At 69.0% G+C, this 42,217-nt stretch carries 40 protein-coding genes and 1 tRNA gene; 11 read left to right on the top strand and 30 right to left on the bottom strand.

Annotated elements, in window-relative coordinates:
* A partial coding sequence (locus ABYX71_RS00205) for an anhydro-N-acetylmuramic acid kinase (protein WP_372693706.1) occupies positions 1–636 on the top strand: 636 nt, incomplete at its 5' end.
* Positions 637–664: 28 nt separating this feature from the next.
* Here the strand turns inward: ABYX71_RS00205 and erpA are convergent.
* The 7 genes from erpA to ABYX71_RS00170 form a co-directional block, all read right to left on the bottom strand.
* Positions 665–1,003 (bottom strand): iron-sulfur cluster insertion protein ErpA, encoded by a 339-nt coding sequence (erpA, locus tag ABYX71_RS00200; RefSeq protein ID WP_372693704.1) that lies wholly within the window; start codon positions 1,001–1,003, stop codon positions 665–667.
* A gap of 54 nt (positions 1,004–1,057) precedes the next feature.
* Entirely contained in the window at positions 1,058–1,654 is a 597-nt protein-coding gene (locus ABYX71_RS00195; protein WP_372693702.1) for a DUF6776 family protein, read from the bottom strand.
* A gap of 47 nt (positions 1,655–1,701) precedes the next feature.
* The gene (gene argC, locus ABYX71_RS00190; RefSeq protein WP_372693700.1) at positions 1,702–2,724 is read right to left on the bottom strand and encodes an N-acetyl-gamma-glutamyl-phosphate reductase; all 1,023 of its coding nucleotides are present in this window, start codon (positions 2,722–2,724) and stop codon (positions 1,702–1,704) included.
* A gap of 103 nt (positions 2,725–2,827) precedes the next feature.
* Positions 2,828–2,901: transfer RNA gene (locus ABYX71_RS00185), tRNA-Gln, on the bottom strand.
* A gap of 20 nt (positions 2,902–2,921) precedes the next feature.
* Entirely contained in the window at positions 2,922–3,317 is a 396-nt protein-coding gene (gene rpsI / locus ABYX71_RS00180) for a 30S ribosomal protein S9 (protein ID WP_372693698.1), read from the bottom strand.
* A gap of 22 nt (positions 3,318–3,339) precedes the next feature.
* Positions 3,340–3,768 carry a 50S ribosomal protein L13 gene (rplM, locus tag ABYX71_RS00175; protein ID WP_372693696.1) on the bottom strand — a complete coding sequence of 143 codons (429 nt, stop codon included), beginning with the start codon at positions 3,766–3,768 and terminating at the stop codon, positions 3,340–3,342.
* Positions 3,769–3,828: 60 nt separating this feature from the next.
* Positions 3,829–4,473 carry an alpha/beta hydrolase gene (locus ABYX71_RS00170; protein WP_372693694.1) on the bottom strand — a complete coding sequence of 215 codons (645 nt, stop codon included), beginning with the start codon at positions 4,471–4,473 and terminating at the stop codon, positions 3,829–3,831.
* A 70-nt stretch (positions 4,474–4,543) separates the two neighbouring features.
* Here ABYX71_RS00170 and coq7 point away from each other — a divergent pair, with 70 nt between their 5' ends.
* Positions 4,544–5,188 (top strand): 2-polyprenyl-3-methyl-6-methoxy-1,4-benzoquinone monooxygenase, encoded by a 645-nt coding sequence (gene coq7, locus ABYX71_RS00165; RefSeq protein ID WP_372693692.1) that lies wholly within the window; start codon positions 4,544–4,546, stop codon positions 5,186–5,188.
* A gap of 35 nt (positions 5,189–5,223) precedes the next feature.
* On the opposite strand, the gene speD is transcribed toward coq7, so the two are convergent.
* The 12 genes from speD to coaBC form a co-directional block, all read right to left on the bottom strand.
* Positions 5,224–6,021 carry an adenosylmethionine decarboxylase gene (gene speD / locus ABYX71_RS00160; protein WP_372693690.1) on the bottom strand — a complete coding sequence of 266 codons (798 nt, stop codon included), beginning with the start codon at positions 6,019–6,021 and terminating at the stop codon, positions 5,224–5,226.
* A gap of 5 nt (positions 6,022–6,026) precedes the next feature.
* On the bottom strand, positions 6,027–6,443 hold the full coding sequence (locus ABYX71_RS00155) for a VOC family protein (protein ID WP_372693710.1): 417 nt from the start codon (positions 6,441–6,443) through the stop codon (positions 6,027–6,029).
* Positions 6,440–7,243, bottom strand: coding sequence for an indole-3-glycerol phosphate synthase TrpC (gene trpC, locus ABYX71_RS00150; RefSeq protein WP_372693688.1), 804 nt, complete (start codon positions 7,241–7,243; stop codon positions 6,440–6,442). The genes ABYX71_RS00155 and trpC overlap by 4 nt, the downstream gene beginning before the upstream one ends.
* Positions 7,240–8,265 carry an anthranilate phosphoribosyltransferase gene (gene trpD / locus ABYX71_RS00145; RefSeq protein WP_372693686.1) on the bottom strand — a complete coding sequence of 342 codons (1,026 nt, stop codon included), beginning with the start codon at positions 8,263–8,265 and terminating at the stop codon, positions 7,240–7,242. The genes trpC and trpD overlap by 4 nt, the downstream gene beginning before the upstream one ends.
* A complete protein-coding gene (locus ABYX71_RS00140; RefSeq protein ID WP_372693684.1) occupies positions 8,262–8,855 on the bottom strand; it encodes an aminodeoxychorismate/anthranilate synthase component II in 594 nt (197 codons plus the stop codon). Before ABYX71_RS00140 ends, trpD begins: the two co-directional genes overlap by 4 nt.
* Before the next feature lie 104 nt (positions 8,856–8,959).
* Positions 8,960–12,070 (bottom strand): efflux RND transporter permease subunit, encoded by a 3,111-nt coding sequence (locus ABYX71_RS00135; RefSeq protein WP_372693682.1) that lies wholly within the window; start codon positions 12,068–12,070, stop codon positions 8,960–8,962.
* Positions 12,071–12,077: 7 nt separating this feature from the next.
* Entirely contained in the window at positions 12,078–13,151 is a 1,074-nt protein-coding gene (locus ABYX71_RS00130; RefSeq protein WP_372693680.1) for an efflux RND transporter periplasmic adaptor subunit, read from the bottom strand.
* A gap of 239 nt (positions 13,152–13,390) precedes the next feature.
* Positions 13,391–14,872 (bottom strand): anthranilate synthase component I, encoded by a 1,482-nt coding sequence (gene trpE / locus ABYX71_RS00125; protein WP_372693678.1) that lies wholly within the window; start codon positions 14,870–14,872, stop codon positions 13,391–13,393.
* Positions 14,873–15,085: 213 nt separating this feature from the next.
* Positions 15,086–15,760 (bottom strand): ribulose-phosphate 3-epimerase, encoded by a 675-nt coding sequence (gene rpe / locus ABYX71_RS00120; RefSeq protein WP_372693677.1) that lies wholly within the window; start codon positions 15,758–15,760, stop codon positions 15,086–15,088.
* Positions 15,757–17,142 carry a phosphomannomutase/phosphoglucomutase gene (locus tag ABYX71_RS00115; RefSeq protein WP_372693675.1) on the bottom strand — a complete coding sequence of 462 codons (1,386 nt, stop codon included), beginning with the start codon at positions 17,140–17,142 and terminating at the stop codon, positions 15,757–15,759. The genes rpe and ABYX71_RS00115 overlap by 4 nt, the downstream gene beginning before the upstream one ends.
* A 24-nt stretch (positions 17,143–17,166) precedes the next feature.
* Positions 17,167–17,622 carry a dUTP diphosphatase gene (gene dut, locus ABYX71_RS00110; RefSeq protein WP_372693673.1) on the bottom strand — a complete coding sequence of 152 codons (456 nt, stop codon included), beginning with the start codon at positions 17,620–17,622 and terminating at the stop codon, positions 17,167–17,169.
* Complete coding sequence (gene coaBC, locus ABYX71_RS00105; protein WP_372693671.1) at positions 17,609–18,808, bottom strand: bifunctional phosphopantothenoylcysteine decarboxylase/phosphopantothenate--cysteine ligase CoaBC; 1,200 nt, start codon at positions 18,806–18,808, stop codon at positions 17,609–17,611. Before coaBC ends, dut begins: the two co-directional genes overlap by 14 nt.
* A gap of 214 nt (positions 18,809–19,022) precedes the next feature.
* Between coaBC and radC the strand changes: the two genes are divergently transcribed.
* Positions 19,023–19,697 (top strand): DNA repair protein RadC, encoded by a 675-nt coding sequence (gene radC / locus ABYX71_RS00100; protein WP_372693669.1) that lies wholly within the window; start codon positions 19,023–19,025, stop codon positions 19,695–19,697.
* A gap of 31 nt (positions 19,698–19,728) precedes the next feature.
* Here radC and ABYX71_RS00095 read toward each other — a convergent pair whose 3' ends face one another.
* Positions 19,729–20,136, bottom strand: coding sequence for a TIGR04211 family SH3 domain-containing protein (locus tag ABYX71_RS00095; RefSeq protein ID WP_372693667.1), 408 nt, complete (start codon positions 20,134–20,136; stop codon positions 19,729–19,731).
* A gap of 104 nt (positions 20,137–20,240) precedes the next feature.
* Between ABYX71_RS00095 and ABYX71_RS00090 the strand changes: the two genes are divergently transcribed.
* Together ABYX71_RS00090 and ABYX71_RS00085 are read left to right on the top strand one after the other, a co-directional pair.
* Positions 20,241–21,356, top strand: a complete 1,116-nt coding sequence (locus ABYX71_RS00090; protein ID WP_372693665.1) for a GNAT family N-acetyltransferase/peptidase C39 family protein — start codon at positions 20,241–20,243, stop codon at positions 21,354–21,356.
* Position 21,357: 1 nt separating this feature from the next.
* On the top strand, positions 21,358–22,836 hold the full coding sequence (locus ABYX71_RS00085; RefSeq protein ID WP_372693663.1) for a RimK family protein: 1,479 nt from the start codon (positions 21,358–21,360) through the stop codon (positions 22,834–22,836).
* Positions 22,837–22,848: 12 nt separating this feature from the next.
* Here ABYX71_RS00085 and ABYX71_RS00080 read toward each other — a convergent pair whose 3' ends face one another.
* The 3 genes from ABYX71_RS00080 to ABYX71_RS00070 all read right to left on the bottom strand — a co-directional run bounded on the left by ABYX71_RS00080 (position 22,849) and on the right by ABYX71_RS00070 (position 24,985).
* The gene (locus ABYX71_RS00080; protein WP_372693661.1) at positions 22,849–23,625 is read right to left on the bottom strand and encodes an SDR family oxidoreductase; all 777 of its coding nucleotides are present in this window, start codon (positions 23,623–23,625) and stop codon (positions 22,849–22,851) included.
* A 199-nt stretch (positions 23,626–23,824) separates the two neighbouring features.
* Entirely contained in the window at positions 23,825–24,709 is an 885-nt protein-coding gene (ispA, locus tag ABYX71_RS00075; protein WP_372693659.1) for a (2E,6E)-farnesyl diphosphate synthase, read from the bottom strand.
* A gap of 9 nt (positions 24,710–24,718) precedes the next feature.
* Positions 24,719–24,985 carry an exodeoxyribonuclease VII small subunit gene (locus ABYX71_RS00070; protein ID WP_372693657.1) on the bottom strand — a complete coding sequence of 89 codons (267 nt, stop codon included), beginning with the start codon at positions 24,983–24,985 and terminating at the stop codon, positions 24,719–24,721.
* 77 nt (positions 24,986–25,062) lie between these two features.
* Between ABYX71_RS00070 and parE the strand changes: the two genes are divergently transcribed.
* Positions 25,063–26,943: a DNA topoisomerase IV subunit B gene (parE, locus tag ABYX71_RS00065; RefSeq protein WP_372693655.1), complete on the top strand. Its 1,881-nt coding sequence runs from the start codon at positions 25,063–25,065 to the stop codon at positions 26,941–26,943.
* Between the two features lie 70 nt (positions 26,944–27,013).
* On the opposite strand, the gene ABYX71_RS00060 is transcribed toward parE, so the two are convergent.
* Positions 27,014–28,570 carry a GNAT family N-acetyltransferase gene (locus tag ABYX71_RS00060; protein WP_372693653.1) on the bottom strand — a complete coding sequence of 519 codons (1,557 nt, stop codon included), beginning with the start codon at positions 28,568–28,570 and terminating at the stop codon, positions 27,014–27,016.
* 37 nt (positions 28,571–28,607) lie between these two features.
* Positions 28,608–29,864 (bottom strand): MFS transporter, encoded by a 1,257-nt coding sequence (locus ABYX71_RS00055; RefSeq protein WP_372693651.1) that lies wholly within the window; start codon positions 29,862–29,864, stop codon positions 28,608–28,610.
* 212 nt (positions 29,865–30,076) lie between these two features.
* On the opposite strand from ABYX71_RS00055, the gene ABYX71_RS00050 reads away from it, so the two are divergent.
* The gene (locus tag ABYX71_RS00050) at positions 30,077–31,972 is read left to right on the top strand and encodes a PhoX family phosphatase (protein ID WP_372693708.1); all 1,896 of its coding nucleotides are present in this window, start codon (positions 30,077–30,079) and stop codon (positions 31,970–31,972) included.
* Positions 31,973–32,032: 60 nt separating this feature from the next.
* On the opposite strand, the gene ABYX71_RS00045 is transcribed toward ABYX71_RS00050, so the two are convergent.
* From ABYX71_RS00045 to ABYX71_RS00025, 5 genes are all read right to left on the bottom strand, one after another.
* On the bottom strand, positions 32,033–33,172 hold the full coding sequence (locus tag ABYX71_RS00045) for a fatty acid desaturase (protein WP_372693649.1): 1,140 nt from the start codon (positions 33,170–33,172) through the stop codon (positions 32,033–32,035).
* Between the two features lie 92 nt (positions 33,173–33,264).
* Entirely contained in the window at positions 33,265–33,807 is a 543-nt protein-coding gene (locus ABYX71_RS00040) for a 3-phenylpropionate/cinnamic acid dioxygenase subunit beta (RefSeq protein WP_372693647.1), read from the bottom strand.
* Between the two features lie 10 nt (positions 33,808–33,817).
* On the bottom strand, positions 33,818–35,158 hold the full coding sequence (locus ABYX71_RS00035) for an aromatic ring-hydroxylating dioxygenase subunit alpha (protein WP_372693645.1): 1,341 nt from the start codon (positions 35,156–35,158) through the stop codon (positions 33,818–33,820).
* A gap of 11 nt (positions 35,159–35,169) precedes the next feature.
* Positions 35,170–35,700 (bottom strand): 3-phenylpropionate/cinnamic acid dioxygenase subunit beta, encoded by a 531-nt coding sequence (locus ABYX71_RS00030; RefSeq protein ID WP_372693643.1) that lies wholly within the window; start codon positions 35,698–35,700, stop codon positions 35,170–35,172.
* Positions 35,690–37,045, bottom strand: a complete 1,356-nt coding sequence (locus ABYX71_RS00025; protein ID WP_372693641.1) for an aromatic ring-hydroxylating dioxygenase subunit alpha — start codon at positions 37,043–37,045, stop codon at positions 35,690–35,692. The genes ABYX71_RS00030 and ABYX71_RS00025 overlap by 11 nt, the downstream gene beginning before the upstream one ends.
* Positions 37,046–37,277: 232 nt before the next feature.
* On the opposite strand from ABYX71_RS00025, the gene ABYX71_RS00020 reads away from it, so the two are divergent.
* The 4 genes from ABYX71_RS00020 to ABYX71_RS00005 form a co-directional block, all read left to right on the top strand.
* Entirely contained in the window at positions 37,278–38,999 is a 1,722-nt protein-coding gene (locus ABYX71_RS00020; RefSeq protein ID WP_372693639.1) for a sigma 54-interacting transcriptional regulator, read from the top strand.
* A 376-nt stretch (positions 39,000–39,375) separates the two neighbouring features.
* Positions 39,376–40,482: a protein adenylyltransferase Fic gene (gene fic, locus ABYX71_RS00015; protein ID WP_372693637.1), complete on the top strand. Its 1,107-nt coding sequence runs from the start codon at positions 39,376–39,378 to the stop codon at positions 40,480–40,482.
* Positions 40,483–40,585: 103 nt separating this feature from the next.
* On the top strand, positions 40,586–41,941 hold the full coding sequence (locus ABYX71_RS00010; protein WP_372693635.1) for a M24 family metallopeptidase: 1,356 nt from the start codon (positions 40,586–40,588) through the stop codon (positions 41,939–41,941).
* A 67-nt stretch (positions 41,942–42,008) separates the two neighbouring features.
* Positions 42,009–42,217, top strand: a 209-nt coding sequence (locus ABYX71_RS00005; protein ID WP_372693634.1) for an aldolase/citrate lyase family protein, incomplete at its 3' end; no start/stop codon positions are given.

Genomic DNA, 42,217 nt, shown 5'->3' with positions numbered 1-42,217 from the left:
TTGACGCAAGCCGAACGGGCAGTACTGAATCTCGGCGGCATGGCCAACGTCTCGCTGCTCGGTTCCGCCGGCCACCCCGTCAGGGGCTGGGACACCGGACCCGCCAACGTGCTGCTCGATGGCTGGGCATCGCGCCACCTTGGCCAGAACTACGATCACAACGGACAGTTCGCGCGCGGTGGCCATGTCAATGACGCACTCTTGGACGCGCTGCTGGCGCATCCATTCATTGACCGTGCGCCCCCCAAGAGCACCGGGCGCGAGATGTTCAATCTGGCCTGGCTGGATACCGTGCTGTCCGGCCTGCCACCGCTGCCACCGGCCGATGTCCAGGCGACGCTGGCTGAATTCACGGCGGTTAGTGTCGCCACCAACCTGCGACAGCATCGCTCCCTGCGCGATGTACTGGTCTGCGGCGGTGGCGTGCGCAATGTCGATCTGATGGAGCGCATCGCCCGCCAGCTGCCGTGGCTCAAGGTGCGTTCGACAGCCGACGAGGGCATTGATCCACAACACGTGGAGGCGCTGGCCTTTGCCTGGCTGGCGCGCCAGCGTATACACGAGGCCGCGCTGGATCTGCGTCACCTCACCGGCGCGCACCGCCCGGCCGTTCTGGGCTGTGTCTACCTGCCCTAAGGCGCGCTGAACCCCGGGCCGTCGGCCATCACACGCTGAACGACGAACCGCAACCGCAGGTGGTGGTGGCCAGGGGGTTGCGGATGACGAACTGAGCGCCCTGGAAATCTTCGCGGTAGTCGATTTCCGCACCTTCCATGTATTGCAGGCTCAACGGATCGATGAGCAGCGTGACCCCCTCCGTGGTCACGGCGCAATCGCCGTCATCCTGGGCCTCGTCGAAGGTGAAGCCATACTGGAAGCCAGAACAACCACCACCGCTGATGAACACACGCAACTTGAGTTGGGGGTTGCCTTCCTCGGCAATCAGCTCACCGACCCGCCGGGCCGCGGCTTCCGTGAAAAGGACTTGAGACAGGTTCGACATCGAAACCTCCAGAAAAATGTTCCACGCCCAACGGGCATATTCCCTGAGACTTTATCAGGGCGGCGAAGTTGCGCGCGCCGCCAGGGCCTCGCGCCAGGGAAACTCAAACCGGCGCGGCGCCTGTCCCTTCGGCTCCAGGTCAACGCGCAACCGTTGCGGGGCGAACGTTGCCGCCACGGGACCCGCTCCCGACAGCACCTGCAGGCGACTGAGCGACAACGACTGCTCGGCCAGGAGCAATGCGGGCTGCGCATCACCTCCCGCCTCCTGACCCAAGAGCCAGAGCCGCACGCGCCCAGCCAAGGCCGGCGCATCGTCACCGGCAGCCACCCGCACCAACAAAACGCGGTAGGCGACCTCGCCCGCGTGCCGGGTCAGCGTTACCTCACCAACACCCAGATCGGGGGTGCGTCCGTGCGGCAACAAGACGCCACGCAGGAGATCCAGGCGACGTTCAAGGTCCGCGTTCCGGGCATTCAGGTCCACCATCTGCCCACGCAACACGACCAGCGCTTCGCGGTCCACGAGCTGCAGCTGCCGGAGCAGCGCGTTTTGCTCACGCAGTGCCACCAGTGGCTCGGCATCGACCGGCGACGGCGTCTCGACGCCGCGCAGCCCCGTTGCCCAGCCGGCAAGCTGTCCCGCCACCACTCCGACGAACACCCCGGCCAGAAAGCGACCTGGCCGCGAGGGAGTCTTCACGGCGCCAGAGCCGGCTGGCGCAAGCCACAGGTCTCGTCGAGCCCAAACATGAGATTCATGTTCTGGATCGCCTGGCCCGCGGCCCCCTTGACCAGGTTGTCGATCACCGACAGCACCACCACCCGGCGGCCCTCGCCATGCACGGCCATCACGCAGTCGTTACCCGCCCGCACGGCGCCGGTCTGCGGGTGTCCGCCGGCGGGCAGAACCCGAACGAAAGGCTCGTTGCGATAACGCGCCTCGTACACCGCCTGCAGATCGGCGGCCTGGGTGAGCCGCGAATACAACGTGACGTGTATCCCCCGGTTCATGGGCACCAGGTGTGGCACGAAGGTCAGATCCACCCCCCCGGCACCCATCCCGTTGAGCGTCTGCGTGATCTCCGGCTGATGCCGGTGCGCGAACACGTTGTAGGCACGAAAGTTTTCGTTCACCTCGCAGAACGCCAGATCCGCGCGCACGTGCCGGCCGGCACCGCTGACGCCCGACTTGCAGTCGGCCACCAGGTCGGCCGGATCCACCAGGCCCGCCTCCACCAGGGGCAGGAATCCCAGCGTGACGGCCGTCGGGTAGCACCCCGGGTTGGCGATCAGACGCGCGGACGCGATCCGGTCGCGGTTGATCTCCGGCAGGCCATACACGGCCTCCTCCAGGAACTGCGGACAGGCATGCGGCATGCCGTACCAACGCTCCCACACAGCCGGATCGCGCAAACGGAAATCGGCCGCCAGATCGATCACCCGGGCACCGGCGTCCAGCAGCGTCGGCACCTGCTGCATGGCCACGCCGTTGGGCGTGGCGAAGAACACCACATCGCAGGTGGCCAAGGCACGTACGTCGACGTCACTGAACGCCACATCCACCCGCCCGGCCAAGCTCGGAAACACGCTGCTCACCGGCTGTCCGGCCTCGCTGCGCGAGGTAATCACGCTCAATTCGGCCTGCGGGTGATGACACAGCAAACGCAGCAGCTCGACACCGGTGAAACCGCTCCCGCCGACAATTCCAACCTTGATCATCACCGCATCCCCCGCACGCCGCCGACGGCGGTCGTGCCTTTGACACACAAAAAAAGCCCGGCATGACGAGCAGGCCGGGCTTCCCAAATTTGTCCAGCAAAAATGGCTGGGGGACTAGGATTCGAACCTAGATTGACGGAGTCAGAGTCCGCTGTCCTACCGTTGGACGATCCCCCACCCGAGCGCTCCAGCGCGGCTCAGCGCTTGGAGAACTGGCTGGCGCGCCGCGCCTTGTGCAAGCCGACCTTCTTGCGCTCCACCTCGCGCGCGTCGCGCGTCACATAACCGGCCTTGCGCAGCACCGGGCGGAACGTCTCGTCAAACTCGATCAGCGCCCGCGTGATGCCGTGCCGAATCGCGCCGGCCTGGCCGTTCGGCCCGCCGCCCTTGACCGTGATCTTCAGATCGAAGCCTTCCGACCGCTCGACAGCCTCCAGCGGCTGGCGCACGAGCATGCGCGAGGTCTGGCGCCCAAAGTATTCCTCAAGGCTGCGGCCGTTGATGGAAATGGCGCCGCTGCCCAGGCTCAGGATGACACGCGCCGAGGCCGACTTACGCCGACCGACCGAAATGGGTTTTTGCACTACTGGCATGACGGAATCCGAACTGCGTTGATCAAATGTCCAGCGCCTGCGGCTGCTGGGCCGTATGCGGATGCTCCGCGCCAGCATAAACCTTCAGCTTGCGGAACATGGCGCGACCGAGCGGGTTCTTTGGCAGCATGCCCTTGACCGCCTGCTCGAGCACCAGTGCCGGCCGGCGGGCAATGCGGTCGGCGAACGTCTCGCTGCGCAAGCCACCGATATAGCCGGTGTGATGATGATAGACCTTGTCGGTCTGCTTGCGGCCGGTCACACACACCTTCTCCGCATTGATCACGACGATGTAATCGCCGGTGTCCACGTGCGGGGTGTACAACGGCTTGTGCTTGCCGCGCAGACGGCGGGCAATCTCGGTCGCCAGACGCCCAAGGGTCTTCCCCTCGGCATCAACGAGATACCAATCCTGGCGCACGGTGCTGGGGGTGGCGCTGACAGTCTTCATGCCGAATTCGCAAATGGCCCGCAAAAAGGGCGTGCATCCTATGTGGCGCCACCGGTACTGTCAAGGCACCGCCCGCCACAGGGGCTCCCAGAACGCCTGTGCCGCCTCGCGCAGCGGCGTGAGACGGCCATGAAAAAAATGATCGGCATCGTCGATCACCGAGAGCGGCGCCAAGGGGTCGACCGTCTGCAGCCAGCGCTGCAGGACGTCCAGCGCGATCAGCTGATCATCGCGCCCGTGAATCACCTGCCAGGGCACCTCCGGGGCAGCAGCCGGCTCCAGGTACCCCATGCCCGCCGGTGGCGCCACCAGGAGCAGGCTCTCGGCACCGACAGCGGCATGCCCGCGCAAGGCCACCGCCGCACCGAAGGAGAACCCGGCCACGTGGACGGGCCGCTCCGGCCATCGCGCGCGGGCGAACGCGGTCACCGCAAGCAGGTCGTCCACCTCGCCGACGGCGTTGGCGAAGGCACCCTCGCTGCGCCCGACGCCGCGAAAGTTGAAACGCACCGCGGGCGCACCGAGCCCCTGCGCCGCCCGCGCCAGCGTGTACACGACCTTGTTGTCCAGGGTGCCCCCGTACTGCGGGTGCGGGTGGCATATCACGCACACGGGCCCGGCAATCTGTGGCGGCGCCTCCACCAGCACCTCCAGTGCACCGGCCGGGCCGTCGATGAGTTGGCGATGTTGCGGCGGCAAAGTCATGTAGCGGCTGCCTGCTTGAGCTGAAGGGCGAGTATAGACTTGACCCACGACCCCATCCGCGACGTCCGCCATGTCCGAGATCCGCTATCGCCCAAGCGACCGCTTCCTGCTGACCGTCGACCAGCTGCTAAGACGCCTGCCAGCCGGCGGCCAGCGCCCCGCATCGGGTCCCGCCGACGATCTGCCGGAGCCGGACGGGCTCACATCGGCCGAGCGGCGACGCGCCGCCGCCCTGATGCGCGTCAACCACGCCGGCGAGCTGGCCGCCCAGGGCCTGTACCTGGGGCAATCACTGGCCGCCCGCCAGCCGGCCACACTGGCGCATCTACGTGCGGCCGGAGACGAGGAAGCGGCACACATCACCTGGTGCCAGGAACGCCTGCGCGCGCTCGGCGGCCGACGCAGCCTTCTGGACCCGCTGTGGTTCGGCGGCGCACTGGGTATCGGCACCCTGGCAGGCCTGGCCGGGGACACCTGGAGCCTGGGCTTCGTGGCGGAGACCGAACGTCAGGTGGAGCGGCACCTGGACGGCCACCTGGCGCGCCTGCCGGCCGCCGACCGGCGCAGCCGCGCGGTGCTCGAACAAATGCGCCGTGACGAGGCCCGCCACGGCGACAGCGCCCGCCGCGCCGGCGGTCGTGAACTGCCGGCGCCGCTGCGCGGGTTGATGCGCCTGGCGGCCAAGGTCATGACCACCACCGCCTACCGGCTGTAGCGATCAGTGCCCGCCGGGGCACGGCTCCCACCGCGTCACTTCATGTTGGTGGCGTAGAAGATTTCCTGGATCTCGCGCTCCAGGCGCGCCGCCGTCGCCACCCGCTCCTGCGGCGGCAGGTCCCCGGCATTGACGCCGAACAGGTAGTTGTCGAGGTCGAATTCCCGCACCCGAAGCTTGGTGTGGAAGATGTTCTCCGGATACACGTTCACGTCCACGGCGTGGAAGCGCGTCAACGTATCGGCCTCGATGAAGCTCTGGATGGAATGGATGTTGTGGTCGATGTAGTGCTTGAAGCCCCGCACGTCGCGGGTGAAGCCACGCACCCGGTAATCCATGATGACGATGTCGGACTCGAAGCTGTGGATGAGGAAATTCAGCGCCCGCAGCGGTGAGATGTGACCGCAGGTCGACACGTCGATGTCGGCGCGGAAGGTGCTGATGCCGTTATCCGGGTGCTGCTCCGGGTAGGTGTGCACGGTGACATGGCTCTTGTCCAGATGCCCTACCACCGCGTCCGGCCGCGGGCCGGGGCCCTCGCCGGTGGCGCCTTCGGGCGGGTGGGCGCCCTCGGAAATCAACATGGTCACGCTGGCACCCTGCGGGTCATAGTCCTGGCGGGCTATGTTCAGGATGTTGGCGCCGATGATGTCGGCAACGTCGCTCAGGATGCGGGTCAGGCGCTCGGCGTTGTACGTCTCGTCGATGTAATCGATGTACTGCTGCTGCGCTTCGCGCGTCAGCGCGTACGAGATGTCATAGATATTGAAGCTCAGCGTCTTGGTCAGGTTGTTGAAACCGTGCAGCGTGAGCTTGTCGTTCAGTTCGGGCATGGCAATTACCGCGGCGGGCGCACGGCGCCGGCCAAGGGAGGATGGAAGATGATTTGCACCCGGTTGCCTGCCGGGTCCAGGCAGTAGAAGCTGCGCGCACCATCGCGGTGCGTGCGCGGCGCGGCGACGATGCGGACGCCATTGTCACGCAGAAAGTCATGCCACGGATCGACGTCTTCGATACGGCGCAACACGAAGCCGATGTGATCCAGGCGCTGCCCCTGCTCGGCCGTCCGCGGCCCGCGGTGCAGCGCCAGGTTGTCGTGGCCACCGCTGAGGTACACGTTGTCCGGGTCCGGACGCCATTCCACGTGCAGGCCGAGCAGATCGACATAGAACCGCTCGCAGGCCTCGAGGTTCTCGACGAACAGCGCCACGTGGCGCAACCCGGCGTGCGGCGGCGGACGCTCGGCCACGCTCAGGCCTCGACGGGAAACAGTTCGGCCAGGCGCGCGCCGGGATCGGCGGCGCGCATGAAAGCCTCGCCGACCAGGAACGCGTGCACGTCGGCACTGCGGATCAGCGCCACGTCGGCGGCGCTGTGAATGCCGCTTTCCGCCACCAGCAGGCAGTCGCGCGGCACCCGGCCGGCCAGGCGCACGGTGGTGTCCAGCCGCGTTTCGAAGGTATGCAGGTTGCGATTGTTGACCCCCAGCAGGCGCGGCGACAGTGCCAGCGCGCGGTCGAGCTCGTACGCATCGTGCACTTCGATCAACGCATCCAGGCCCAGTTCCGCCGCCGCGGCGTAAAGATCGGCCAGCCGGGCGTCGTCGAGCGCCGCCACGATCAGCAGGATGCAGTCGGCGCCGGCCGCGCGCGCCTCATACACCTGGTACGGATCGAGCAGGAAGTCCTTGCGCAGCAACGGCAGCTCCACCGCCGCGCGCACGGCGCGCAGGTGGTCGAGGCTGCCCTTGAAAAACGGCCCGTCGGTGAGCACCGACAGGCAGGCCGCGCCACCGGCCAGATAGCTGCGCGCGATGGCCGGCGGGTCGAAGTCGGCCCGCAGCAGGCCCTTGCTTGGCGAGGCCTGCTTGATTTCGGCGATCACCGCTGCCTGCCCGCGCGTCACCCGCGCCGCCAGTGCGGCGGCAAAGCCGCGCGCCGCGGGCATGGCCTCCGCCTCGCGGCGCAGTTCGGGCAACGGACGGACGCGCTGCGCAGCCGCCAGTTCGTCCGCCTTGGCCGCGAGAATTTTCTTCAGTACGTCGGGGGTGTTCATGGCGCCTCCAGGCGCTGACTCAGGGCAGCCAGCTCGGCCACCCGCTGCGCGGCGACACCACCGGCGAGCAGCGCCTGCGCCTGGGCCACACCGTCTTCCAGGGAGCGGGCAAGCCCCGCCACGTACAGCGCCGCGCCGGCATTCAGGGCCACGATGTCGCGCGCCGGGCCCGCCTCGCCGGCCAGCGCACCGCGCAGCATGGTCACGCTGGCCGGCACGTCCGGCACCGCCAGCCGCTCGCTGGGCACGCGCGTGAAGCCGAACTGCTCGGGCTCGATGCGGTAGCAGCGCACCGCGCCGTCCTTCAGTTCCGCCACCTGCGTGGCGGCGCCCAGGCTGATCTCGTCCAGCCCGTCGTCGGCGTGCACCACCAGCACGTGGCGGCTGCCCAGGCGCGCCAGCACCTGGGCGATGGGCTCCACCAGTGCCACCGTGTACACGCCCACTACCTGACAGGTCGGACGCGCCGGATTGGTCAGCGGCCCCAGCAGGTTGAACAGCGTGCGGATGCCAAGCTCGCGCCGTGGTCCCAGCGCATGGCGGGTGGCGCGGTGGTGCGCCGGTGCAAACATGAAACCGAAACCGACCTCGTCGATACAGCGGGCGATTGCCTCCGGCGGCAGCTCGATGCGCACACCGAGTGCCTCCAGCACGTCGGCGCTGCCGCTGGCACTGGAGACCGAGCGGTTGCCGTGCTTGGCCACCCGCCCACCGGCAGCCGCCACCACGAAGGCGGCTGCGGTGGACACGTTGAACAGGCCGGCACCATCGCCACCGGTGCCGCAGGTGTCGACCAGTCGCTCCGGGGTGACGTCCACCTTCAGCGCGAACTCGCGCATCACCTGCGCCGCGGCGGCGATCTCGGTCACCGTCTCGCCCTTCATGCGCAGCGCCACCAGCAGGCCGCCGATCTGGGCCGGTGTCGCCTCGCCGCTCATGATGGCGCGCATGGCCTCGGCCATCTGCGCGCCGTCCAGATCCTCGCCCGCCACGGCGCGGGCGATGGCCGCCTGCACGCTCATGACCGACCGGCCGGCATGGCCAGGAAATTGGCCAGCAGGGCGTGGCCGTGCTGGGTCAGAATCGATTCGGGATGAAACTGCACCCCGACCACCGGCAACTCGCGGTGGCGCAGGCCCATGATCTCGTGCCGGCTGCCGTCGGCGTGACAGGTCCAGGCGGTCACTTCCAGACACGGCGGCAGGCTCGCCCATTCCACCACCAGCGAGTGATAGCGCGTGGCGGTGAACGGATTGGGCAAGCCGGCGAACAGCCCCTGACCGTCGTGGTGCACGGGCGAGGTCTTGCCGTGCATGACCTCGTCGGCGCGGATGACGCGCCCGTCGAACGCCTGGCCGATGGCCTGGTGCCCCAGGCACACGCCAAGGATCGGCACCCGCCCGGCGAAGCGGCGTATCAGGTCCAGCGAGATGCCCGCCTCGTCCGGCGTGCATGGCCCCGGCGACACGACGATGCGCTCCGGCGCCAGGCGCTCCACCTCGTCCAGGCTGATGCAGTCGTTGCGGTGGGTGACCACATCCACACCCAACTCACCCAGGTACTGCACCAGGTTGAAGGTGAACGAGTCGTAGTTGTCGAGCATCAACACCATGCGCGCGCTATTCCGTCGCCAAGGCAGCCGCTGGCTGGCAAAAAGACGCCTATTGTCCGTCGATCGGGGGCAACTGCGAAAGCCGGGATGGAACCGGCCGGCACTCAGGCGGCCCGACCGGACCGCAGACAGCGCAGCAGGCAGGGCGTGAAGGTCAGCGTCACCAGGGCGGAGAACAGCAGACCGAACAGCAGCACGATGCCCAGACCCCGGTACAGCTCGGTGCCCTCGCGCGGCAGGAACACCAGCGGGAACAGACCGAACAGCGTGGTCAGTGTGGTCATCATGATCGGCCGCAGGCGTGTCCGGGCGGCATCGAGCAGGGCCTGCGCGGGTGCCACGCCGGCCGCCAGGCTTTCCCGATAACGCTCGACCAGCAGGATCGGGTTGTTCACCACCACACCGATCAGCACCAGAAAACCCAGCACGGTGATCATGTCGAAGCCGGCGCTGATGCCCACCGCGTTCATCAGCCTCAAGCCGAGCACGCCGCCGGCGTAACCCAGCGGCACCGTCAGCATGATCACCAGCGGATAGCCCCAATGGCGCAGTATGGCCGCCATGACCAGGTACACCAAAGCCAGCGCCAGCAACATGTTGTCCGCCAGCGCGGCGCGGGTACTGGCCAGCTTGTCGCTGGCGCCACCGATGGCGATATGCACGCCGTCCGGCACGTCACCGGCTGCCCGCAACGCACCCACCACCTCGGTCTGCACCTTGTGCACGGCGGTTTCCAGCGGCATGTCGGTGGGCGAGACGATATTCAGGGTCACCGTGCGCTGACCGTTCAGGCGACGGATGGTGTCCGTGTCGACGGTTTCGCGCAGCCGCGCCAGCGCCGACAGCGGCACGATGCCGCCGCGTTCGGTGTACAGCGGCAGCGCCGCCAGGTCGGCCGGCCGCCGCGGCGGCTGCGCGCTGCCGTACAGGAACAGATCCACCTTGCGGTCGCCGAGATAGAAATCGTCGTGGTAGGCGCCGTCGGCCAGTGCCCACACCAGGTAGCCCAGTTCGTCGGCGGCGAGGCCGAGCTCGGCCGCCCGCTCCCAGTCCGGACGCACCTCGATGAACGGCTGGCCCAGACTCAGGCTCGGCGGGTCGGGCAGGATCTGTGGATCCCCCAGCACCTCACGCGCCTTCAGGAAGGCCTTCAGCCCCACCTCGAACAGCGGCTGCAGTTCCTCGCCCGAGATATCGAGCTCCATGCTGCGCGTGCCGCCTTCGTTGCCGGAAAAGATCGACCCGCGCGCCGAGAACGAAATCATGCCCGGATACTCGGCCAGGCGCCGTCCGAGGGTGTCGATCAACGGCGTGACGTGGGCACGATCGCGCGTGCCGGCGATGATCTGCAGGCCACCGGCGCTGGTGCTGGTCATGAACCAGCGCAGCGGTGGGATGACATCACGGTCCGGATCGTAGTCCGCCGGGTCCCGCCCCAGGTGCGGCCCGAAAGCGGCATCGATCTCGCGGCCGATGCGATCCATGGTCGCCAGGTTGTAGCCCGGCGGCGGGAACAGCATGGAAAACGTCACGGCCTCCTCGCCTTCGGGCAGGTACTCGGCGCGCGGCGTCAGCAGCAGCCCCACCGTCCCGGCCGCCAGCACCAGGAGCACGGCGTAACCGGCACTGCGCAGGCGTCCGGCCAGCAACCAGCCGAGCACACGGGTGTAGGCCGTGGCAAAGCGGGCACCCATGCGGGCCAGCAGGCCGCTGCCGGGTGCCTCGGCGGCGGAACCGACCAGGCGGGCCTCCGCCACCGGCACCAGCGTCAGCGCCACCAGCAGCGAGGCGACGATGGCGGCCGCAATGGCCACCGCGATGTCCGAGTACAGCTGGCCCGCCTCCTGGCGCACCAGCAGCAACGGCAACAGAACGATCACCGTGGTGGCAGTCGACGCCAGCACCGCCCCCCACACCTCGCGTGTGCCGGCCAGCACCGCCTCCAGCCCGCGCCGTCCGGCGGCGCGATGGCGGTGGATGTTTTCCAGCACCACGATGTTGTTGTCCAGCGTCATGCCGATGGCCAGCGCCACACCGGCCAGCGACACCACGTTGATGGTGCGCCCGGCCCACAGCAGGCCGATGAACGCCGCCAGCGTCGCCACCGGCAGACCGAGCGCGCCGATCAGTGTCGGGGCCGGCCGGCGCAGGAACAGGTACAGCGCCAGCAGCGCCAGCAGGGCGCCCGAAACCAGGTTCTGGCGCACCACACCCACCGCCTGGCGCACGTAGTTCACGTCCGAGTGCATCAGGAACATGTGCAGGCCGGCGGCCGGCAGCACGGTCTTGTGCAGGCGTTCGGCCGTCGCCGTGACGGCCCGCTCGACCTCCACCACGTTGGTGCCGCGCTGCTTCTTGATGCTCACCATCAGGCCCGTCTCGCCGCCGAAGCGCGTGTGCGAACGCAGCTCGGCGTGCGTGAGCTCGACCCGCGCCAGATCGCGCAGGTACACGGGCGCGCCGTCACGTTGGGCGACGATGGCGTCCTGCACCTCGCCGACATCGGCGAAACGGCCGAGCGTGCGCACCAGGTAGCGGCGCTTGCCGGCGTCGATGTCGCCGCCGGACAGGTCGCGGTTGCGTGCCAGCAGCGCGTCGCGCAGCTCGCTGAGGCGAATGCGGCGCTGCGCCAGCTGCGCCGGGTCCACGTACACCCGCAGCTGGCGCTCGGCACCGCCTTCCACCCGCACCTCGGCCACACCGGGTGTGCGTTCGAATGCCGCCTTGACCGTGTCCTCGACGAAGTCGAACTGCATCTCGATGTCCAACCCGCGCGGGTTGCCCGGCGCCGGCTGGATCACATAGAACATGAAGTAATTGTCGGAGAACGCCGTGGTGAAGATGCGCGGCCGATCCACGTTGTCCGGATAGCGCGGCACCTGCGAGAGGGCGTTGTTGGTCAGCGCCAGCACCTCGCTCAGGCTGCGACCGATCCCGAAGTCGAGCTCGATGGTGGCGTTGCCGGTGGTCGCCTCGGCGGTCATGCGCGACAGCCCCGGGATCGAGCGCAGGTACTCCTCCTGCTCGATCAGAATCTCGCGCTCGACATCCTGCGGCGCCGCACCCGGCCATTGAGTGGCCACGGTGAGCGAGGTGATGTCCATGTCCGGGATCATCTGCACCGGCACCCGGAAGATCGCGGCGATGCCCAGCAGGCACACCACCAGTGCCGCCACTGCCACCACCATGCCGTGCCGCAGGAGTCCCTCGAACATGGCTACCTCAGGGCACGTCGACCACACGCAGCGCCTGGCCGGGCCGCAAGCGTTCGTTGCCGTGCACCACCACCCGGGCACCGGCGCTCAGGCCATCGGCGCTCACCTCGAGTCGGTCCCCCAACGCACGGCCGGGCCGCACCGGCAGGGCCACCGCGCTGAGCCCACCGTCCTGCTCGCGCGCCAGCCACAGCAGGGCGCTGCCGTCGGGCCGCCGTACCAGGGCATCCCGCGGCACGGTGGTGACCGTAGCGCCGGCGGCGGGCATCAGCGTCGCGTCCACCGACATGCCGGGGGCATAGCGGTATCGCGGGTTGGACAGCTCGACCTGCACCCGAAAGGTACGCGCTGCCGGCTGGCCGACCGCAATCAGGCGCGCCACCGTGGCCTGGAGAGGGTCGCCGGGGATGGCATCGAAACGGAGCTGAACCGGCGTGCCGGGTTCGACCAGCGGGTAGTGCGCCTGCGGCAGGGCAAACTCGACCCGCAACGCCGCCAGTTCCACCAGGCGCAGCACGGCGTCGCCCGGCCGCACCCAGGCCCCGAGTTCGGTCAGCTTGCGGTCGATCACGCCATCGAACGGCGCCTTCAGGGTGTGCCGCGCCAGTTCGTCTTCGAGCAGCGCCACCCGGGCTTCGGCGGAAGCCAGTTCGGCCGCGGCCTCGCGGCGCAGCGCCAGCGCCTGGTCGTAGCTGTCCTGGGGGGTCATCTGCCGACGCAGCAGATCGCCCTGCCGGCGCGCCTGCACCGTTGCCAGCTCGGCCCGCGCCCGGGCGCGCTGCACCTCGGCGCGCGCCGCTGCCAGCGTCAGCTCCTGCGGGCGCTGGCGCAAGCCCAGCAGCACGTCGCCGGCCTGCACCCGATCGCCCGCATCAACCGCCAGTTCGGCGACCAGGCCGGCCACCTCCACCGACAGCTCCGCCTCGCGACGGGCAATGACGGAACCCGGCAGGGTCAGCGACACCGTCGCCGGCACCTGTTCCACGGCCGCCAGGGTCACCGGCGCCGCCGGTTCGCCGGCCCGGGCCACGCCCGCCAGCAGCAGTCCGGCCATAGCGGCGGTGAACAGCCATGCACGCATGTCTCCCTCCACTTTGCGAGCCGGCCACCGGCGGCCGTTCAAAATCATGTCCGGCTACAGACGGCGATTGTTGCAGAACGCACGCCCGGGGAAAGGCCGACTCAGTCAGCGCTTCCGTCGAAGGCAGGACGCCCCGACGTCCATCAGGCGCGTGAACCCGTGACGGGCGGGCACCGCGCCGGCATGGCGGGCTGTCGAGCGTACCTCGACGCAGGCGGCGGTTTCGTGCAGCCGTGGCGTCAGAGCGCCAGGTCGAGCCCACCCTGCGCCAGGTCGGCCGCCCGCAGCAGCGCGCGCGCCTTGTTCTCGGTTTCCTGCCACTCGTTCTCCGGCACCGAATCGGCCACGACGCCGGCCGCCGCCTGCACCGACAGCGCATCGTCCTTGACGATGCCGGTGCGGATGGCGATGGCCAGGTCCATGTCCCCGGAGTAGCTCAGGTAGCCGCAGGCACCGCCGTAGATGCCGCGCTTGACCGGCTCCAGCTCGTCGATGATTTCCATCGCCCGCACCTTGGGCGCACCGGTCAGCGTGCCGGCCGGGAAGGTGGCGCGCAGCACGTCGAAATTGCCGAGTCCGGGCTTCAGCAGGCCCTCGACGTTGGAAACGATGTGCATCACGTGCGAGTAACGCTCGATGACCATCTCGTCGGTGACCTTCACCGAACCGGTCTGCGCGATGCGGCCGATGTCGTTGCGCGCCAGGTCGATGAGCATCACGTGCTCGGCCCGCTCCTTGGGGTCGGCCAGCAGCTCCTCGGCCAGGCGCCGGTCCTCCTCGGGCGTGGCGCCGCGCGGACGGGTGCCGGCCAGCGGACGGATGGTGACCCGGGTGCCCTCGGCGCTGGCTTCCTGACGCACCAGGATCTCCGGTGACGCACCGACCACCTGAAATTCGCCAAAGTCGTAGAAATACATGTACGGCGACGGATTGAGCGTGCGCAGCGCCCGGTACAGCGCCAGGGGCGATTCGGTGAACCGGCGGCGGATGCGCTGGCCGACCTGCACCTGCATCATGTCGCCGGCGGCGATGTATTCCTTGGCCTGCCCCACCGCCGCCAGGAAGTCGGCCTTGGCGAAATCGCGCTGTTCGGGAGCGATGCGCCCGGCCGGGCTGGCCGGTGGCGTCAGCGGGCTGCGCAGGCGCGCCAGCAGCGTCGCCAGCCGCGCCAGGCCGTGGGCATGGGCTCCCGGCTGCGCCGGGTCCACGTAGACGATGAGATAGATCTTGCCGGCCAGGTTGTCGACCACGGCCAGTTCTTCGGTGTGCAGCAGCAGGATGTCCGGCGTGCCCAGCGTGTCCGGCAGCGGACACTCGGCCAGGCGCGGCTCGATGTAGCGCACTGCGTCGTAGGCGAAGTACCCGGCCAGCCCGCCGCAGAACCGCGGCATGCCCGGCGGCACGAACACCCGCTCGCGCTGGCGGTAGCGCTCGATGAAATCCAGCGGGTTGCCGTCGTCGGTTTCCACCACCTCGCCGTTGTCGACCACCTCGGTGTGAAAACCGCGGCTGCGCAGCCAGCGCCGCGCCGGCAGCCCGATGAACGAGTAACGCCCGAAGCGCTCTCCGCCGACCACCGACTCGAGCAGGAAGCTGTTCGGCCCGGCCGCCAGCTTCAGGTACGCCGACAGAGGCGTGTCCAGATCGGCAAACGTCTCCAGCGTCAGCGGGATGCGGGTGTACCCCTCGGCGGCGAGGGCGGCGAAACGGGCTTCATCCATGGCGCGGGCGACGGGTATGGGAAAAGGGCCGGCAATGTTGGCTGCTTACCGCACCGTTGAAAAGTCTTGTCAACGATGCGGCGCCGCGCGCCCGGGATGGCGGAGGCGTCCACCGGTCGCCCCAGCTGCCCACTGGGTGGCACCGGTCACCGGCAGGCACCGCGACCGGACGACCTGAAGAACGGGCGCGAACGCCCTTTCTTTGGGCCTTCCTCAGCCCCCACCGCCAAGCTCGGCGCGCATGGCGGCAAGGGTGGCGTTGTAGTCGGACGTGCCGAACACCGCCGAGCCGGCGACGAAGGTATCGGCCCCGGCCCGTGCCACGGCCGCGATGTTGTCGATCTTGATGCCGCCGTCGACCTCGAGGCGGATGTCCCGCCCGCTGGCATCGATGCGTTCGCGCACCTGCGCGATCTTCGGCAGCGCCGACGGGATGAAGCTCTGGCCACCGAAACCCGGATTCACCGACATCAGCAAGACCAGATCCAGCCGGTCCATGACGTAGTCCAGGCACGCCAGCGGCGTGGCCGGGTTCAGCACCAGGCCCGCCTCACAGCCGTGCTCGCGGATCAGCGAGAGCGTGCGGTCGACGTGCCGCGAGGCCTCCGGGTGAAAGCTGATCAGGCTGGCGCCGGCGGCAGCAAAGGCCGGGATCAGCGCATCCACCGGCTCGACCATCAGGTGCACGTCGAAGAAGGCCTGCGGCGCGTGGCGGCGCAACGCCTCCACCACCAGCGGCCCGATGGTGAGGTTCGGCACGTAATGGTTGTCCATCACGTCGACGTGAACCCAGTCCGCGCCGGCCGCCAGCACGGCGTCGATCTCGGCCCCCAGGCGCGCGAAATCGGCCGACAGGATGGACGGCGCGATACGGTACTGGCGGCTCAAAACGGCAGCTCCAGCCCCGGCCGCACGCGCGCGAACAACGCCCGGAAGGCGTCCTGGATACGGACAAGCGCGTCCTCGTCGTCGGCCTCGAAGCGCAGCACCAGCACCGGCGTGGTGTTGGACGGGCGCACCAGACCGAAGCCGTCGGCGTAGTCGGCGCGGATGCCGTCGAGCGTGCTCACCTCGGCGCCCGGGAAATCGGCCGCGTCGATCAGCTCCTTCATCAGCGCGAAGTGCTCGCCTTCCCTGAGCTTGATCTGCAGCTCGGGCGTGCTGGCCGAATCCGGAATCGCCGCGAAGACCTGCTCCGGCGTCTGGTCCTGGCGGCTGAGGTACTCCAGCAGCCGGCAGGCGGCATACACGCCGTCATCGAAGCCGTACCAGCGTTCCTTGACGAAGATGTGCCCGCTCATCTCGCCGGCCAGCGCGGCGCCGGTCTCGGCCATCTTGGCCTTGATCAGCGAGTGGCCGGTCTTCCACATCAGCGGCTTGCCGCCGGCGGCGTCGATGGCGCGCGGCAGGTGACGCGTGCATTTCACGTCGAACAGGATGGTGGCGCCCGGCACGCGCGAGAGCACGTCACGCGCGAACAGGATCATCAGCCGGTCGGCGAACACCACCCGCCCGCTGGCGGTGACCACGCCCAGGCGATCGCCGTCGCCGTCGAAGGCCACGCCAAGGTCAAGCCCGCGCGCGCGCACGCTGGCGATCAGGTCTTCGAGGTTCTCGGGCTTGGTCGGGTCCGGATGGTGGTTGGGGAAGGTGCCGTCCACCTCGGCGAACAGCGGCACCACCTCGCAGCCGAGCGCTTCCAGCAGATCCGGGGCGCTGGCGCCGGTGACACCGTTGCCACAGTCGACGCCCACCTTGAGCGGCCGCGCCAGCTTCACGTCGCCCAGAATCCGCTCGCGATACGGCGTGAGCGCGTCGGCCTCGCGCACGTGGCCGAAGCCGGACTCCAGATCGTCGGCCTCGATCAGGCGACGGATGCCGAGGATGTCGTCACCGGACAGCGTCTTGCCGGCAACGACGATCTTCAGGCCGTTGTAATCGGGCGGATTGTGGCTGCCGGTCACCGCCACGCCGCAACCGGTGTCGAACGCGAAGCTGGCGAAATACACCACCGGCGTCGGCACCATGCCGACATCGATCACGCCGCAGCCGGTGGCCGCCAGGCCCCGCGTCAGCGCGTCGGACAGCGCCGGACCCGACAGGCGTCCGTCACGGCCGACCACCACCTCGCTGCAGCCGGCGCGGCGCACCAGCGTGCCGATGGCGCGACCGATCTGGTAGACACCGGTCTCGGTCAGGCTCTGCCCGACCACGCCGCGGATGTCGTAGGCGCGGAAGATTTCCTCCGGCGGCAGGTAGCGTTCGCTCATGGCAACCTCATTGTCTGGGGCCGCTCAGGCGCGGCCTGTGTGTCCGAATCCCCCGCCACCGCGGGCGCTGGGGGTGAAGTCCTGCACCACCTCGAAACGCGCCTGCACCACCGGCACCAGCACCAGCTGGGCAATACGCTCGCCGGGCTCGATGGTGAATGGCGCCGCGCCGCGGTTCCAGCACGACACCATCACCTCGCCCTGGTAGTCGCTGTCGATCAGCCCGACCAGGTTGCCCAGCACGATGCCGTGCTTGTGCCCGAGTCCCGAGCGCGGCAGCAGCACGGCGGCAAGACCAGCATCTGCGATGTGTATTGCAAAACCGGTGCCGATCAGCGCCGTGTCACCCGGCGCCAGCGTCAGCGGCGCGTCCAGGCAGGCGCGCAGGTCCAGGCCGGCGGCGCCGTCGGTGGCGTACTGCGGCAGCGGCAACTCGGCGCCAAGACGCGGATCGAGAATCTTCAGCTCAACCGCGCGCATGCAGCCGCTCCGCAATTTCCGCAATCAGCGCGCGCGCCAGCGCCGCCTTGGAGGCGCGCGCCAGCTCGCGCTGCCCGCCCGGCCACAGCAGCGTGAGCGCGTTGTCGTCCGTTTCGAAGCCAAGGCCGGCGCCGACCGTGTTGGCGGCGATCAGATCAAGGCGCTTGTCGTCGAGCTTGCGCCGCGCGTAGGCGAGCACATCGTCCGTCTCGGCGGCGAAACCGACCGTGAACGGCCGGCGCTGCAGCGCGGCGACCTCGGACAGGATGTCGGGGTTGCGGATCAGCTCGACACTGAGCGCATCCCGGTCCTTCTTGATCTTGCGCCCGGCCGGTGCCGCCGGGCGGTAGTCGGCCACCGCGGCGGTGCCGACGTAGACATCCGCGGTGGCCACCGCCGACAGCACGGCATCGCGCATCTGCAGCGCCGAGCGCACGCGCTGCACCGCCACGCCGGACGGGTCGGCCAGCGCCACCGGACCGGTGACCAGCGTCACCTCGGCGCCCGCCTCGCGCGCGGCCTGGGCAATCGCGTAACCCATGCGCCCGGAGCTGCGGTTGCCGATGAACCGCACCGGGTCGATGTCCTCGAAGGTCGGCCCGGCACTGACCACCACCCGCCGTCCGGCCAGCGCGCCGGCACCGAACTGCGCCGCGCACCGCGCCACCAGTTCCAGCGGTTCGAGCATGCGCCCCTCGCCGACCTCGCCACAGGACTGGCTGCCGCTGGCCGGACCGAACACGCGCACCGCGTCGTCGACGAGCTGACGCAGGTTGCGCTGCGTGGCCGCGTTCTCCCACATGCCGGCGTTCATGGCCGGCGCGATGGCCAGCGGTGCCCGGCTCGCCCGGCAGCAGGCGGCCAGCAGGTCGTCGGCAAAGCCATGCGCCAGGCGCGCCATGAAATCGGCCGTGGCCGGGGCAATCAGGATCAGGTCCGCCCAGCGCGCCAGCTCGATGTGGCCCATGCCGGACTCCGCCTCGGCACTGAGCAGCGCCTGGTGCACCGGCCGACCGCTGACGGCCTGCAGCGTCAACGGCGTCACGAACGCCGCCGCAGCGTCGGTCAGCACCACACGCACGTCGGCGCCCGCGTCGCGCAGGCGGCGCACCAGCTCCGGTGCCTTGTAGGCGGCGATGCCACCGGTCACGCCGAGCAGGATGTGTTTGTTAGCGAGTGCGTTCATGGTTGCGGCGGCAGTTTAGCAGCGCCATTTCGCCGGCCGCTCGAAAGCGGCACCGGTCACTGCAGCCCCAGGCCCACTCGCGGTACAAGCGTCACACGCCCGGATCGACGCGGCGCCGGCGGCGCCCATCCGGCGGGCAGGCCCGCCGTGACCCGCCCTCGCGACGGGTATGTCGGCCGGCCAACCCGGCAACGCGTTCAACTGGAGATGCAGCATGGGAATCCTCGACTGGCAGCCCGACGAGCGCCCGCGCGAGCGACTGCTGGCCAGCGGCCCGGGCGCGCTGTCCGACGCCGAGCTGCTGGCCATCTGCCTGCGCACCGGCGTGCGGGGTGAATCGGCCGTCGACCTGGCGCGCAACCTGCTGGCCGAACACGGCGGCGTGCGCGGGCTGCTGACCGGCGACCGCCATGCCCTGCTCGCCCGCAAGGGCCTGGGCGCCGCCAAGTACGCGCAGCTGCTGGCGGTGGCCGAACTCGGCCGCCGCTACGCGCAGGAGGTGCTGCGCCGCGGCGAGGCGCTGACCTCGCCGCAGGCGGCGCGCGACTATCTGGCCGTGCAGCTGCGCGACCACCCGCAGGAAGTGTTCGGCTGCCTGTTCCTGGACAACCGCCACCGGGTGCTGGCATTCGAGGAACTGTTCCGCGGCACCGTCAATGCCGCCAGCGTCTACCCGCGAGAAGTGGTACGCGCGGCGCTGCGCCACAACGCGGCGGCGCTGATCCTGGCCCACAACCATCCGTCCGGCGTGGCCGAGCCCAGCGACGCCGACCTCACGCTCACCCGGCGGCTGAAAACGGCGCTGGAACTGGTCGACGTGCGGGTACTGGACCACATCGTCATCGGCGACGGCCAGCTCACGTCACTGGCCGAGCGCGGTCAGGTGTGAGGAAGCGCCGGCCGGCGGCCCTGGTGTCGACTCACAGGAAACCACCATAGCTGCGCCGACGGCGCGGACGCAGCAGCGGCAGGACCAGCCCCAGCACGACGCCACCGGCCAGCACCCCGGCGCCGGTCAGAAACCAGCGCCTGCGTTCCTCGCGCCGCAGCTGACCTGCCTCGTCACGCAGGCCGTCCACCTGCGTCTGCAGTGCCTGCACGTGCTGCTGCAGCTGCGCATTCTGTCCAACCAGCTCCGCCGCCTGCGCGGCCGCCTCCTCCAGCGCCGGCTGGCGCGCCAGCAAGGCATCGTGCTCACGCTGCAGCCGGCGCAGCTCCTGCGCCGGGTCCGGTGGCACCCTTTCCGTGCGGGTGGCTTGTGCGGCAACACACGGCAACGCAAGCGCCGCGGCCAACGCAAGCGCTGGCAGGCGTCGGATGAAACTCATAGGCAGCAGGTCTCCGGCAGGCTCGACGGCATTCTAACAACCCGCCCGAAGCATCCAACGGCACCGTACAATGCCGCCGCTTCGCCCGCAGCCGCGGCCACCGCATGATCCGCCACGCCACGCTCGACGATCTGGACGCGCTGGTCGCCATCGAGGAGCGCTGTTTCGACAGCGACCGCCTGAGCCGGCGCAGCTTTCGTCACCTGCTGACCCGCGGCCACGCCATCACCCTGGTGATCGAGCGCGACGCGCACGTGTGCGGCTACGGCATGGTGCTGTGCAACACCGGCACCTCGCTTGGCCGGCTGTACTCGTTTGCCGTCGATCCCGGGCGCCGGGGCCAGGGCCTGGCGCAGCACCTGCTGCTGGCCTGCGAGCAGGCGGCGCTGGCGCGCGACTGCGTGACCCTGCGCCTGGAAGTGCGTCCGGACAACGCCGCCGCCATCCGCCTGTACGAGCGCAACGGCTACCGCCGCTTCGGCGTGCACGAGGATTACTACGAGGACCACGCCGAGGCACTGCGCTACGAAAAATCGCTGGCGCCGCACCTGCAGCCGGACCTGGCGGTGGTGCCGTACTACCAGCAGACGCTCGACTTCACCTGTGGCCCGGCGGCGCTGCTGATGGCCATGAAGGCGCTGCAGCCACGCCTGCACCTGGACCGCAAGCTCGAACTGCGCCTGTGGCGCGAGTCGACCACCGTGTTCATGACCTCCGGCCACGGCGGCTGCGGACCGTACGGCCTGGCGCTGGCGGCCTGGCAGCGCGGCTTCGACGTGGAAGTGTTCGTCAACGACGAGGGGGCGCTGTTCGTCGACTCGGTGCGCAGCCCGGACAAGAAGGCGGTGATCACCCTGGTGCAGGAGGACTTCCTGGACCAGCTGCGCGCGCTGCCGGTGCCGCTGCATCGCGGCGCGGCCAGCCTGGACCAGCTGCAGGCGGCCTTCGCCGGCGGCGGCATCCCCATTGTGCTGATCAGCTCGTATCGCATTTACCGCGAGAAATTCCCGCACTGGGTGGTGGTCACGGGCGTCGATGACCGCTACGTCTACGTGCACGACCCATTCGTCGACGAGGAGGCGGGCAAGACCCGCATGGACTGCATGAGCATGCCGATCCTGAAGAAGGACTTCCAGCGCATGGCCCGCTACGGCAAGGCCGGGCAGCGGGCGGCGCTGGTGATCCGCCGCCGCGCGCGGCGCCGCACCGTCCGGAGCTGACATGTCGGTGCACCTGGTCGTGGTCGAACACCGCCGTGACTGGCCGGCGCATTTCCCGCCGGCCCTGGTGGTCACCGTGCAGGACTACCTGGCCACCCCCGAATACCAGAAGCTGCGCGACGTGCGCGTGCTGAACCTGTGCCGCGGCTACCGCTACCTGAGCCTGGGCTACTACTGCTCGCTGCTGGCCGAGGCCCGCCGCCACCGGGTGATTCCGGCCATGCGCGCCATCACCGACCTGTCGGCCAAGGCCATCTACAGCCTGGGCGCCGAGGACCTGGACGCGCAGGTGCACCGCTCACTGTCGCGGCGCATCGCGCGCGAGGCCGGGCGCAGCGCATTCGAGATGGACATCTACTTCGGCCGCTGCGCCGACGAGGCGCTGCAGGACCTGGCCGAGGAAATCTTCGACCTGTTCCCGTGCCCGCTGCTGCGGGTGCAGTTCGAGCACGACAGCAAGTGGCGCATCAACGCCATCCGCCCGCTGACACTGCCGGCGGTGCCGGCCGAGCGGCACGAGCTGTTCGTGGCTGCCTTCGAGACCTACGTCAGCAAGCGCTGGCGCACGCCCAAGGTGCGCGAGACGGCGCGCTACGACGTCGCCATCCTGCACGATCCGGCCGAAAAGTTGCCGCCGACCAGCGCCCGCGGCCTGCGCAAGTTCGTGCGCGCCGGCAAGAAGCTCGGCCTGTCGGTGGACCTCATCACGCGCAAGGACTACGGCCGCCTGGCCGAGTACGACGCGCTGTTCATCCGCGAGACCACCGCCATCGACCACCACACGTACCGCTTCGCCAAGCGGGCGCAGGCCGAGGGCATGGTGGTGATCGACGACCCCGACTCGATCGTCAAGTGCACCAACAAGGTCTACCTGCACGAACTGCTGTCCGCCAATCGGGTGCCGGTGCCGCGCTCACGCGTGCTGCAGAAGGGTCAGCTCGAGCACCTGCCGGCCGATGCCGTCAGCTACCCGGCGGTGGTGAAGATTCCGGACGGCTCGTTCTCGCGCGGCGTGCACAAGGCCGACAACCGCGAGCAGCTGGAGCAGTTCGCGCGCGCGCTGCTGCGCGAATCGGACCTGATCCTGTTGCAGGAATTCGTGCCGACCGAGTTCGACTGGCGCATCGGCGTGCTCAACCGCGAGCCGGTGTTCGCCTGCCAGTACTTCATGTCCAAGCACCACTGGCAGATCGTCAAGCACGGCGAGGGCGGACGCTTCACCGAGGGCGGCGCGCGCACGGTGGCGATCGACGACGCGCCGGCCATGGTGGTGAAGACCGCGCTGGCGGCCGCCAACCTGATCGGCGACGGCTTCTACGGCGTGGACCTGAAGCAGTTCGGCGAGCGGGTGGTGGTCATCGAGGTCAACGACAACCCCAACGTCGACCCCGGCGTCGAGGACGCCGTGCTGGGTGACCGCTTGTACGAACTGATTCTGGCCGACCTGGCCCGGCGCCTGGACGGTCGGCGAACACGCTGACCGGCCGGCGCGTCAGCGCAGTGTGAGCCCGCCGTCGGCGACGATGACCTGGCCGGTGATCCAGCGCGCATCGGGCGAGCACAGCAGGGCGATCACGCGGGCGATGTCGTCGGCCTCGCCGACCCGCCCGGCCGGCGTGCGACGCGCCCAGTCCTGCGCCGCTGCGGCGTAGCCCCCGGCCTCGTGCGCGTCGGCCCACAGGCGCGCCGAGTCAGTGGCGACGAAGCCCGGCACCACGCAGTTGGCGGTGATGCCCAGCGGCGCCAGTTCCGCCGCCAGGTAACGTGTCAGCGTCTCCACCGCCGCCTTGGCGGCGCCCAGCAGGCCGTGCCCCGGCAACGCACGCAGGGTGTCGAAGCCGGACACGGTGACGATGCGGGCGGCGCGCTGGTGCATCAGCGGCACGGCCGTGCGCACCAGCGTCAGCAACGACTGCACACTGGTGTCCAGGGTCATGCCCACGTGATGCGGCTGCAACTCGAGCAGGGGCTTGAAGGCCGTCGACGCCGCATTGGCAATCAGCAAATCGAGCCTGCCGAAGGCTTCACCCACCCGCTGCACGGCGCCGGCGACCGCCGGTTGATCGCGCAGATCGGCGCACACCGCCAGCGCCCGGCGTCCATGGCCGCGGACGGCCTCGCACACCGCCTCGGCGGCCTGCGCGTCGCGCCGGAAGTGCACCGCCACATCGGCCCCACGCTGCGCGAGCAACACGGCCGTGGCGCGGCCGATGCCGCGTGAGCCACCGGTCACCAGCGCCACCTGCCCCACCAATGGCTGTCCGTCCATTTCGCCCCCCTGGGGAACCGATGATTTATTCAGCGGTTCCCCAGGGGGCAGGATGCCCCGGCATGAATCGACGGCGCAAGGCGTTGATTCACGGAGCGCTGCACGGGCGTCTACCGCGCAGCGACAAGCCCAAAAATTTCCGGGACCGAATTTTTCAGCACGTCCCTGGCGCCGCATCGCCAGACAGGACGGTGCCGTGTCATTGCCGCCGCTGCAGGGCGAAGTCCGCCAGCTGGCGCAGCCGCGCGGCGGCCGCGCCCAAGGGCGCCAACGCCGCCACGGCGCGTGCATGCGCCTGCCCGGCACGGTCGCGGGCACCGTCCAGCCCCAGCAGCGCCGGATAGGTGGCCTTGCCCCGGGCGACATCGGCGCCGGCGGTCTTGCCCAGCGTGGCCGTATCGCCCTCGACGTCGAGGATGTCGTCCTGAATCTGGAAGCACAGGCCCAGCGCCTGGCCGTAATCGGTCAGCGTCGCCAGCATCGGATCATCCGCCGCCAGCACCGCCAGGGCGCCCATGCGCACCGAGGCGGCAATCAGCGCACCGGTCTTGCCGCGGTGCACGGCCTCCAGCTCGGCCACCGACAGCTGCCGGCCCTCGGCGGCGAGGTCCAGTGCCTGGCCGCCGGCCATGCCGCGCACGCCACCGGCCACGGCCAGTTCGCGCACCATGGCCACACGCGCCGCCGGCGCCAGCGCCTCCGCGGCGGCCAGCACTTCGAACGCCAGGCTCTGCAGGGCGTCACCGGCCAGGATGGCCGTGGCCTCGCCATAGACGCGGTGACAGGTGGGCTTGCCGCGGCGCAGGTCGTCATCGTCCATGGCCGGCAGGTCGTCGTGAATCAGCGAGTAGGCGTGGATCAGCTCCACCGCCACCGCCGGCGCGTCCAGCGCGTCGGGTTCGGCGCCCACCGCCTCGCCGGCGGTGTACACCAGCGCCGCGCGCAGGCGCTTGCCGCCGCCGAGCGCGGCGTAGCGCATGGCGTCGGCCAGACCCGCCACCGGCAGCCCGGCCGGCGGCAGCAGGCGATCGAGGCCCGCCTCGCTGCGCGCGCGCAGCGTGTCGAGCGCCGTGTTGAGCGACACCGCGGCGACTTACTCGGTCGGATCCAGGCCGTCCAGACGCAACTGGCCGTCCTGCTCGACCAACTGCTGGACCTTCAATTCGGCCTCGCGCAGGGCCAGCTGGCAACTGCGCGCCAGCTGCACGCCGCGCTCGAAGTCGCGCAATGAATGTTCCAGGCTCAGTTCGCCGCGCTCGAGCTGTTCGACGATGGTCTCCAGCTCCGCCAGCGCGGTCTCGAAATCCGGCGCCGGCGCCACGGCTGCGCTGGGCGCTTCGGGCTTACGCTTGCTGCTCATAGTGGCTAGCATAGCGCACCCGTCGGCCGCCTCGGCCGGTCCGTTACACCGCGCCGAGCCCGCCTGCCCACACCTGCATGAACCCGATCTACGACGCCGCTTCCATTGAGGTCCTGACGGGCCTCGAGCCGGTGCGCAAGCGCCCCGGCATGTACACCCAGACCGAGCGCCCCAATCACCTGGCGCAGGAAGTCATCGACAACGCCGTCGACGAAGCCCTGGGCGGTCATGCCCGGCGCATCACCGTGACCCTGCACGAGGACGGCTCGCTGTCGGTGCGCGACGACGGCCGCGGCATGCCGGTGGACGTGCACCCCGAGGAGGGCCTGCCGGGCGTCGAGGTGATCCTGACCCGGCTGCATGCCGGCGGCAAATTCTCGAACAAGGCCTACGGCTTCTCCGGCGGGCTGCACGGCGTCGGCGTGTCGGTGGTCAACGCGCTGTCGTCGCGCCTGACGGTGCGCGTGTGGCGTGATGGGCGCGAGTACGCCATGGAGTTCGCCGACGGCGAGAAGCGCAGCGAGCTGACCGTGCTCGGCGAGGCGCCGCGCCGGCAGACCGGCACCGAGGTGCGCTTCTGGCCGGACGCGCATTTTTTCGACACACCGACCTTCCACCTCGGACGCCTGAAACACCTGCTGCGCGCCAAGGCGGTGCTGTGCCCGGGCCTGGAAGTGAGCTTCACCGATGCCGCCGGCAGCGAGACCTGGCACTACCGCGACGGTTTGGGCGAGTACCTGGCCACCACCCTGGTGGACCTGCCGTGCCTGCCGGCGACGCCGTTCACGGCCAGCTTCGCCGCCGAGCACGAAGCCGCCGACTGGGCCGTCACCTGGCTGCCGGAAGGCGGCGAGTCGGTGACGGAAAGCTACGTCAACCTGATCCCGACCGCCCAGGGCGGCACGCACGTCAACGGCCTGCGCAGCGGCCTGACCGACGCCATTCGCGAATTCTGCGAGTTCCGCAACCTGCTGCCGCGGGGCCTGAAGCTGGCGCCCGAGGACGTGTGGGAAAACGTCGCCTACGTGCTGTCGGTGAAGCTGCGCGAGCCGCAGTTCACCGGGCAGACCAAGGAACGGCTGTCGTCACGCGAGTGCGCGGCCTTCGTCTCGGGCCTGGCCAAGGACGCCTTCAGCCTGTACCTGAACAACCACACCGAGATCGGCCAGCAGTTGGCCGAGCTGGTCATCAGCCGCGCCGCACGGCGCCTGAAGGCCGCCCGCCAGGTGGTGCGAAAGCGCGTCACGCAGGGCCCGGCACTGCCCGGCAAGCTGGCCGACTGCACGCTGCAGGACCCGGCGCGCACCGAGCTGTTCCTGGTCGAGGGCGACAGCGCCGGCGGCAGCGCCAAGCAGGCGCGCGAACGTGAATTCCAGGCGGTGATGCCGCTGCGCGGCAAGATCCTGAACACCTGGGAGGTCGAGGGCAGCGAGGTGCTCGGCTCGCAGGAGGTGCACGACATCGCCGTGGCGGTGGGCGTGGACCCGGGCTCCAGCGACCTGTCCGGGCTGCGTTACGGCAAGGTGTGCATCCTGGCCGACGCCGACTCCGACGGCGCCCACATCGCCACCCTGCTGTGCGCGCTGTTCGTGCGCCATTTCCCGGCGCTGGTGGCGGCCGGCCATGTCTATGTCGCCATGCCGCCGCTGTACCGCATCGACGTCGGCCAGAACCAGTTCTACGCGCTCGACGACACCGAGCGGCAGGGCGTGCTGGACCGCATCGCCGCCGAAAAGCTCAAGGGCAAGGTCAACGTGCTGCGCTTCAAGGGGCTGGGCGAGATGAACCCGCCGCAGCTGCGCGAGACGGTGATGGCGCCGGACACCCGGCGCCTGGTGCAGCTGACCGTCGAGGACGGCGACGAGACCGGTCCGCTGCTGGACATGCTGCTGGCCAAGAAGCGCTCCCAGGACCGCCGCCGCTGGCTCGAGGACAAGGGCAACCTGGCCGAGGTGTGAGCCGCGGCCGGGATGTCCGCCGCGCCGCGCGGCGCCTGCCCGGACAACCGCTGATCGACGCGGCGCCTGCCTAGCCCTCCCCCAGCCACTGCACCCGGTACAGGTCGCGGCGGCGGTCCAGGTAATTGCGCACCGAACCCTCGTTCTGCAGCAGCTGCAGCTTGTCCAGGTCGACGTCGACGATCAGCGTCATTTCGGTATTGGGCGTGGTCTCGGCCATGATGGCGTCGTGCGGGAAGGAGAAATCCGACGGCGAGAACACTGCCGTTTGCCCGTACTGGATATCCACGCTGTCCACCTTGGGCAGGTTGCCGATGCTGCCGGCGATGGCGACGTAGCACTCGTTCTCGATGGCCCGCGCCTGGGCGCAGCGCCGCACCCGCAGGTAGCCGTTCTTGGTGTCGGTCCAGAACGGCACGAACAGGATCTGCATCTCCTGCTCGCCGAGCAGGCGCGCCAGTTCCGGGAACTCCACGTCGTAGCAGATCAGCACGCCGATACGCCCGAAGTCGGTGTCGAACAAGGCCAGGCGGTTGCCGCCTTCCATGGCCCAGTCGCGCTTCTCGTGCGGCGTCGGGTGCAGCTTGTACTGGGCGTCGATGGAGCCGTCGCGGCGGCACAGGTAGGCCACGTTGTACAGCTCGCCGTCCTCGACCAGCGGCATCGAGCCGGCAATGATGTTGATGTTGTAACTGACCGCAAGGCGCTGGATGTCGTCGCGGATGCGGTCGGTGAACTGCGCCAGGAAACGGATCGCCTCGGCCGGGTTGCGATGCTTGGCCAGGCCCATCAGCGGCGCGTTGAAGAACTCCGGGAACAGGGCGATATCGCAGCGGTAGTCCGACAGCGCGTCGACGAAATACTCGACCTGCTCGACCAGTTCCTCGACGCTGCGCATCTCGCGCATCTGCCACTGCACGCAGCCGATGCGCGCCACCGTCTTGCGCGCGCCGAACAGCTTCGACGCCTTCGGCTCGTAGTAGATGTTGAACCACTCCAGCAGCGTGGCGTAGCCCTGGGACTCCTTGTCTTCCGGCAGGTAACCCTTGAGCACCCGCTTGACCTCGAAGTCGTTGGCCAGCTGGAAGCTCAGGATCGGGTCATACACCTCGCGCCGGCGCACCGCCTCGATGTACTCCTGCGGCGTCATGCGCTCGGCATATTCGCGGTAGTTGGGGACGCGCCCGCCGGCGATGATGGCGCGCAGGTTCAGGTTCTTGCACAGCTCCTTGCGCGCCTCGTACAGGCGCCGGCCCAGGCGCAGGTTGCGGTAGTCCGGGTCGACGAACACGTCCACGCCGTACAGCACGTCGCCGTTCGGGTCGTGCGTGGTCAGGTAGGCGTTGCCGGTGATCTCGTCGTAGGTGTGCTCGTCGCCGAACTTGTCGTAGTCGACGATCACCGAGAACGCCGCCGCCACCGGCACACCGTTGTCCTCGATGCAGATCTGCCCCTCGGGGAAGGTCTTGAGCATGGCCAGGTACTTCTTGCGCGGCCAGGCGCCACCCATGCCCGGGTAGACCCGGTCCATGATCTTCTTGATCGCCGGATAGTCGTCCGCGGAGAGGTTGCGCAGGCGCAGCTTGATGTCGGCGCCGGTCGAGACGGCGTTGGTGTCGTCGGTCATGCGGGTATTTGCCAGGTTGGGGAGTGGGTCGCTTCGTTCAGGATGCCTGCGCGCCGGGGGCGTGTTCCGCCTCCGGGCCGGTCGGTTGATCTGCCGCCACCATTTCCAGGGCGCCGGTCGAGGTGCGCACCAGCGGCACGAAGTGCGCCGGTGCATCCACGATGCGATCGACACGGCGGCGAATCTGCCACAACGCGAAGGCCGCCAACAGCACGCTGGTCAGCAGAAAATGCAGCGGCAGCGCCGCCGCCCCCAGCACGGCCATGGCGGCGCCCACCAGCAGCGGGCCCAACGCCGCGCCGGCGCCGTGCACCAGCAGCAACGCGGCGTTGCCGGCGAGGATCTGCTCGGCGTGGAGGTGGTCAATCAGATGCGCGACGGCGATCGGATACACGGAAAACGCGGCGCCGCCAAACAGAAACGCGGCCACCAGCAGCAACACCGGGTGGGCACCGGCCAGCAACAGGGCGATGGCCGCCAACGCAGCAGCGACCGCCACCCAGGCCAGGGTGCGCCGCCGGTCGCTGCCATCCGAGAAGTGGCCGATCGGCCATTGCAGGGCCATGCCGCCGACGATGGCGGTGGTCATGAAGTCGGCCACCAGCGCCGGGTCGGCGCCGAGCCGGCGCACGTACACCGCCGCCATGCCCCAGAAGCCGCCCATCGCCAGCCCGGACAGCAGCGCCGCAGCAGCCGCCACCGGCGCCGCCCGCCAGCAGGTGCGCGGCGACATGGCCCTGAACGCCGGCAGGCCCGGTGGCGCCAGACGTGTTGCCATCACCGGCATGGCCGACACGCACACGAAAATCGCCGCCAGCGCGAACAGCACGAACCCGGCCGGCGAACCGAGCGCCAGCAGCTGCTGGCCGAACGCCAGCGCGCCCAGATTGCACACCATGTACACCGCGAACACCTTGCCGCGCTGCGACGGCTCGGCCTGGCCGTTGAGCCAGCTCTCGATCGTGATGTAGAGGCCGACCAGCGCCACCCCGGTCACGACCCGCAGCGCAATCCACGACGGTGCCGTGATCAGCAGCAGGTGACCGAGCGCGCAGGCCGCGACGGCGGCGGTGAAAAACGCAAAGGCACGCACGTGGCCGATACCGGCCACCAGCCGCGGGCACAGATAGGTGCCGAGCAGGAAACCGGCGAAGTAACACGACCCGAACAGGCCCAGCGTGGTGTCATCGAACCCTTCCAGCGCGCCACGCAGCACCAGCAGCGTGTTCAGCAACCCGACACCAAGCAATAACAGCACCGTGCCGCCGAGCAGGGCGGCCACTTTCAGAAGCATCGAAACCATGAGCAAACCGAATGAAATGGACGGGTGCAACCCCGCGCAGCGACGCGGCGGCACCGTGACGGTGTCAGGACGTGGGCGCTGGAACCGGCCACCGGCAGCCGTTAACCCGGATGAAATGTCTGGCCGGTAGCGTCCTTGGCCGATTCCGCCACCCGACCGCCAGGGAGATCCCTACCGTGAATGACAACGCTTTCACCGACGACATGATTAGCAACAATTCCGCCAACCAGGCGTTTGCCGACATTTTGCAGGCGCGCGTCGAGCGCCGCCAGGTGCTCAAGGGCGGGCTTGCCGTCGCCGCCACGTCCGCACTGGCAGGCACCGGCATTCCGTTTGCCGCCAATGCCCGCCCGGGCCTGCCGTCGCCGCAGATCAACTTCACCCCGGTCGCCATCGCCGACGGCGGCGGGCCGGTGCCGGCCATCGCGCCCGAATACCAGTTCGACATCATCCTGCCCTGGGGCGACCCGCTCGAGCCGGGCGGCCCGTCCTACAGCTGGCCGCCGACCGCCGCCGATCAGGCACAACAGCTGGGCATCGGCCACGACGGCATGTGGTTCTTCCCGGTGCGCGACGCCGGCGCGGCACGCGCCGGCTGGAATGAAGCCATCGAGCGCAACCCCTGGCGCGGGCGCGCGCTGGCCTTCGGGCCGGTCAACAGCCACGGCGTGCTGTGCCTGAACCACGAGTTCGGCGGCAACGGCCATGTGCTGGGCAAGGCGGCGCCGCAGAGCCTGGACGACGTGCGCGCCTCGCAGCATGCCCACGGCGTGTCGGTGGTCGAGCTGCGCCGGTTCCCGCGTGCCGGCAGCGGCCAGTGGCAGCCGGTCAGCAGCAAGCTGGCGCGTCGCGTCCATGTCAACACGCCGGTCACCTTCAGCGGCCCGGCGGCCGGCCACGCGCTGCTGCAGACCGGCAACGGCAACGTGCCGCTGGGCACCGTCAACAACTGCTCGAACGGCTACACGCCGTGGGGCACCTACCTGACCTGCGAGGAAAACTTCCACGGCTACTTCGGCACCGAGGACGCGTCCTGGGTCCGCACCGACGCCCAGGCGCGATACGGCTTCAGCAGCGGTGGCTTCGGCTACGGCTGGCACCGCTTCGACAGGCGCTTCGACCTGGCCGACGCCGACTACCGCAACGAGGAACACCGCTTCGGCTGGGTGGTGGAGATCGACCCCTTCGACCCGACCCACACGCCGGTCAAGCGCACCGCGCTCGGGCGCCTGAAGCACGAGGGCGCCACCGTGCACGTGGACGACCACGGCCGGGTGGTGGTGTACACCGGCGACGACGAACGGTTCGAGTACATCTACAAGTTCGTGTCGGCCGAGGACTGGCGCACGATGCGCGCCCGCGGCCAGAGCCCGCTCGACCACGGCACCCTGTACGTGGCCAGGTTCAACGACGACGGCAGCGGCCAGTGGCTGGAACTGAGCATGGACGTGCCGGCCCTGGCGGCGCAATTCGCCGACCTCGGCGCGTTGCTGGTCAACGCCCGCCTGGCGGCCGACCTGGTCGGCGCCACCAAGATGGACCGCCCGGAGTGGATCACCGTCGGTGCCGACGACAAGGTGTACTGCACGCTGACCAACAACAGCCGGCGCACGGTGGCCGATGCCGCCAACCCGCTGGCGCCGAACCCGGACGGCCACATCATTCGCTGGAATGAAACGTCCGGCTTCGCGGGCACCACGTTCGCCTGGGACATCTTCCTGATTGCCGAGGACACCCACGCCGCCGACCGCGAGGACACCTTCAGCGATCCGGACGGCATCTGGGCCGATCCGGAAGGCCGCCTGTTCATCGAGACCGACGGCGGGCAGAAGAAGGGCCTGAACGATCAGCTGCTGGTGGCCAACATCTACACCGGCGAGCTGCGGCGCCTGTTCACCGGCGTCACCGACTGCGAGGTCACCGGCCTCACGGTCACGCCAGACCGCCGCACGCTGTTCGTCAACATCCAGCACCCCGGCGACGGCGACCCCAGCGCCACCAACTTTCCGCTGCTCAACGCCACCCCGGACGGCACCACCGTCCCGCGCGACGCGACGGTGGTCATCACCCGCAAGGACGGCGGCATCATCGGCTCCTGAGGCCGAAGGGTCGGTGGCGCCGTCCGCGGACGGCGCCACCGGTTGCCTGCAACCGGTCCGTCAGACGGCCTGCGGCGTGGCCGACACATCGTCGGCCGCCGCCTCACCCAGCCAATCCGGCCAGCCCGCCTTGCGGTTGGCCTCGCGCGCGATCTCCCGCTCGGCCGCATCGGCGAAGCGCAGATCCCAGTCCTTCAGGCGTGGCATGGCCACGTACTTGAACCACAGCGGCGGAATGAAGGCGCTGACGGCGCACACGAACAGATTCGGCATCTGCGGCGCGTCCGGGTGCGGCACCAGCTGGTCGAAGCGCAGGTCCGGGTCGATGTGGTGGTCGACGTGGGTGGTGATCTCGTAGCCGATGGTGCGGTCCAGCCAGCCCAGATGATTCCAGGTGTGGTGCAGCCTGGTCGCCGAACCGGGCACCCGCACCAGGCCGTAGTGCTGCAGGTAGTTGAGCGCCTCCAGGAAGAACTTGGCGATCACCTGCGCCCCCAGGGTCAGCAGGCCCGCCAGCAGACCGCCATACAGACCCACCGCCAGCGGAATCGCCACCAGCAGGGCGACCTCCCAGAACAGGAAGTTGCGCGGCGACCACAGCCCGGCACCGGTCACGTCGCGCCGCTTGCGGGCGGCGGCGAGCAGCTCGTCCACGTTGCGGCGCGTGCAGCGCCACATGAACGGATACACGGTGGTACCCCGCGGCGCGTAGTCGGCGTCGGCGTCGGTATCGAAATGGATGTGGTGCGTGTACAGGTGCGGGATGTCGCGGTGGGCGTCGGCGAAGAAGGCGCACATCACCTTGGCCAGCCCGCGCGAGAACCAGTCCTTGCGGTGCATCAGCTCGTGCGCGATCGGCACGTTCGGGACGGCATTCAGCCACACCAGCGAGCCGACGGCGCCCAGCAGCACGACCGCCTGCGCGGCCAGGCCCTCGACGCCGATGCCGGCGTGCATGCGCCAGGCAAAGGCACCGTACAGGGCCACCATCAACGCCCCGTGCAGGTACAGCGGCACGTCGGCCAGAAGCGGGTAGCGGAAACGACGCGGGCGGTGGTCACGCGGCGACACCTGGGCCACGGCGGCCAGCACGAAGAACGTGCCAAGACCGGCCAGCATCCACCAGCCGCCGGCCACGAACCCGGCGATGCCGACCAGCACCATCAGCGAACACAGGTAATAACGCAGGTAATCCATCATGGGAACAATCCTTGTAATCGAAACGGCGTACTGCCGACGGAGGCCCGCAACCGGCCGCCCGAGTCCGTCCCTGGACTGCGGACGGCGGCCGGTCACGGAAAAACGTTGAGGCTCTTGCTCAGGAAGATGTTCTGCTGGACGGTGAGCAGGCGCCGGGCGATGCGCAGCTGGCCGTCGACCCGCCGCAGCAGATCCTCGCGGTGGCAATAGAGGGTGTGTTCCTCGTCCTCGTTCATGTTGCGGTACACCACCGAGATGGAATACACGCGGTACTCGTCCGGGTTTTCGGTGTGCTCGACCTCGACGTTGTGCACCAGGTGCGCGGTGCGCGTGCGTGGATCCTCGCTCCAGCAGGTGCCGGTCTCCAGGCGCTTCAGGCGCCGGTCGATGTCGTGCCTGTCGTCGTTGTAATAGGCGCTTTCGAACACGCAGGGCGCGCGCTCGTCGCGGCGAAAGCGCTGCACGCGCGCCGGCATCCAGTAGTGGATGTCGTCGGTCAGCAGGTCCATCCAGGCGCGGTAGTCCTGGCGGTCCTTCAGGCGCGCCTCGCGGTAGTAGAACTGCTGGACTTCATTGAGCAGTTCGAGGGACGGCGGTCGGGCGGCCGCCTGGACGTCCTTGGCGATTGCGTTCATGGCGTGCTCCTCAACGCGTCGGCCGACCGGCGAAACGCGGCGTGTAGCGCTGCGGCACGTCAGCCCAGGTGCGCGCGTTCATCAGGTCGGCCCAGCGCTGGTAGAACAGGCGCTGGTTGGCGTCGTTGACCTGACCGGTGTGGATGATGCCGGGCAGCTGCGGATGCTCGACGCGACGGCTGCGGCCGCAGCCGTAGTGCAGCTTCTCGTGACGGCTGATCCAGCCGGCGTTGGTGCGGGTGTTGCCCTCCCAGTTCTCGCCGTCGTCCATCTCCAGCGTGCCGGCCGGATTGAAGGTCAAGTTGCAGGCCTTGTTGATGGCCTGCTTGACCGACTGCGGCGCGTCCTTCGGCACCACCGTCCAGATGCGCAGTTCGAGCTTGCGCGGACCGCGCGGCAGCCAGGTGCGGAAGGTGTGGATGCCCGGCAGGAAGGTCATGTTGGGAAAGATCGCCGCCGAAGCGAGCGAGCCGAAGATGCGCGAACGCAGCTCGCCCACGCGCGCCGCCATGTGCGCCTTGCGCTCGGCGTAGTAGTCCAGCACCTCCTGCGAGCCGAGAATGGCGATGTCGCCGAAGCCATCGAGCGAGAATTCCCAGCCGTGCCCGTTGACGCTGGCGTGAAAGGTGTCCTTGGGGTCATACGGCGGAAACGGCCCGCCCATCATGGCCTTGCCGCCGGAGTCGTGGTTCCAGAACGCGTGGTAGGCGTCGCCGATGAAATTCTCGACACCGAACTTCCAGTTGGCGCTGGCGTAGGACTTGATGAGACCCGGCAGGAACTCGATGCCGCCCTCGTCGTTGTCGACAAAGGCATCCAGATACCAGCGGTAGTCGCCCAGGTACTCCTCCAGCGACGGCGCCGTGGCATCGAACGTGGCGAAGATCAGGCCCTTGTAGCTTTCCACCCGGGCCTGGCGGGCGCCCCACTGGCGCTTGTCGATGTCGCCGGCGTCGTACGCTTCCTGCTCGCTCGGCAGGCCGGTCAGCTCCCCGGCGGTGTTGAAGGCCCAGCCGTGGTAGTTGCAGGTGAAGCGACGGGCGCTGCCCTCGTCGGCGAAACAGAGTTTGTTGCCGCGGTGCGGACACGCGTTGAGGTACACGTACACCTTGCCGTCGGTGTGGCGGGACACGATCACGCCGTCCTCACCCAGGTACGTGGTCAGGAAATCGCCGTTTTTCGGCAGCTGTGATTCGTGCGCCACGAACTGCCAGCAGCGGGCGAAGATGGCTTCGAGCTCGCGCTCGTAGATGGCCTGGTCCCAGAAGATGCGCCGATCGACCCACCCCTCTTCCAGGTCCATGTAGCGGGAGTAGTCCTGCGGCGGCTGCGTGGCCTCGTACGGTTTCATGGCACCTTCTCCTAGAAGAACACGTTGAGGTTGCTGTCGATGACCACCGGGTGATCGAAGCGGATGTCCCGCGCCACCAGCCGCCAGTGGCCCTGTGTGTCGCGCCAGCGGTCGGTGCGGGCGGCGGTCAGGCGCCGCTGCTGGGCGTCGATGCGGCTGCGGTGGATTTCCAGCACCGAGTGCACCACCGCCTCGCCGTCGCCATCGGCGCGGTAGATCTCGACGTTGCTGACGATGCGCCGCACCGCGTTGCGCGGGTCCTCGGCCCACACCAGGCCCGACTCCAGGCGCTGCACGCGCAGCGTCAGGCGGCCCTTGTCGTCGTCGAACACGTAGCCCGGCCCCTCGGCCAGCGCCGCGCTGCGGTCGGCGCGAAAGCGCCGCGACGCGAGCGGCAGGCGGTAGCGCACGTCGTCGGCCAGCAGGGCCAGCCAGTCGGCGTAGCGCTCCTGGTCCAGCAGGCGCGCCTCGCGGTACAGCGCCTGCGTCAATGCCAGGTGCTGCGCGATGGGCAGCATGTCGAGGCCTTCGTCAGCCGACATGAGCCACCTCCTGGTCGCCGGAAAGCGGGTTCAGGTTGTACTCCGGCACCGCGCGCCAGTCGGCGGCCGCCATGTGCTCCTGCCAGCGGCGGTAGAAGTAACGCTGGTTGTGCTCGCTGACCACGCCGACGGCGATGTCGCCGGGCAGGCCCGGGCGGCTGCCGCTGCGGCCCTGCGCCATGTTGGTGTGCACGTCCATCTGGCGCGTGCGCCAGCCACGCGACTGCTCGGTGCAGGCGGCCAGGTTGTCGCCGTCGTCGTTGTCGAACAGGCCGGCGGGGCCAAAGGTCAGCAGCTGGTTGTCCAGGATGCGCTGCTTGATGGCCTCCGGCATGGCCTGCTCGGCCATGGCCCAGGTCCACTGCTCGATGCGTCCCGGCCCCTTGGGGTGGTACACGCGAAACCAGTTCAGACCCGGCAGGAACTGCAGGTTCGGGAAGATGGTGAAGTTCAGCTGCGAGCCCCACAGACGCTCGCCGCGCATGCGGCCGAGGCGCTCGATCACCGTCGGCCGGTTGCTCTCCAGCCAGTGCATGATGTCGCCGTTGTCCGGATAGAAGCTGTAGCCGGACACCCCGTCCAGCGTCGCCAGCAGCGAGTGGCCGTTCAGGCCGGCGATCGACAGCCCGCCTTCCAGGTCGACGCTGGCGTTGCCCACCGTGAAGCCCGAGAAGTCCATGCTCTGCACGGCCTTCATGGCGCCGGCGTGGGCCCAGCCCAGGTGGTAGCCGTCGCCGCACACGTTCTCGACCGGCAGCTTCCAGTTGGTGGGGATTTCCACCTTCTGCGCCTCGCCCAGCAGCACACTGCCGCCGGGCAGGGCGTCCAGCCAGACGTCCAGATACCACTTCATGTCGCCCAGGTAATCGGACAGGCTCGGCGCGTTCCGGTCGAAGCAGCCGAACACCAGGCCCTTGTAGGACTCGACCCGCTCGACCCCGACCAGCCCGAAGCGGGACTTGTCCAGCGCGTTGAAGTAGGCGTCCTTCTCCAGCGGCACGTTCACCAGCGCGCCGTCGGTGCCGAAGGCCCAGCCGTGGTAGTTGCAGGCAAACGCCCGGGCGTTGCCACGATCGGCCCGGCACAGGCGGTTGCCGCGGTGGGTGCAGGTGTTCAGGAAGGCCTTGATCGAACCGTCGTGCTGGCGCACCACCAGCACGTCGTCCTCACCCATGAAGGTGCGCACGAAGTCGCCCGGCTTGGGGATCTGTGATTCATGCACCAGGAACAGCCAGCAGCGGCCGAAGATGCGCTCGAGTTCCTGCTCGTAGACAGCGGGATCGGCATAGATCTGGCGGCGTTGCGCGCTGCCTGCGCCTGTCACGAAACCGGCGTAGTTGGTCATCCCTGACTCCTCCTGCGAAAAAACCGAGCCGCCGCGTCAAAGGCCGCAGTTCGATCATCAACTGGCGAAAGTGTCATTGCACCCGCCATGCCAAGCCGCCTAAATGAAACACAACCGCTCGTTTAATAAGGCTTTTATTCTTTTTCCGTTTCGCAAAATCCGTTCGCGCGGAATGACGTACACGTCACTTTGAACCATAATCCATCGACCATCAGTGACCCTGGCGTCGAACATGCCCAAAGCGAAACCCGCCCCCAACCTGCCCGACATCCGTGACCTGGCCGAGCAGGTGCGCTTCACGCCGGACACCGGCCGCATCTGGGTGCGCGACCAGCGTGGGGTGCTGCTGACCGCCAGCGTCTACGGCGCGCTGCGGCGCGAGCTGATCGACCGCCTGGGGCCGGCCGTGGCGCGCGAACTGCTCTCGCGCATCGGCTACGCCGAGGGTGGACGCGACGCCGACACCGCCCGGCGCCTGCGCCCGAACGTGAGCTACTTCGACGCCTTCGCCGTCGGCCCGCAGGTACACGCCCTGGCCGGCTTCGGCTGGTCGGAGGTGGTGCACCTGCACGCCGACCCGGAAAGCGGCGCCTTCGCCGGTGAATTCCTGGTGCATGACTCGCTGGAAGCGACCACCCACCTCGACGCCTACGGCACCAGCCCGGAACCGGTGTGCTGGATGCAAAGCGGCTACGCCAGCGGCTTCGCCAGCGCCTTCGCCGGCCGGCCGATCCTGATGCGCGAGGTGGAATGCCGCGGCATGGGCGACGAGGCCTGCCGCCTGATCGGCAAGCCGCTCGACGACTGGCTCACCCAGGCGCCGGACACCCGCTATTACCAGCCGGAAGCGTCGGTGAACCGCTTCGCCGATCTCGACGCCGAGGACGACAACGGCGTGGTCGGCATCTCCGCCGGCTTCGGTGCCGCCATGCACCTGCTGCGCAAGGCCGCCGACAGCCGCGCCACGCTGCTGTTCGTCGGTGAGACCGGTGTCGGCAAGGAAGTGTTCGCCCGTCTCGGGCACCGCATGAGCCGCCGCCACGACGGGCCGTTCATCGCCGTCAACTGCGCGGCGCTGCCGGAAACGCTGATCGAGACCGAGCTGTTCGGCGTGGTCAAGGGCGCCTACACCGGCGCCAGCAAGTCACGCGCCGGCCGGTTCGAGCGCGCCGACGGCGGCACGCTGTTCCTGGACGAGGTCACCAGCCTCAGCCTGGCCGCCCAGGGCAAGCTGCTGCGGGTTCTCCAGGAACGCGAGATCGAGCGTGTGGGTGACAACCAGACCCGCCGCGTCGACGTGCGCGTCATGGCGGCCTGCAACGAGGACCTGCGCCAGGCGGTGGACGCCGGGCGCTTTCGCGAGGACCTGTACTTCCGGCTCACCACCTTCCCGGTGCCGATTCCGCCACTGCGCGAACGGCGCGACGACATCCCGCTGCTGATGGCCTACCTGCTGCGCCGCTTCTGCGCCGTGCACGGCAAGAGCGTGCCGGGCTTCACCGCCCGCGCGGTGGAGGCGCTGTTCGCCTACGACTTCCCCGGCAACATCCGCGAACTGGAGAACCTCATCGAACGGGCCGTGCTGCTGGCCGGCGACGGCGAGGCCATCGACCTGCCCCAGCTGGCCCTGCGCGGCGGCACTCCCCGGCAGCCGGCCTTCGCGCTGGACACCAGCGGTCGTCTCAGCGACGACGGCGCCAGCCTGCGCGAGCAGGCAGCGGCACTGCTGGCCGCCCCTGCCAACGGCCCGCGCTTCGACGCCATCGAGCATGCCCTGCTGGAACAGGCAGTGGCCGACGCCGACGGCAACCTGGCGGCGGCAGCGCGCACCCTGGGCCTCACCCGCCGGCAGGTGCAGCTGCGCCTGGACAGGTACCGTCGTGCCGGCACGGACGCCCCCGCCCGCCCGGGCGGGCGCGGAACCAAAAAAACGGCGACCGGCCCGGGCGCCTGATCCGCCGCGATACGTCGCCGGGTGCCGGCAACGCGCTGCAGGCGGTAGCGGCCGGGACGGTCCTGGCAGCCTGCCGCAACGGCACCGCGGCGGCCATGTTTCATGGCAAATAATTTTCCATGCCATTGATTAACAATTATATTTTTTTATAGCTGTTATTAAATTTCCTGCCTGGGGTTCCAAAGCCCAACCAAGCTTCGTAAGCCCGGTTGGGCGTGCGTCTGGACCAGGACTGCGCGGTCGCGCACGTGTCGTCGCCAACGACACACACCCCATTACGTGTCGCAGAATTCGAAAACTCGCGACACGTCCTGTTGACCTGTCGTCGGCCGCGACATAAAGTCGCGACGTGTCGCAAAAACTCGAAAATTGCACCATGACCGCCTGGCGCCCGGACCAACCCCACAACGACCTGCCACCCCTGCCGCCGGGCGTGGAGGTGGAAACGCGGCCCGTGCTCAAGCAGTGCATCGCCGCGCGGGCGGCGCTGGCGGAGCTGAAGCAGGCGGCGGAGCTGATCCCGAACCAGGGCGTGCTGATCAACGCCCTGCCGCGGCTGGAGGCGCAGGCGAGTTCCGAAATCGAGAACATCGTCACCACCACCGACCGCCTGTTCCAGTACCAGCACGCCGATGCACAGGCCGACCCCGCCACGCGCGAGGCGCTGCGCTACAGCAGCGCCCTGATGGAGGCGTTCGGTGCGCTCAAACACACGCCCCTCAACACCCGGACCGCCGAGCAGGTGTGCACGCGCATCAAGGACGTGCAGATGCAGGTGCGGCGGGTGCCGGGCACGGCGCTGGCGAATGCCCGCACCGGCGAGGTGATCTACACACCGCCGGTCGGCGAGGACCTGCTGCGCACCCAGCTCGCCAACTGGGAACGCTACCTGCACGAGGCGCGCGATACCGACCCGCTGATCCGCATGGCGGTCGGCCATTACCAGTTCGAGGCCATCCACCCGTTCACCGACGGCAACGGCCGCACCGGCCGGGTGCTGAACAGCCTGTTCCTGATCCAGGAGCAGCTGCTGACGCTGCCGATCCTGTACCTCAGCCGCTACATCGTCCGAAACAGGGCCGATTACTACCGCCTGCTGCTCGACGTGACCCGTGAGCAGGCCTGGGAGCCGTGGCTGCTGTACATGCTGCGCGGCATTGAAGACACCGCCCGCTGGACCACGGCCAAGATCGCAGCCATCCGCGACCTGTCGGCACTGACCGTCGACCACGTGCGCCGGGCGGCACCGAAAATCTACAGCCGCGAGCTGGTCGACCTGATTTTCGACCTGCCGTACTGCCGTATCCAGAACCTCGTGGAGCGCGACATCGCCGCCCGCCAGGCCGCCTCGCGCTACCTCAAGCAGCTGGCAGACATCGGCGTGCTGCGGGAAACGACGCTGGGGCGCGAAAAACTCTTCATCCATCCCAGGCTGATGCAGCTGCTCACGCACGACGACAACACGGTCGCGCCTTACGCGTAATCGAAGCCGACTCTCCTGTGCCGCACAGGGGCCGGCGGCCGCCCCCATCCCGCACTGAGGGCGTAAAGTTCCTCCGCCAACCCGGCACACAGGAGGAGCCGCCATGCAAGGACGCCATTTCATCAACACCCCGCGCGCGGTCGAAAAGCTCAGCGCCGCCGGCTGCGACGCGCTGGTCGGCGCGGACGCCCGCAACGTGCTGTACCTGTCCGGCGTGCGCACCTTCGACACACAGTGGGCGCTGCCGGAGCCGGGCACGGCGGTGATCGTGCCGGTGCGCGACACCGAAGACCGCAGCACGCTGTGCATCGGCGCGCACTACATCCCGTACCTGTTGCAGGAGCCCACCTGGGTGCCGCGTGTGCGCTGCTACGACTGGTTCGGCTACCACACCTACGTGCTCTCGCAGCCGGACCCCGGCACCGCGCACAGCCCGCTGCGCACGGACGTGCAGGCGTTCATCGCCGACCACCACATCGACGAGATCGCCAACGACATCGTCGAGGTCACCGCCAACGCGCTGACCGAGCTCGGCCTCGACAAGGCACGCGTGGCCTTCGACGACCTGCGCCTGGCCTCCCACGTGCAGCGCCGCCTGCCGGAACTGACCGTGATCGACGGCCACGACCTTCTGACCGACATCCAGAAGGTGTCCACGCCGGACGAGATCGCGCTCATGCAGGAAGGCGCCAGCATCAACCAGCGGGCGCTGGAGCAGGTGATCGACGCCGCCCGCCCCGGCGTGCGCTGGGAGGAACTGGCCCACATCTACCGCGTGGCGCTGGCCGAGCGCGGCGCCGTGCCGACCACCGACAAGGGCCTGATGTGGGGCAGCCACTACAAGGGCGAGCACATCGTGGACAGCTTTTATCTCCCGCGCAGCGACTTTGCGCTGGAGGCCGGCCGCGCCTACATCTTCGAGACCTACAGCGTCTACAAGGGCTACACCTGCGACGGCTCGCGCACCCTCTACCTCGGCGACCCGCCGGCCGAGTACCGCAAGATCGTCGACGCCGTGATGCACTGCTACGAGGCCATCGAAACGCACCTTCGGCCCAACCAGGACAGCGGCCTGGTCTACCAGACGGTGATGGAAATCATGGGCAGCGCCGGCATCCCGACGCCGCAGAAAACCACCACCGCCACGCACGGCGTCGGCCTGCAGCCGGTCGGCTGGTACGTGCCGTACCCGGCCTTCACCAAGATTCCGCAAAGCTACATGCTCGAGGGCGGGCAGGTGATGGGCATGGACGTGCTCTATTACGGCCACGCCGTGCACCCGTTCCACTTCGAGAACCAGCTGCTGATCACCGCCGACGGCCCGCGCAGCTTTTTCACCCGGCCGCAGGTGCTGCCCAAGGGCCTGCTGGTACGCGACGGCGAGCGCCTGTCGAACTACTGCCCACCGGTGACGCTCAAGCAGGAACAGGGCATCGACCTGGCCAATCTGCGACTGTAGACGCGGGCTGGCGGCAGGGCAGCGTGCGGTAATCTGCCGGCCCGCTGCGCTGCCCTGGGATCTGCCGATGCCGCAAACCCCTGGCTGGCTGATCCGCTCGGCGCTGTTCGTGCCGGGCGCCGACGAACGCAAGCTCGCCCGCGCCACCACGGCCGGCGCCGACGCGCTGATCTACGACCTGGAAGACGCCGTCGCCGCCGAGCACAAGGCGGAAGCCCGCGAGCGCGTGTGCGCGGTGCTGGTCGGCCCCGGCCCCGCGCTGCGGCTGGTGCGCGT

The sequence above is a fragment of the Immundisolibacter sp. genome (assembly GCF_041625615.1).
Lineage (GTDB): Bacteria > Pseudomonadota > Gammaproteobacteria > Immundisolibacterales > Immundisolibacteraceae > Immundisolibacter.
This window is presented reverse-complemented; position numbering and strand designations above follow the sequence as displayed.

Excerpts from the sequence above, each read along its gene's own strand:
- dut (WP_372693673.1), bottom strand. The coding sequence starts at position 17,622 with ATGCGCGCGGTTGAGCTGAAGATTCTCGATCCGCGTCTTGGCGCCGAG.
- trpD (WP_372693686.1), bottom strand. The coding sequence starts at position 8,265 with ATGAGCGTGCAGGCGGCCATCGCCCGCGCCGTGGCGGGCGAGGATCTG.
- ABYX71_RS00090 (WP_372693665.1), top strand. The coding sequence starts at position 20,241 with ATGATCCGCCACGCCACGCTCGACGATCTGGACGCGCTGGTCGCCATC.
- ABYX71_RS00055 (WP_372693651.1), bottom strand. The coding sequence starts at position 29,864 with ATGCTTCTGAAAGTGGCCGCCCTGCTCGGCGGCACGGTGCTGTTATTG.
- ABYX71_RS00010 (WP_372693635.1), top strand. The coding sequence starts at position 40,586 with ATGCAAGGACGCCATTTCATCAACACCCCGCGCGCGGTCGAAAAGCTC.
- ABYX71_RS00080 (WP_372693661.1), bottom strand. The coding sequence starts at position 23,625 with ATGGACGGACAGCCATTGGTGGGGCAGGTGGCGCTGGTGACCGGTGGC.
- argC (WP_372693700.1), bottom strand. The coding sequence starts at position 2,724 with ATGATCAAGGTTGGAATTGTCGGCGGGAGCGGTTTCACCGGTGTCGAG.
- rplM (WP_372693696.1), bottom strand. The coding sequence starts at position 3,768 with ATGAAGACTGTCAGCGCCACCCCCAGCACCGTGCGCCAGGATTGGTAT.
- rpsI (WP_372693698.1), bottom strand. The coding sequence starts at position 3,317 with ATGCCAGTAGTGCAAAAACCCATTTCGGTCGGTCGGCGTAAGTCGGCC.
- ABYX71_RS00030 (WP_372693643.1), bottom strand. The coding sequence starts at position 35,700 with ATGTCGGCTGACGAAGGCCTCGACATGCTGCCCATCGCGCAGCACCTG.
- fic (WP_372693637.1), top strand. The coding sequence starts at position 39,376 with ATGACCGCCTGGCGCCCGGACCAACCCCACAACGACCTGCCACCCCTG.
- coaBC (WP_372693671.1), bottom strand. The coding sequence starts at position 18,808 with ATGAACGCACTCGCTAACAAACACATCCTGCTCGGCGTGACCGGTGGC.
- erpA (WP_372693704.1), bottom strand. The coding sequence starts at position 1,003 with ATGTCGAACCTGTCTCAAGTCCTTTTCACGGAAGCCGCGGCCCGGCGG.
- trpC (WP_372693688.1), bottom strand. The coding sequence starts at position 7,243 with ATGAACACCCCCGACGTACTGAAGAAAATTCTCGCGGCCAAGGCGGAC.
- ABYX71_RS00050 (WP_372693708.1), top strand. The coding sequence starts at position 30,077 with ATGATTAGCAACAATTCCGCCAACCAGGCGTTTGCCGACATTTTGCAG.
- ABYX71_RS00045 (WP_372693649.1), bottom strand. The coding sequence starts at position 33,172 with ATGATGGATTACCTGCGTTATTACCTGTGTTCGCTGATGGTGCTGGTC.
- ABYX71_RS00135 (WP_372693682.1), bottom strand. The coding sequence starts at position 12,070 with ATGTTCGAGGGACTCCTGCGGCACGGCATGGTGGTGGCAGTGGCGGCA.
- radC (WP_372693669.1), top strand. The coding sequence starts at position 19,023 with ATGGGAATCCTCGACTGGCAGCCCGACGAGCGCCCGCGCGAGCGACTG.
- trpE (WP_372693678.1), bottom strand. The coding sequence starts at position 14,872 with ATGGATGAAGCCCGTTTCGCCGCCCTCGCCGCCGAGGGGTACACCCGC.
- ABYX71_RS00130 (WP_372693680.1), bottom strand. The coding sequence starts at position 13,151 with ATGCGTGCATGGCTGTTCACCGCCGCTATGGCCGGACTGCTGCTGGCG.
- ABYX71_RS00070 (WP_372693657.1), bottom strand. The coding sequence starts at position 24,985 with ATGAGCAGCAAGCGTAAGCCCGAAGCGCCCAGCGCAGCCGTGGCGCCG.
- ABYX71_RS00040 (WP_372693647.1), bottom strand. The coding sequence starts at position 33,807 with ATGAACGCAATCGCCAAGGACGTCCAGGCGGCCGCCCGACCGCCGTCC.
- ABYX71_RS00025 (WP_372693641.1), bottom strand. The coding sequence starts at position 37,045 with ATGACCAACTACGCCGGTTTCGTGACAGGCGCAGGCAGCGCGCAACGC.
- coq7 (WP_372693692.1), top strand. The coding sequence starts at position 4,544 with ATGTCCGAGATCCGCTATCGCCCAAGCGACCGCTTCCTGCTGACCGTC.
- ABYX71_RS00095 (WP_372693667.1), bottom strand. The coding sequence starts at position 20,136 with ATGAGTTTCATCCGACGCCTGCCAGCGCTTGCGTTGGCCGCGGCGCTT.
- ABYX71_RS00085 (WP_372693663.1), top strand. The coding sequence starts at position 21,358 with ATGTCGGTGCACCTGGTCGTGGTCGAACACCGCCGTGACTGGCCGGCG.
- ABYX71_RS00140 (WP_372693684.1), bottom strand. The coding sequence starts at position 8,855 with ATGGTGTTGATGCTCGACAACTACGACTCGTTCACCTTCAACCTGGTG.
- ABYX71_RS00035 (WP_372693645.1), bottom strand. The coding sequence starts at position 35,158 with ATGAAACCGTACGAGGCCACGCAGCCGCCGCAGGACTACTCCCGCTAC.
- ABYX71_RS00020 (WP_372693639.1), top strand. The coding sequence starts at position 37,278 with ATGCCCAAAGCGAAACCCGCCCCCAACCTGCCCGACATCCGTGACCTG.
- ABYX71_RS00170 (WP_372693694.1), bottom strand. The coding sequence starts at position 4,473 with ATGACTTTGCCGCCGCAACATCGCCAACTCATCGACGGCCCGGCCGGT.
- parE (WP_372693655.1), top strand. The coding sequence starts at position 25,063 with ATGAACCCGATCTACGACGCCGCTTCCATTGAGGTCCTGACGGGCCTC.
- speD (WP_372693690.1), bottom strand. The coding sequence starts at position 6,021 with ATGCCCGAACTGAACGACAAGCTCACGCTGCACGGTTTCAACAACCTG.
- ABYX71_RS00060 (WP_372693653.1), bottom strand. The coding sequence starts at position 28,570 with ATGACCGACGACACCAACGCCGTCTCGACCGGCGCCGACATCAAGCTG.
- ABYX71_RS00115 (WP_372693675.1), bottom strand. The coding sequence starts at position 17,142 with ATGAGCGAACGCTACCTGCCGCCGGAGGAAATCTTCCGCGCCTACGAC.